The following is a 49948-nucleotide window of genomic DNA, read 5'->3' as shown; positions in this document are numbered from 1 at the left end:
ACCGCGCTCGGCATACCCGTCACTGTGGCCGTAGGATAAGTCCGTCCGGGGAAAGGGGAACCGCGCTCAGCCCCCGATTTGTGCAACAAGGCCACGGCTCTGCACAGACTGCGTCCCGGAGGCCATCCGGGACGGAGGAGGCGGAGATGGACAGCACCAGGGCGTTCCTGCGCCCCGGCACCGCGGCGGCGCGTAGCGCGGAGGCCCTGGCCGGCGAACTGTCGGCCCTGCGCGCGACAGCGCTGGCCGGGCTGGCGCCCGCGCCCGGAGAAGGCATCCTCGCCGGTCCCAGCCATGCCGCCCGCTGGCGGCATCTCGCCCGGCAGGGCGCTGTTCCGCCCCCCTGTGAATGCACGCATTTCGTCGGCGGCGCCGGGCTTCCCGTGTGGAACCACGGCCTTTTCGCGGAGGTGGCGCAGCGCCATCGCCCGGGCATTCCGGTGCTTCTGATCCTGCCCGATCCGCGCTTCGGCAATGCCATCCTCGAGGCACCGCAGCAGCTTTTTGCCGACGGGTTCAGCCATATCGCGCGGCACCTGATCTCGCCTGCCGGCGATCGCGAGATGATCCGCCGCCACATGGCCGCGCTCGGCCAATGGCGCGCGGCCTTCGGCGCGGATCTGCGGCTGCTGCCCTGGACCGGGCTCATGACCGCGCATGTCCATCTGGAAACCGGCCGCTACTGGCAGGACGGCGCCTACCGCTATCCGGCAATGGAACGGTGGCTTGGCGGCGAGGCCGCGCGGCTCGGTGCGGAGGACCTGTCGCCGCTCCTGTCGCGGGACAGCGCCGCGGGGTTCGACGGGCTCTATGCCGACCGCTCGCTGCACCCGACACTGGCGGGCTACGTGCTGCTGATGCGGGCCGCTGCCGGGGCGCCGATGGCAGAGGCGCTGGCCGAAGGGCAGGCGGCGCGGGACCGCTGGCTGCGGCGGCTCTTGAAACGGGCAGGGACCCTGCTGGAGGGCATCGGACCGGTGCGTATCGCCGGCGGCCGGGTCTGGCAGCGCGCCGCGCGGCTCGCGCTCGGGCAGGCGGGGCGCGCCACGCTCGCGGAGGCCGGGCTGGCGCTTGGCGGGCCGCCGGTGCCGGGCGCCGTGCATGTCCGGATCGCCGCGGCCGGGGACCCTCCGGCGGAGAAGACGCCCGGCACCGGCGCCCTGCGCCAGCCGCTGGTCATCCCCTGGTACGGCATGGCGGCCCTGGCCCGCGGGGAGGTTGGCGCGCTGGCTGCGCTTTCCTCCGGGGAGCTGCTGCGCGGTGCCGGTTTCGGCTGGGCGGATCTGCTGGCAGAGGCCGGACCGCCCGCGGCCTGGATCGACGCGGCGGGCGAGGACTGTCCCTCGCATATCGGCATCGCCGCGGTCATCCTGGGCCTGCTCGAAGGGCTGGCGATCTGCCGCCGGGCCGGGCTCAGGGCTGGACCGGCATCCGCATCCCGTTCAGCACCAGGTTGCGCCCCGGCTCCAGCTCGATCTCGCTGACCAGCCGGTCGCCATCGCCATCGGGCCGCGCCACAACGCCCAGCATCATCCGCAGCCCGAAGGCCTGCTCTTGCGGGATCACCCCGGCCGCGATCAGCCCGTCGAGCAGCGCCAGCCCGTTCTCGAGGCTCAGATCCATCTTGCCGACGGGCTCCGGCAGGCCCTCTGCGCCGGTCTCGAGCTGGAAGGCGCCCTGGCCCTCCAGCACCGCGCCGCCAAGCGACAGCAGGAGCTTGCGGATCTCAACCGCGTCAATGCCGAAGGGCACGGCCATCGGCAGGAAGCCCGGCTGCGGCGGCGTGACCGTGCCGCCGAGATCGAGCGACAGGGTACCGGGGTCGCGGCTGACATGGCCGTCAGGGTCGATCTCCCGCCAGAGCCGGTCGCCGAGGGTCAGCGACTGCGCGTCGAGCTGAAGCGAGACCGGCGCCGGCCCGCCGGAGAGCGCATAGGGCACTTTGGTCTCGAGGCTATTGGCACCGAGTTGCAGCTCGACCGGCGCGGCAAAGCCGGGCACCCCCGTGACCGCCAGGTCGCCCCGATCCGCGGAGATCGCGAAGCTGCCGCGCCCGTCCGCGGCGGCAAGGCGGGTCTCCTCGTTCTCGGCGGCATAGGCGAAGGAGATCGGCGGCAGCCCGTCCGGCAGGGGCGCATCCGACACCTGGCGGGTCTGCGCGGCATGGCCCTGTCCGGTGAAGCTCTGGAACGCGCCGCCCTCGGCAATCGCTCTGGCCTCGGAGGAAAAGTCCTCCCGCGCGATCTGCTGCCGCCCGGCCGGAGCGCCGGTGGAGTCCTGCAGCAGGGTCTCCTGCTGCCAGTGCGCGGCGGTGAAGTGCGCCTCGGCACTGCCGGTCGCCGCGCCGCGGGGCAGGACCAGTTCGCCCGCGGCCTTTTCGATCAGCGCGCTGACGGTGCCGCTTTGCAGGAGCCCGCCATCGGTCAGGCGCGTCTCGGTCGTGCCGGTCGCGCTCAGCGACGGGACGTCGTAGCGATACCGGATTTCGCCGCCATCGCCCGTGGCGCGGATCTCGAGTCCGTCCATCGGCAGAGACAGATGCGACTCGGTGGCGGCGACCCCGTCAGCGGATTGCGAATAGGCGACCGCCAGCGGCTGCGGATAGCGGATCGCGACCGCGCCGCCCTGCCCGGCAAGGGCGATTTCCGGGATCGCCAGCGACACCGTGCCGAGGAGGCCCATCGACAGGGTCGCGGTCACCGATTCGAGCGTCAGCGTGCCGTCGCGCTCCTCTTCGGCGGCCGCGGCGAGCTGCATGCCGTAGACCGCGGCGACGTCCTGCCACTGCTGCCAGACCTCGTCCGGACGGATGTCGGCATGAAGCGGCGCAGCGCTGCCGAGAAGCAGCGCGAGCGCGGGCAGATGTCGGGTCATGGGCGATTCTCCGGATGGGGTTGTCCTTTGCCACCGTTCTGGCAGGGTTGGGCCGGAACGGGAATAGCGACGCCCGACAAGGAGGGCAAATGACTGATCTGACCGGAAAAGCGGTTCTGGTGACCGGCGCAAGCCGCGGAATCGGCGCGGCCGCCGCACGGGCCTTCGCCGCGGCGGGGGCGAAGGTCGCGCTGGCGGCGCGCAGCCGCGAGGCGATTGCCGATCTGGCCGGCGAGCTCGGCGGCGATGCGGTGGCGATCACCTGCGACGTCTCGCGCTACTGGGAGGTCGAGGCGGCGGTGGCCGCGGTCGAGAAGAGCTTCGGCCGGCTCGACGTGCTGGTGAACAATGCCGGGGTGATCGAGCCGATCGCGCCGCTTGGCGGGGCCGATCCCGAGGACTGGGGCAAGCTCATCGATATCAACGTGAAGGGCGTCTATCACGGCATGCGCGCGGCGCTGCCGGTGATGGCGGCCAATGGCGGCGGAACGATCCTGACCGTCTCCTCGGGCGCGGCCTCGCGTCCGCTCGAGGGCTGGAGCGCCTATTGCGCCTCGAAGGCCGCGGTGGCGATGCTGACCCGCTCGGCCGATCTGGAGGGGCGCGGCGAGGGCATCCGCGCCATCGGGCTGAGCCCGGGCACGGTGGCGACCGAGATGCAGGTGCAGATCAAGGCCTCGGGGGTGAACCCGGTCAGCCAGCTCGACTGGTCGGAGCATATTCCGGCCGACTGGCCGGCGCGCGCGCTGGTCTGGCTCTGCGGCGCGGAGGCCGACGACCTGGTGGGCACCGAAGTGTCGCTGCGCGATCCCGAAATCCGGCGCCGCGCGGGGCTCGTGGCGGCATGATCGAGACCCGGAAGGACGGCGCGCTCTGGACCGTGCGGCTGAACCGGCCGGAAAAGGCCAATTCGGTGACCTATGCCATGCTCGAGGCGGTGGCGGAGTTCGCCGAGGAGGCGCAGGGCCGCGCCAAGGCGATCGTCCTGACCGGGACGGGCAAGGTCTTCAGCGCGGGCATGGATCTGGCGGAGGCAGAGAGCGGCCTGCCGACCGATCCGGTCTGGGAACGCGCCTCGGGCGCGATCGCGGCCTTCGAGGGGCTGTCGATCGCGGCGCTGAACGGCACGCTGGCGGGCGGCTCGATGGGCATGGCGCTGGCCTGCGACCTGCGGGTCGCGGTCGAGGGGGCGAAGCTCTTCTATCCGGTGATGTCGCTGGGCTTCCTGCCGCAGCCCTCGGATCCGGGGCGGCTGGCGCGGCTGGTCGGCCCCTCGCGGGCGAAGATGATCCTGATGGCGGGGCAGAAGATCCCGGTGGCCGAGGCGCTGGACTGGGGCCTGGTCGACCGGGTGGTGGCGAAGGATGCGCTGGAGGAAGAGGTCGCCGGTCTGGCGGCTGCCGCGCTTGGCGCGGAGCTGTCGCATATCGCCGGGATCAAGAGCCTTATCGGTTAGGCGCGCGGCGGGGGCGGCACGGGCCGCCTCCGCATCGCGGCGGGCTCAGCCGCGCCAGGCGCGGACCGGGCCGCAATCCATGTGCACGAAATTCGAGCCGTAGTAGCGCCCGACGCCGCCGGCACTGAAGGAGGTCGCGGCCTGGGCCATCTGGTTGACCGAGCGCGTTTTCAGCCGCAGGTCTGCGGCCTGGCCCTTCATGTGCAGCGAGTTGCGCGCGACGCCGCTGGAGCGCGAGCGCAGATAGGCGTTGGTCTGCGGCGAACGGTAGCCCGAAAGCATCAGGTAGGGTTCGCTCGTGCCCATCAGGTTGTGCGACGCGGACATGATGTCGAGTGTCCGCGTGTCGATCGGCTTCGCCGAGTTCTGTCGCCAGTCACGCATGAACACGTTGATTTCGCGAAGCGATTCCTTGATGTACTTGCCATCGACCCAGTAGATCACGTCGATGCGCTCGCCGGTCCGGCCGGAATACATCTGGAGTTTTCGGATGTCGCCGCCCCCGCGCAGGAATCCTGCGGCCTTGGAATAGGTGGGCGCCGCGGCGATTGCCGTAGCGGCAAAGGCCCGGAGTAAAGCACGCCTGCTTACGCAGCTTTCGCTGTCGTTCATTGGTAGTCCCCGCTCGATCTGCCTCAAGTTTCGCGACCGGCCGTTCCGGCTCAATTCGCATTCTGCCTTAGCATCGAAATGCCATAAATTTGGTGAATATCAAAGGAAATAAGGCCGCATGAAGGGAACCTTCCCGGGGTGCGCGGAAATCCGCCGATCTATGCAATATGTTAAGATCAGCCCTTGATTCTCCCGGCGGGGGCCGGAGTGCCATTTCCGCGACACTTTGCCCGGCTGGGCAAAATTGTGATTTCGCTCCCGGCGGGGGCGGCCGATACCGTCCCCTTGAGCAGTGCAGATTTCATTCAGGCGGAGGTTCCCATGCAATTGACCCTTTCCCGGCCGGTCCGGAGCTGGCTTGCCGCGCTTGCCTGCGGGGCGATGCTTGCCTCGGCGGCGCCGGTCCTGGCGCAGAGCACCGGCTTTGCCCAGGCCGTGGCGCAGCTTTCGGCAAAGGACCAGGCGCTGGCGGCCTATTACAAGGCGGCGAATTACGACGCGCTCTGGACGGGCCGCGGCAACCGCGAGCGCCAGCGCGTGCGCGAACTGGTCCGCGCGCTCGAGGCGGCGCCCGGGCACGGGCTCCCGGCAGGGCGCTACGACGTGGCGGGGCTGAAGGCGCTGGCCTCCTCGGCGAAGAGCGAGGCCGATCTCGCCAAGCTGGAAGTCGCCTATAGCCGGGCCTTCCTCGACTATGTCCATGACGTGCAGTCCGGCGTGCTGGTGCCGCGGCGCGTCGCCCGCGGCATCGAGCGCGACGCGCCGCGCCGCGATCCGGCGCGCACCCTGGCCGCCTTCGCCAAGAGCTCGCCCTCGGGCTTCATCGACGCACTGCCGCCGCAGACCGGCGAATACGCCGCGCTGCTGGCCGAGAAGGCCCGGCTGGAGCGGCTGGCCGGCGGGGCGGGCTGGGGCCCGAAGGTGCAGGCCTCGGCGCTGCAGAAGGGCCAGAGCAGCCCGGCCGTGGCCCAGATGGCCGCGCGGCTCTCGGCAATGGGATACGGGCGCGGCGGCAGCGCGGCCTATGACGATGCCGTGGTGCAGCAGGTCGCGGCCTTCCAGCGCGATCACGGGCTGTCCCCGGACGGCGTCGCGGGCAAGGGCACGCTGGCGGAGATCAACAAGGAGCCCGCCGACCGGCTGGCCTCGGTGCTGGCCGCGATGGAGCGCGAGCGCTGGATGAACTTCCCGCTGGGCAAGCGCCATGTCTGGGTGAACATCCCCGATTTCACCGCCAAGATCATCGACAACGGCAAGGTCACGCTGGAGACCCGCTCGGTCGTCGGCCAGAACCAGTCGACCCACCGCTCGCCGGAATTCTCCGACGTGATGGAATACATGGTCATCAACCCGACCTGGAACGTGCCGCGCTCGATCGTCGTCAACGAGTACCTGCCGATGATGAAGGCGAACCCGAACGCCGCCGGGCAGCTGCAGCTGATCGATCAGAGCGGGCGTTCCGTCAGCCGTGGCGCGGTGGATTTCGCCTCCTACAGCGCGTCGAACTTCCCCTATGGCCTGAAGGAGCCGCCGAGCACCGGCAATGCGCTCGGCACGGTGAAGTTCATGTTCCCCAACCCCTACAACATCTACCTGCACGACACGCCGTCGAAATCGCTCTTCGGCCGCGAGACCCGGGCCTTCAGCCATGGCTGCATCCGGCTCGCCGATCCGCATGACTTCGCCTACACGCTGCTGGCGCAGCAGACCCGCGATCCCAAGGGGTTCTTCCAGTCGAAGCTTGCCACCCGGCAGGAGACGACGGTGCGGCTGGAGCATCCGGTGCCGGTGCATATCGGCTACCGCACGGCCTTCGCGCCCGCGGGCAAGGGGCCGTTCCAGTATCGCCGCGACGTGTACGGGCGTGACGCCGCCGTCTATTCCGCGCTGGTCAAGGCCGGGGTATCAATCGGCGGCGTTCGGGGCTAAGCACGGCCCCGTATCAAGAGGCGGGGTTAGGCCATGGACATTCTGCTTTCCGATCTCGCGGCCGCGCTCGAGGCGCGGCTGGAGGGCAAGGGGGACATCCCCATCTCGGGTGCGGCAGAGCCTGCCGCGGCCGGGCCCGGCGATCTGGCACTGGCAATGAAGCCCGACTATGCCGAGGGGCTGAAGGCGGGCGCGGCCCGCGCGGCCGTGCTCTGGGACGGGGCCGACTGGCAGAGCTACGGGCTCGAGGCGGCGCTTTTCGTGCCGCGGCCGCGCTACGCAATGTCGGGCATCACCCGCGCGCTCGATCCCGGTCCCGCCATTGCGGCGGGCATCCATCCGAGCGCGGTGATCGACCCGACGGCGGAGATCGGCGAGGGCGCGTGCATCGGTCCGCTCGCCGTCATCGGTCCGCGCACCCGGATCGGCGCCCGCGCGCGGATCGCCCCCCATGCCACTGTGGCCGAGGATTGCGAGATCGGCGACGATGTCCTTCTGTCCTCGGGGGCCCATGTCGGGCGCCGCGTGCGGATGGGCGACCGGGTCATCCTCCAGCCCGGCGCGGCGGTGGGCGGCGACGGCTTCTCCTTCGTGACGCCGGAGAAATCCGCGGTGGAGTCGGTGCGCGAGAGCCTCGGCGACCGGCAGGAGACCCGCAACACCGCCTGGACGCGCATCCACAGCCTGGGCGGCGTGGAGATCGGCGACGATGTCGAGATCGGCGCCAATTCGACGGTCGACAGCGGCACGATCCGCGCCACCCGCATCGGCCGCGGCACCAAGATCGACAACCTCGTGCAGATCGGCCACAACGTCCAGGTCGGCGAGGACTGCCTGTTCTGCTCGCTCGTGGGCGTGGCGGGCTCGACGAAGATCGGCAGCCGCGTGGTGCTGGCCGGGCAGGTGGGCGTCAACGACAACATCACCATCGGCGACGACGTGGTCGCGGGCGGGGCGTCCAAGATCTTCACCAAGGTGCCCGCGGGCCGCGTGATCCTGGGCCATCCGGCGGTCGAAATGTCGACCCAGATGGAGATCAACAAGGGCATCCGCCGCCTGCCGAGGCTCTACCGCGACGTTGCAGCGCTGAAGAAGGCTGTTCAAAAGCCGGACGAAAGCGAATAGATCACCCGCAAATTCCGCAGAGAGGGGTCGGGACATGTCGGATGTTGCTGACAAGGTGATTGGAATCATTGCCGAGCAGGCGGTCCTGGACAAGAGCGACGTGTCCATGGACCAGACCCTCGGCGATCTGGGCATCGACAGCCTCGGGCTGGTGGAGAGCATCTTCGCCATCGAGGAGGCTTTCGACATCCAGGTGCCGTTCAATGCCAATGATCCGGCCTCCAGCGAGTTCGACATCTCGTCGGTGGCCGCCATCGTCAAAGCCGTCGAAGGGCTGGTGGCGGAACAGCACGCATGAAGCGCGTGGTCATTACCGGCCAGGGGACGATCAATCCCCTGGGCCGTTCCGTCGCCGAGACGCTCGAGGCGATGCGCGAGGGCCGCTGCGGCATCGGTCCGCTGGAATTCCGCGATGTCGACCGGCTGGCGATCAAGATCGGCGGGCAGGTCAAGGACTACGATCCCGAGACCGAGTTCAACCGCCAGCAGATCGCGCTTTACGACCGCTTCACCCAGTTCACGCTGCTCGCGGCGCGCGAGGCGATCGGCCAGTCGGGGCTGAGCTTCGGCGGCGAGCTGGCGGCGCGCACCGGCGTCGTGCTGGGCACCTCGGGGGGCGGGCTGCAGACCTCGGACGAGAACTACCGCTCGGTCTACGAGGAGGGCAAGAACCGCGTCCATCCCTTCGTCGTGCCGAAGCTGATGAACAACGCCGCGGCCAGCCATGTCTCGATGTCCTACAATCTCAAGGGCCCGAGCTTCACCGTCGCCACCGCCTGCGCGTCCTCGAACCACGCCATGGGGCTTGCCTTCCACCTGGTCCGCGGCGGCGCCGCGACGGTCATGGTCACGGGCGGGTCGGAATCCATGCTGTGCTTCGGCGGCGTGAAGGCCTGGGAGGGGCTGCGGGTGATGTCGAAGGACGCCTGCCGCCCGTTCTCCGCGAACCGCAACGGCATGGTCCAGGGCGAGGGCGCGGGCGTCTTCGTCTTCGAGGAATACGAGCATGCGAAGGCGCGCGGGGCCGAGATCCTGGCCGAGGTGATCGGCTTCGCCATGACCTCGGATGCCTCCGACATCGTCATGCCCTCGAAGCAGGGGGCGGCGCGGGCGATCCGCGGCGCGGTCGAGGATGCCGGCATTCCGCTGGACGCGGTGGGCTATATCAACGCCCATGGCACCGGGACGGCCGCGAATGACAAGACCGAATGCGCGGCGGTGGCCGATGTCTTCGGCGCCCATGCCGACAGGCTGATGATCTCCTCGACCAAGTCGATGCATGGCCACCTGATCGGCGGCACCGGCGCGGTGGAGCTGCTGGCCTGCGTGATGGCGCTGCGCGAGGGAGTGATTGCGCCGACGATCGGCTACGAGGAGGCGGATCCGGAATGCGCGCTCGACGTGGTGCCGAATGTGGCGCGCGAGGCGAAGGTCGATGTCGTCCTGTCGAACGCCTTCGCCTTCGGCGGGCTGAACGCGGTGCTGGCGCTGCGCGCGGCCTGAGGGAAGGGGCCGGGCGAAGCGCCCGGCCGCATCCGGTCGTTACTGCTGCGGCGCGACCTTGCGCAGCGGCAGATCGTTATAGGTGGCGGTGAAGCCCGCCAGGGACAGCGTCAGGTCGACATTGGTGGTCTGCGAGACGACCGGCACGATGGTCACGACCGCCTTGGCGCCGCGCTTCATCGCCGCGATGTCGTCCGCGCTGAAGCCGACTTCGGCCACGCAGCCCGAGGCATTGCAGTATTTCAGCGGATAGCGCTTGGGTTCGCCGCCATCGACCGCGAAGGTCACGCCGCGGGTCAGCAGCGTCTCGAGCGGGGTCACGATCATCGCGCCAGCCTCGAAGGACGCGCCTTCCAGGCGGAACATGGTGAACTCCGCCGTCGGCGTGCCCGAGCTGTCGCGCAGGAGCTGGTACATCTGGCAGGGATCGGCCTGGCCTTCGGGCGCGCGGCCGCAGCGGACCTCCCAGTCCTGCACCGTCTTCGGCACATAGAGCTGGCCCGGCTGGACCTCGTCGCGGCTCGTGGGGCGCGCCTGGTTGACCGGCTCGCCCGCGGAGAGGTCGATCGCCGATGCGCCGTCGTTTCCGCTGGGGGCAGGCTGGGCCGCGTCCTGCGCGTAAGCCGCGGAAGACATGGCAAAAGCCAGGGAAAGCAGAAGGCCCGCGCCAAAGCGATTGGTCATGATTGACGTATCCTTTCGGGAATGGATCGGTGCGGCAGGCCTAGCATGGCAACCGGGCACTGTCAGGCCCCAACCTGCCGCGGCCGCCCCGCGGGGGGCGGCAAATCCGCCGCCCTGCGATCAAAAGAAAAAGAGGCCCGGCGGGCCTCTTTCAGATGTCATTTTGCTCCCTGTCGGACTGGCCGACTTGTATGTGACCCGGAAGCTAGGACGACTTGGCGCACCGGTCAACAGGAAACAAATTCCTGTTTCATCCTTCGGGCTTGAAATTTCCATCTGTCGCCATAGTGCCGAAAAAATGGCCACGCCGCAGGGCGTGGCCAGGTCAACAGGGAGGAAGTTCGGGGCGGATCAGGTCGATTGCCCACCCCTTGGAAACAGGCTAGCCCGAAATGGTTAACGTTACGTGCCTGTTACAGGGCCCTGTTTAGATGGCGGGAACCGATACCGGCGTGATCCGGATCTGGCTGATGCGGTTCTTCTCGCGTCCGAGGATCTCGAATCGGAAATTATGGAAGTTGAACACCTGGCCGACCACGGGGATCATCTGGGCCTCGTGGATCACCAGCCCGGCGATGGTGTTGGCCTCGGTGTCGGGCAGCTGCCATTCATTGGCGCGGTTGAGGTCGCGGATCGTCACCCAGCCGTCGACAATGAACTGCCCGTCGGTCGTTTTCTCGATCCCCTGGGTCTCGCCGGTGTCGAATTCGTCGGTGATCTCGCCGACGATCTCCTCGAGGATGTCCTCCAGCGTGATGAGTCCCTGCAGCACGCCGTATTCGTCCACGACCAGCGCGAAATGGGTGTGCCGCTTGAGGAACTGCCGCATCTGGTCGTCGAGCGTCGTGGTCTCGGGCACGAAATAGGGCTTGCGCGCGACCGAGAGGAAATCGAAGGCCTCGGGCAGAACCTCGGTCGGATGCCCGGCGTCGCTGCGCGCCTTGGCGAGCCCGCGCAGCAGGTCCTTGGCATGGATCACGCCGATGATGTTCTCGTGGGTCTCGCGGAAGACCGGCAGGCGGGTGTGGGGCGAGGCCAGGCACTGCGCCAGAACGTCCGTCGGCGGCGCGTCGGCATCGATCATCTCGATCTCCGAGCGGTGCTTCATGATCTCCTCGACGGTGCGGTCGCCGAGATCGAGCGCGCCGAGCAGCCGGTCGCGGTCCTCCTTCTCGACCACGCCCTCGGAATGGCCGAGCGCCAGCGCGCCCGAGATTTCCTCGCGCACGGCGAGGACGTTGTTCTGCGGATCGGTCTCCACCCCGAAGAGCTTCAGCACCGTGCGCACCAGGGCGCGGACCGCCATCACCACCGGCGAGAAGACGCGGATGATGATCGAGATCGGCCGTGCCACGGCGGCGGCGGCGACTTCGGCATTGGTGATCGCATAGGTCTTGGGCAACACCTCGGCGAAGATCAGGACCAGGAAGGTCATGATCAGCGTCGCCAGCGCCAGCGTCGCGCCGCCATCGCCGAAGGCGCGGGTGAAGAGCGCCGTGGTCAGCGAGGTCGCGAGGATGTTCACGAGGTTGTTGCCCAGCAGCACCGAACCGATCAGCCGCTCGTTGTCCTCGGTGATCTTCAGCGCCTCGCCGGCGCCGCGGCTGCCGGCATCTGCCTTGGCCTTCAGCTTGCCCCGCGACGCGGCGGTCAGCGCGGTTTCCGAGCCCGAGAAGAAGCCCGAGAGCACGAGCAGCCCCAGGACCGCCAGCGTGGTGATCCAGAAGGCGGCGTCGAAAACCGTGGTGGCGGTGTCCATTCCTTAACGTCCTTATGCCTGACTAGAGGCCTTATGATAGGGCTCCACTACGGGATCAAGAAGGGCAGGCGATGAAGACGGCACAGCTGGGCGAGTTGGACGGGCCTGTCCTTGTCTTCGGGGCACCTGCCTCCAATCTCCAGGCGCTGATCGCGCTCCTGGGCGAGGCATCCCGCCGCGGCGTGACGCGGCTGACGATGATCTGCACCGGGGGGCTGGCCGGGCCCTGCGGCGATCCGGGCGCGGTGACGACGATGCTGCGGGTGCTGGGCGGACCGGTCCTCGCCGGCGAGACGGAGCGGCGCCTGGCCGCGGGCCCCCGCCATGGCGGCGCGCTGGCAGAGCGCGACTGGTTCCGCCTGGCCGATGACCGCATTCCCGCGGGCGACCGGCGCTGGCTGGCGGGCCTGCCGGATGCGGCGGTCTTCACGCGCCGCGGCCGCCGCTTCGCCGCCATCTCCGGGGGCGGCGTCGCGCTGCCGGACGAGGAGGCGCCAGACGAGGCGTTCCGCGCCGCGCTTGCCGCCTTGCAGGCGTCGGCGGGTCCCTGCGACACGGTGCTGGCGGCCAGCCAAGCCCAGGCCTTCCGCAGGCTGGTCGGCGGGGTGGAATGGATCGGCACCGGCGCCTGCGGCCTTCCGGCCGGGGACGGGCGGATGCAGACGCGCTTCGTGATGCTCAATCACGGCATCGCCCGGCTGCACCGGCTGGCCTATGACGTGGAAGGCGCCAGGCGGAAGATGCGCGAGCTGGGGCTCGATCCGCGCTGGCAAGCGGCGCTTTCGGGCGGCCCGTCCCCGGCAGCGGAGCTGCTGCCGGGACCGCGGGCCGCCTGAGGATCACTCTTCGGCGCTGCCCTCGGCATCGACCTCGGCCTCGCCCTGATCGGCGATCCAGGCGACCGAGACCACCTCTTCGCCCTGGGCGGTGTTGAACACCCGGACGCCGCCCGCCGCGCGCGAGCGGAACGAGATGCCCGCGACCGGGCAGCGGATCGACTGGCCGTTCGACGTGGCCAGCATGATCTGGTCGTCGAGCATCACCGGGAAGCTCGTCACCAGCGTGCCGCCGCGCATGCCCTTGTCCATCGCCGCCACGCCCTGGCCGCCGCGGCCGCGCACCGGATAGTCATGCGAGGAGCTGAGCTTGCCGAAGCCGCGGGTGGTGATGGTCAGGATCAGGTCCTCGGCCGCTGACATCTCGGCATAGCGCTCCTGCGGCAGCGCCACGTCGGCCACGGCTTCCTCGTCTTCGTTCTCCGCCTCTTCGGTCATCCCCTCGATGGCGCGGCGCATCTTCAGATAGGCGGCGCGTTCTTCCGAGCTGGCATCGAAATGGCGGATCACCGACATCGCCACGACCGAGGCGCCTTTCGGCAGCTTGATGCCGCGCACGCCGGTCGATTTGCGGCCCTTGAAGACGCGCACCTCGGTCACCGGGAAGCGGATCGCGCGGCCCAGATCGGTGAAGAGCATCACGTCGTCGTCTTCCGAGCAGATCCGCGCGTTGACGAGCTTCACCCCCTCGGGCAGCTCCATCGCGATCTTGCCGTTGCGCATCACGTTGGTGAAATCGCCGAGCGCGTTCCGGCGCACGTCGCCCTCGGAGGTGGAGAAGACGATGTTCAGCTCGTTCCACTGGTCCTCGGGGCGGTCGACCGGCATGATCGCCGCGACGCCGACGCCGGGATTGATCGGCAGGATGTTCACCATCGGCTTGCCGCGGGCCGAGCGGCCGCCCTGCGGCAGGCGCCAGGTCTTCAGCTTGTAGACCATGCCGTCGGTGGTGAAGACGAGAAGCGGCGTGTGGGTATTGGCGACGAACAGCGTCGTCACCACGTCCTCGTCCTTCATCGCCATCCCCGACAGGCCCTTGCCGCCGCGCTTCTGGCTGCGGTAGTCGGCCAGCGGCGTGCGCTTGGCATAGCCGGTCTGGGTGATGGTGACGACCATGTCCTCCTTCTCGATGAGGTCCTCGTCCTCCATGTCGCCCGACCAGTCGACGATCTCGGTGCGGCGCGGCACGGCGAAGGCCTCGCGCACGGTGCGCAGCTCGTCCGAGATGATCCCCATGATCCGCTCGCGCGAGCGCAGGATCTCCAGGTATTCGCGGATCTTGGCGGCCAGCTCCTCGAGCTCGTCGGTGACTTCCTTGACGCCGAGCTGGGTCAGGCGCTGCAGGCGCAGCTCCAGGATGGCGCGGGCCTGGGTCTCCGACAGGTTGTAGGTCCTGTCGTCGTTCATCGTATGGGTCGGATCGTCGATCAGGCGGATATAGCCCTCGATCTCGTGGGCAGGCCAGCGCCGGGTCATCAGCGCCTCGCGGGCCTCGGCCGGATCGGCCGACTGGCGGATCGTCGCAACCACTTCGTCGACATTCGAGACCGCCACGGCGAGGCCGCAGAGGATGTGGCTGCGCTCGCGCGCCTTGCGCAGCTCGTAGGCGGTGCGGCGCGCGACGACCTCCTCGCGGAAGTCGATGAAGCTGGTCAGGAAGCGGCGCAGCGTCAGCTGCTCGGGGCGGCCGCCGTTCAGCGCCAGCATGTTGCAGCCGAAGGAGGTCTGCATCGGGGTGAAGCGCCAGAGCTGGTTCAGCACCACGTCCGGGGTCGCGTCGCGCTTCAGCTCGATCACCACGCGGATGCCGACGCGGTCGGATTCGTCCTGCACATGGGCGATGCCCTCGATCCGCTTCTCGCGCACGAGGTCTGCGATCTTCTCGATCATCGCCGCCTTGTTCACCTGGTAGGGGATCTCGTCGAGGACGATGGCGTAGCGGTCCTTGCGGATCTCCTCGATCCGGGTCTTGGCGCGGATGATGACCGAGCCGCGGCCCTCCAGATACGCCTTGCGCGCGCCGGAGCGGCCGAGAATGATGCCGCCGGTCGGAAAGTCGGGGGCGGGGATGTACTCCATCAGGTCCGCGCTATCGAGATCGGGATTCTCGATCAGCGCCAGCGTCGCGTCGACCACCTCGCCCAGGTTGTGCGGCGGGATGTTCGTCGCCATGCCGACCGCGATGCCGCCCGCGCCGTTGACCAGCATGTTGGGGAAGCGCGCCGGAAGGACGGACGGTTCGCGGTCCTTGCCGTCGTAGTTGTCCTGGAAATCGACGGTCTCCTTCTCGATGTCCTCGAGAAGCGCCATCGCCGATTTCTGCATCCGGACCTCGGTGTAGCGCATGGCCGCCGCGCTGTCGCCGTCCATCGAGCCGAAGTTCCCCTGGCCGTCGAGCAGCGGCAGCGACATCGAGAAGGGCTGCGCCAGCCGCACCAGCGCGTCGTAGATCGCCGCGTCGCCATGCGGGTGGTATTTCCCCATCACGTCGCCGACCGGGCGGGCCGACTTGCGGTAGGGCTTCTCGTGGCTGTTCCCGGTCTCGAACATTGCGTAAAGAATGCGCCGATGCACAGGTTTCAGGCCGTCGCGCAGATCCGGGATGGCGCGGCTGACGATCACGCTCATCGCGTAGTCGAGATAGCTCGACTTCATTTCCTCGGCGATGGAAACCGCAGGGCCGTCATAGCGGGGCGCCGGATTTTCGTCTTTATCTTCAGGGGTTTCCGGTGTGTCGCTCATTTCTGCCTGCTCGCTTGTGACTTAGGGGTCCAGCTTTGCCACAGGGTATATCAGACGCGGCGACCGGGCTGCAATGTCGCAGTCATCCCGTTGTCATCATCCATCCCGGGAGAGTGCTAATAGTTTGTTTTTATTGACCTTTAAAAGTTCCGGCGCAGCATGGAGGCGTGTATGGCAAGAGGTCGGGAATGGCAACAAGCGAAACGGAACTGATGCTGAAGGGCTACGGGCTGACGACGGCGGAGATGTACTACCGGCTGCCGGATTACCGCAGCGTGCTCAACACCTTCGTCTGGCAGGAGTACGATCTGGCGCCGGACTATCCGCGGCTCTTCAAATTCATCGAATTCTGGCAGGACGAGATCGAGGGTCCGCTGCATTCGGTCCGCTTCACCCATCGCAAGATGATCGCGCCCGGCGAATGGCGCAATGTCGTCGGGGAATTCCGCTACCACTGACGCTCCGGGCGCGGTGGACAGGGCAGGGTTGCAGCCTGTCTACGGCTGCGCAACAAAGTTGCGCAGGTGGCGTCAATCGCCTTGAAGTCCGGCGGAATTTGCGATGGTCTGCGGTGCAACACAAGGCGACGAGGGACCGCCCATATGCGCACTGGCCTTTACCCGGGAACGTTCGATCCGCTCACCCTGGGTCACGTGGACATCATCAAGCGCGGCTGCAAGCTGGTCGATCACCTGGTGATCGGCGTCGCGATCAACCGCGACAAGGGACCGCTTTTCTCGCTGGAGGAGCGCGTCGCGATGATCGAGGCGGAGAAGGAGATGCTGTCCGCCGGCACGGATTGCCGGATCACGGTGCATCCGTTCGAGAATCTGCTGATCCACTGCGCCGAGGATGTCGGCGCGAACGTGATCATCCGCGGCCTGCGGGCCGTGGCCGATTTCGAGTACGAATTCCAGATGGTCGCGATGAACCGCGCGCTGAGCCAGGATGTCGAGACGGTGTTCCTGATGGCGGAGGCGCAGCACCAGGCGATCGCGTCGAAGCTGGTCAAGGAAATCGCCCGGCTCGAGGGCGACGTCTCGAAATTCGTCACCCCGGCCGTGCGTCAGGCGCTCCTGAACCGTGTGGCGGAGCGCCGGTAGTCAATCAGTAGCCGTAGACCGACTCATGGGCCACGCGGCGGAAGTCTGCGCGGCTCAGCCCCAGATCCGCGGCTTCGCGGTCGGAGAGCATGTTCAGTTCGTTCAGCGTGCGGCGGAAGCGCTCGTGCTGGGCGAAACGGCTTTTCCAGGTGTTCACGATCTTCGTCATTGTCGGCCTCATCGGATGTGCGTTTGTCTGTTGAAGCCTAGATAGGTGATGGCGCTAACCGGAAAAACCGCCAAACCAGCAGTCCCGGCATGCGTGTGCTGCAATGCAGCGTAAAAGAAATATTCATTAGTGCAGGCACTTGCCCGGCAGGTTTGCGCCGGGTGCATGGCTGGAATGCTGCGGCAGCAGCTCGCCGTTCAGTTGCACCCGGGCAAAGGAAAAGCCGCGCAGGCGGGGCTGCGCGGCTTTTGTCAATGTCGTCCGGGGCTTGGCGCTCAGAGCGTCTTGCCGATCTCCGCTGCGGTGTCGACCATGCGGTTCGAGAAGCCCCATTCGTTGTCGTACCAGCTCAGGATGCGGACCATGTTGCCGTCGAGCACCTTGGTCTGCTCGGCCGCGAAGGTCGAGGAATGCGGGTCGTGGTTGAAGTCCATCGACACCATCGGACCGGCGGCATAGCCGAGCACGCCCTTCAGGGGGCCCTCTGCGGCCGCCTTGATCAGCGCGTTGATCTCCTCGGGGGTCGTGTCGCGCGCCGCTTCGAAGGTCAGGTCGACGCAGGAGACGTTCGGGGTGGGGACGCGGATCGCGACGCCGTCGAGCTTGCCGGCCAGTTCCGGCATGACCAGGCCGATGGCCCGGGCGGCGCCGGTCGAGGTCGGGATCATGTTCATCGCCGCCGCGCGGGCGCGGTACAGATCCTTGTGCATCGTGTCCAGCGTCGGCTGGTCGCCGGTATAGCTGTGGATCGTCGTCATGAAGCCTCGGGTGATGCCGATGCCCTCATGCAGGACCTTGGTCACCGGCGCGAGGCAGTTCGTCGTGCAGGAGCCGTTCGAGATCACCTTCTGGTCGGCATTGATCGTGCCGTGGTTCACGCCGAAGACGACGGTGTTGTCGGCGCCCGAGGCAGGGGCGGAGACCAGGACGCGGGCAGAGCCGTTCTCCAGGTGCAGCGCGGCCTTCTCGCGCGCGGTGAAGATGCCGGTGCACTCCATCGCGATGTCGACATGGCCCCAGGGGAGCTTTGCCGGGTCGCGCTCGGCCGTGACCTTGATCTTGCCCTGGCCGACATCGATCCAGTCCTCGCCGGTGGTCACTTCACCCTGGAAGCGGCCATGGACGCTGTCATAGCGGAACAGATGCGCATTGGTCTCGACCGGGCCGAGATCGTTGATCGCGACCACTTCGATGTCGCTGCGCTTGCTTTCCATGACGGCGCGAAGGACGTTGCGGCCGATGCGGCCAAACCCGTTGATTGCGACCTGAATGGCCATGTCTGCCTCCCGTTCATCATCGTGCAGGGTTGCGTTAGCCCTAACATCTTTGACGCGGCGGTCAACAGCAAGGTGATTGCGCTAACAGGGCTAAATCGTCACGGAGCCGCGAGGCCGGGCGCGGCGGCCAGGCCGCGCCCCGTCCAGTCTCAGCCCTGTGCCTTGGCCCGGCTGCGCGGCGCCGGCTTGCGCGGCTTGGCAGAGGCCGCGGCCTCCGCACTGCCATCGGCGACGGCATGGGCGCTGTCGCGCGCCTTTCCGGCGAAATCCTGCATCGCGTCGCGCAGCTTCTCCATCGTGCCGGTCATGGCCTCGGCCATGTGGCCGATCATCTCGCGCTGCGACTCGGCGACGGTCCGGCTGGCGGCGGCGCCGCGCTGGCCGGCATGTTCCGCGGTCTCTGCCAGCTTGCGCCGTGCCTCTTCCTGGGCGGCGGCGGCGGCATGGACGGCGCGTCCGGCGCCGCGTTCGAGTTCTGTCTGCAGACTCATGGTCATCCTCCTCTCTGTGTCCGGTGCGGGCAGTCACGGCCGCCCGCTAAGGGGGGAACCGGTCCGGGGGCCCGCCTGTTCCGTCACGATTTGGGGGAGGAGGTAAAAAAAAGGGCCCCGGCATGTCTGCCGGAGCCGGAACCCGCATGTGGCTGGCGCGGGGCGTGCCGGGCAGGGCCCGGCCGTGGTCTCAGTGCAGCAGGCGGCCCATCGCGGCGGCGACATCGGCCATCCGGCAGGAGAAGCCCCATTCGTTGTCGTACCAGGCCAGCACCCGGACGGTGCGGCCGCCGACGACCTTGGTCTGCTCGGGCGCGAAGATCGAGGACTGGGTGGTGTGGTTGAAGTCGATGGAGACCTTCGGCTCGGGATCGTAGCCCAGCACGGAGCGCATATGCCCCTCGGCCGCCTCGCGGACGACCTCGTTCACGTCGGCGACGGTCACGTCGCGGGCGGCTTCGAAGGTCAGGTCGACGCAGGAGACATTCGGGGTCGGCACGCGGATCGACGAGCCGTCGAGCTTGCCCTCGAGCTCGGGCAGGACCTCTTTCAGTGCCTTGGCCGCGCCGGTGGAGGTCGGGATCATCGCCATCGCGGCGGAACGCGCGCGGTAGAGATCGCCGTGGCGGCGGTCCAGCGTCGGCTGGTCGCCGGTATAGGAGTGGATCGTCGTCATGATCCCGCGCTCGATCCCGATGGCGTCGTTCAGCACCTTGGCGAGCGGGGCGAGGCAGTTGGTGGTGCAGGAGCCGTTCGACACCATCGTGTCGGTGGTCAGCAGGCTGCGGTGGTTCACGCCGTAGACGATGGTCTTGTCGACATTCTTGGCAGGGGCGGAGAACAGCACCTTCTTCGCGCCCTGCTCGACATGGACGATGCCCTTGTGGCCGTCATTGAACTTGCCGGTGCATTCCAGCACGACATCGACGCCGGTCCAGTCCAGTTCCTTCGGCTCGTAGGTCGAGAAGACCTGGATCGGGCCGCGGCCCATGTCCAGCGTGTTGCCCTCGACCTTCACGGTGCCGCCGAAGCGGCCGTGGATGGAGTCGTATTTCAGGAGATGCGCATTGGTCTCGATCGGGCCGGTCGCGTTGATCTTCACCACTTCGACGTCGTTGCGCCCGCTTTCCGCGATATGCGCGAGCGTGCAGCGGCCGATGCGGCCAAAACCGTTGATACCGACAGTAATCGTCATGGGTCAGTCTCCTGAGGGGGGCTGCGAGGCGATCGGGAGGGCGCGCCGAGCCAGTGCTGAACTGGCCTCCGTATACCCTTGGGTACCGTGGCAAAAAAGCTAAAAGACAAAGTTTTAGAATGTGTTAGCGGTAAACGTGACGTGTTAGCGCGACCGTTTGCGGTAACGGTGCTGCGCTGCGGAAATCTCTGGCGGGGGGAGCGGGGCGCGGCGCGAATCTGGGAGCGGTACCATGGCGCTGCGGGGGCGGCGCGGCGGCGCGCCGGAGGGGCCGGGGCAGGCTCTGCCCCGGCCGGAAGATCAGCCGTTGGCGGCGCGGATCTTGTCGGCGGCGTCCTTCGAGAAGGCCACGCCTTCCTTTTCCAGAAGCGCGTCGAGCTCGCCCGACAGGGTCATCTCGGTGATGATGTCGCAGCCGCCGACGAACTCGCCCTTGACGTAGAGCTGCGGGATGGTCGGCCAGTCGGAGAACTCCTTGATCCCCTGGCGGATGCCGTCATCCTCGAGGACGTTCACGTCCTTGAACTCGACGCCCATGAAGTTCAGCACGCCGGCGACGCGGCTGGAGAAGCCGCATTGCGGCATCATCTTGGTGCCCTTCATGAACAGGACCACGTCATTGGCGGTCACGGTATCCTTGATCTGCTCTTCCACGGTGGTGGTCATGCGTTGTCTCCTTGGTCTGCGCCTGGCGCGCGGGTCTCTTTCCGGAACCTAGCACGGAATGTGCCAGCATGGGTGCGTTGCGCGCCGATCAGGTCGTTGCGTTTCAGGACTGCCCGGTATCCGGTCATGTCGGTGGCTTCCAGCCCCAGTTCCTCGGGGCCGTCGCCGGGCAGGGCGGGCCGGTGGGCGCTCAGCGGCCTGTGGCGGCCGCGCTTGATCCAGGCCTCGGCCAGCGCGGCGGCAGCCAGGGCCGCGCCGCATCCGCCGAGACCCCAGAGCAGCGCGGTCACGCCCGGCTCACTCCGGCACCTTGGTGGTCAGCGCCAGCGCGTGCAGCTCGCCCTCGGCGCCGTCCATCTTGCCTTTCAGCGCGGCATAGACGGCGCGCTGCTGCTGCACGCGGTTGAGGCCGCGGAAGCTCTCGTCGATGATCTCCGCGGCGTAGTGGTTTCCGTCCCCGGCCATGTCCATGATGGTGATCTGCGCGTCCGGGAAGGTTTCGCGCAGCAGGGTCTCGATTTCCTCGGCTTGCATCGGCATCGGGTGATATTCCTTTGTGTCTGTCGAAATCTAGGGCCCGCCCGCGCGCCCCGCAAGACGGAACTGCGCCGCGCGCCGTCCCGCCCCGGCGGGGCTAGCGGCGGCCCCTCCGCCTCGCGGCCATGATAGACCCGCAGCGGGGCGGGCGCATCCGTTCGATGGAAAGGTTTGTCATGTTCATGCGAATTGTCGGGGTCCTGTGGGCCCGGGCGGGGCGTCGACTGGGCAGAGCAGCCGTCATGCCAGCCCCCGATCCGCCCCGGATGCGACAGCGCGCCGGCGGCTCTCCGCAGCGGCGGAGAATTCATCATCGCGGGCGGTTTCGCGGGGGCAGGGCGCCTGATTTGGCCGCAGCCGCGGAACGGCGCGGCCGGGTCCGGCGGGCCGGAGCGCGTCCCTCGGGAGCGCTCCGGCGATCGTGTCAGCCGACGGTGGCCTCGAAGGCGCTGCGGTAGGTGGCGACCAGATCGGCCAGCGGTGCGGACGCGCCGCCGAGGCTGACCGTGTCGCCGCCGAACTTGCCGACCACGCTGCAGGGGATGCCCTTGCCGCCCGCGAGCACCAGGAATTCCTCGGCATGGTCGAAGGGGCAGGCCAGCAGGTAGCGCGCCTGGTCCTCGCCGAAGAGCTCGCCTGCGGAGGCGGGGGTCAGCTCGACGCCGATCCCGCCGGCCGCGGCCATCTCGAAGGCGGCGAGCGCCAGCCCGCCATCGGCCAGATCGGTCGCGGCATTGACCAGGTTGCGGTTGTTGCGCAGGAAGACGCCGTGCTTGCGCTCGGCCTTCAGGTCGACGGCGGGGGCGTCGCCCTCCTCGCGGCCGAAGAGCTCGGCCAGCAGTGCCGACTGGCCCAGATGGCTGCCCGGCGCGCCGAGCAGGACCGCCACGTCGCCCTCGAGCGGCGCCGAGCCGATCAGGTTCTTCGCGTTCTTCAGCAGCCCCACCGCGCCGATGGTCGGGGTCGGCAGGATGCCCTGGCCGTCGGTCTCGTTGTAGAGCGAGACATTGCCCGAGACGATCGGCATGTCGAGCGCGGCGCAGGCCTCGCCGATGCCCTTCAGCGCGCCGACGAACTGGCCCATGATCTCGGGCTTCTCGGGGTTGCCGAAATTCAGGTTGTCGGTCGTGGCCAGCGGCTTGGCGCCCGCGGCGGTCAGGTTGCGGTAGGCCTCGGCCACCGCCTGCTTGCCGCCCTCGTAGGGGTTCGCCTTGACGTAGCGCGGGGTCACGTCGGAGGTGAAGACCAGCGCCTTCCTGGTGCCGTGGACGCGGACCGCGCCGCCGCCGAGCCCCGGACGGCGCACGGTATCGGCCATCACCATGTGGTCGTACTGCTCGTAGACCCAGGATTTCGACGCGTAGTTCGGGGACGAGATCAGCGCGGTCAGGCCTTCGATCGGGTCGACGGCTGGCACGTCGCCCAGCGGCGCCGCGGCCGGGGTCTCGACCCAGGGGCGGTCGTATTCCGGCGCCTCGGAGGAGAGCTTCGACAGCGGCAGGTCGGCCTTCACCTCGCCGCCATGGACGATCAGGAAGCGGTCCTCGGGGATGGTCTCGCCGACGATGGCGAAATCCAGCTCCCATTTGTCGAAGACGGCCTTGGCGACGTCCTCCTTCTCGGGGTTCAGCACCATGAGCATCCGCTCCTGGCTTTCCGAGAGCATCATCTCGTAGGCGGTCATCGCCTCTTCGCGCACCGGCACCTTGTCGAGGTCGAGCTTGATGCCGAGCTTGCCCTTGTCGCCCATTTCCACGGCCGAGCAGGTCAGGCCCGCCGCGCCCATGTCCTGGATCGAGATCACGGCGCCGGTCTGCATCAGCTCCAGGCAGGCCTCCATCAGGCGCTTCTCGGTGAAGGGATCGCCGACCTGGACGGTGGGCCGCTTCTCCTCGATCGTGTCGTCGAACTCGGCCGAGGCCATGGTCGCGCCGCCGACGCCGTCGCGCCCGGTTTTCGCGCCGAGATAGACGACCGGCATGCCGACGCCCGAGGCGGCGGAGTAGAAGATCTTGTCGGCGTCCGCCAGGCCCGCCGCGAAGGCGTTGACCAGGCAGTTGCCGTTATAGGCGGAATGGAACCGCACCTCGCCGCCGACGGTCGGCACGCCGAAGCAGTTGCCGTAGCCGCCGATGCCCTCGACCACGCCATGCACCAGCTGCTTGGTCTTCGGATGCGCCACTTCGCCGAAGCTCAGCGCGTTCATCGCCGCGATCGGCCGCGCACCCATGGTGAAGACGTCGCGCAGGATGCCGCCCACGCCGGTCGCCGCGCCCTGGTAGGGCTCGATATAGGAGGGGTGGTTGTGGCTCTCCATCTTGAAGACCACGGCCTGTCCGTCGCCGATATCGACGACGCCCGCATTCTCGCCCGGGCCGCAGATCACCTGCTCGCCGGTCGTGGGCAGCGTGCGCAGCCATTTCTTCGACGACTTGTAGGAGCAGTGCTCGTTCCACATGGCCGAGAAGATGCCGAGCTCGGTGAAGCTAGGGACACGTCCGATGATCTCCAGCAGACGTTCGTACTCGTCGGGCTTCAGCCCGTGGGCGGCGATCAGGTCTTCGGTGATCTCTGGCTCGTTCATGGCGGTCCGTCCGTTCCTGCGTTTGGCGCACCTCTAGCGGCAGGCGCGGCAAAGCGGAAGGCCGGGCGAGGGGCTTCGGCCCAAAAAAAAAGCGCGCCGGAGCGCCCCGGATCCGGCGCGCAGGGCGGCTCAGCCGGTCTCCGCCCAGCGGGAGGTCGCGCCGAGCGCCGCGCCGGGGCGGTCGCAGACCAGCACCAGCCGGCCGTGATGGTCGGAATACTGCACCTCGATATTGACCCCGGCATCGACGAGCGCGCGGGAAATGGCGCCGAGCTGGCCGGGCCTGCCCTGGGCGAGGCGGCGCAGGAGCGGCACGCGCATCGCCGAAACGCGGATCCCGGCCGCCTCTGCCGCCGCCTTTGCCGCGGGCCCGTCGCGGAAGAGGAAATGCGCCACCGAACGGCCGCCCGCGGCGAAGACCCCGCCGCCCTCGAAGGCCAGCCCCGCCCGGCCCATCGCCTCGCCCAGCTCGGCAAGCGCGCCGGGGCGGGTCTCCAGGTCGAATTCCAGGTCATGCACCGCCGTCGCCTCCCGCGGCGGGGCCGTAGTCGCGCAGCACCTCGGCGGCGCGCAGGCGGTAGCTGGCGAAGATCTCCCGCCGCCCGGCCGCCTGCGCGGCGCGATGGGCGGGCAGGGCGCGCCAGCGGGCGATCGCCGCCTCGTCGCGCCAGAAGGACAGCGACAGGAGCCGCTCCGGCCGGGCGAGGCTGCGGAAGCGCTCGATCGAGACGAAGCCGTCGATCTCCTCCAGGGCGGGGCGCAGCTCTGCGGCAAGGTCGAGATAGGCGTCGCCCGCGCCCTCGCGCAGCTCGGCCTCGAAGATCACGGCGATCATCGGCAATGCCCCGCGGCGCGGGACGGACAGGGGGTCAGGGTCATGGCTTCGGCTCCTTTGCGCCGCCCGGCTAGCAGGCGGCGGCGGGGCGGTGCTTCGGCCCGGAGCGAAGTATCCGCGGTCAGTCCCCGGGTGCGATCATCGCCGGCAGCTCGCCCAGATCCGGCAGCTCGCGGAAGCGCGGATGGCCCGCGGGCGCCTCGGCATGCTCCAGCGCCCAGCTCAGGTGGTAGGGCACGAAGGCGCCCCAGCCGCCGATGTCGATCACCGGCAGAATGTCCGAGCGCAGCGAATTGCCGACCATCAGCACGCCCGCGGCATCGCTGCCATGGCGGGCGAAGACGGCGCGGTAGGTCTCGGGCGACTTCTCCGAGACGATCTCCACCCCGTCGAAGAGATCGCCGAGCCCCGACTGCGCCAGCTTGCGCTCCTGGTCGAGCAGGTCGCCCTTGGTGATCAGCAGCACCTTGTGGGACGCCGCCGCCGCCTCCACCGCCTCGCGGGCATGGGGCAGGAGGTCGATGGGATGGCGCAGCATCTCCTGGCCCGCGGCGATGATCTCCTGGATGACGGAGCCGGGGACGCGCTGCTCGGTCACTTCCAGCGCGGTCTCGATCATCGACAGCATGAAGCCCTTGATGCCGTAGCCGTACTGGCCGAGATTGCGCCGCTCGGCGGCCAGCAGGCGCTCTGCCAGATGGCCCCGTTCGGCGTAATCGGCCAGCAATTCCGCGAATCGTGCTTCCGTCAGCTTGAAGAACTGCTCATTATGCCACAGGGTATCGTCTGCATCGAAGGCAACTGTTGTTATATTCTTGACCATTTGCCGTCTATCCTCGCTGCCGACTCGGCCTGTTGCGTGTCCAGTTTGGCGCAAACCCCTTTCATCATCGGGACGCCATCGTATATTGTGCTGCACCTGAGAGAATGAGAAGAGCTCCGGAGTCCGCGTACGTGCCTCTATTCGACCTGATCATGTCCGGCAAGGACGGCAAGACCGATAATGACACCGGGGTCATTACCAAGACACGGCCGAAGACCAAGCGTCCTCCGCTGTACAAGGTATTGATCTTGAACGACGACTACACGCCGATGGAATTCGTCGTGCATGTCCTCGAACGGTTCTTCGGCATGAGCCACAGCCAGGCTTTCGAGCTGATGCTGACCGTCCACAAGAAGGGAGTCGCCGTGGTCGGCGTCTTCTCTTTCGAGGTGGCCGAGACCAAGGTGGGGCAGGTGATGGATTTCGCCCGCCGCCACCAGCACCCGCTGCAATGCACCATGGAAAAGGAATAGCGGCCGCGAGGCCGGGTTTCCCATGCTCAAGCGCGTGACCCTCGCCCTGGAAACGGGCGCTGCACTCCTGCCGCAGGACGGCCGCATCGCGGTCTTCGATCCGGCAGAACCGCCGATCCTTCCGGGCGTCGCCCGCGACCGGATCGATGCCATCTCCCCCTCGGCGCGGCTGCACCGCGCCTGTGCCGCCGCCGGGATCGCCGCGCATACCGCGCCCGAGGGCGCCTATGCCGCCGCGCTGGTCTTCGCCGGGCGCGCCCGTCCCGCCACCCGGCTGCGCATCGCCCAGGCCGTGGCCTGCCTCTCCGAAGGCGCGCCGGTCTTCATCGACGGCCAGAAGACCGACGGGATCGAGCCCGCGCTGAAGGACTGCCGCGAGCGGATCGAGGTCTCCGACAGCTACGTCAAGTCCCATGGCCGGCTCTTCTGGTTCTCCGCGGCTCCGGTCTTCGACGACTGGGCGGCGATCGCGCGGGACTGGCCGATGGCCGGACGGTTCCGCACCGCGCCGGGCATCTTCTCGGCCGACGGGATCGATCCGGGCTCGAAGCTGCTGGCCGAGATCCTGCCGCCAATGAAGGGCGCGGGCGCCGATCTGGGCGCGGGCTGGGGCTTTCTCGCCGATGCGGTGCTGCAATCGCCCGCCGTCACCCGGCTGCATCTGGTCGAAGAGGACTTCCGCGCGCTCGAGGCCGCGAAGGAGAACGTGCCCGACCCGCGCGCGCGCTTCCACTGGGCCGATGCGACCGCCTGGCAGGAGCCCGAGGCGCTGGATTTCATCGTCTCGAACCCGCCCTTCCATTCCGGCCGCGAGGCCAGCCCCGAGATCGGCCGCGCCTTCATCCAGGCCGCCGCGCGGATGCTCGGCCGCAATGGCCGCTTCTGGATGGTGGCCAACCGCCATCTGCCCTACGAGGCGGCGCTTGCCGCGCATTTCGGCGACGTCAGGGAAGTGGTGGCGCAGTCCGGCTACAAGGTGGTAGAGGCCAGCGCTCCGAAATCCGGCAGAGACGCAAGGAGACGCGCATGAGCCTGTCCGTAGAGGGAAAGACCGCGATCGTGACCGGCGCCGCCAACGGCATCGGCCTGGCGGTGTCGCGGCACCTGCTCGATCAGGGCGCCAGCGTGATGATGGTCGACATGGACGAGGACAAGCTCTCCGAGGAGTTCGACTCGCTACCCGAGAAGGAGAAGGCCGCCTGGTTCGCGGGCGACCTGCGCGAGCGCCTGACGCTGGCGAACCTGATGTCGGCGACGCTCGACGCCTTCGACCGGCTCGACATCCTGGTCAATGCCAGCCGCCAGGTCATGGCCGACGATCCGCTGGGCGCGACCGGCGACGAGACGATGAAGGAGCTGCTGCAGCAGAACCTGATGCCGGCCTACCGGCTCAGCCAGCTGGCCGCGCGGCGGATGATCGCCCAGGCCGCCGAGAGCGAGGACGAGGACAGCCCTGTCGGCTCGATCATCAACCTCTCCTCGATCGCGGCGCGCCGCTCGCATCCCGAGCTGCTGGCCTTCTCGGTCTCCACCGCCGCGCTCGACCAGCTGACCCGCTCGATGGCCGTCGCCCTGGCAGAGCACCGCATCCGGGTGAATTCCGTCGCCTTCGGCTCGGTCATGTCCGACAGCCTGAAGACGACGCTGAAAGAGAACCGCGACTACCGCCAGAGCATCGTCGACAACACGCCGCTGCAGCGCATCGCCGGCCCCAAGGAGGTCGTCGAGACGGTGCAGTTCCTGGCCTCCGAGGGCTCGGCCTTCATGACCGGGCAGATCCTGACAATCGACGGCGGCCGCACGCTGATCGACCCGGTCAGCGCCCCGGCGCACTAGTCCGCGCCGGCGCCATGTCCCGGCTGCCGGTGCCCGGAGGCGGCGCGGAATTCCCGCCGGTTCCTGCCGTCGCCGGCGCAAGGCGCGACCCGGCTGGCATCTTCCGTGCGCTCACTTTTGGGCCGCTGCTGCCAGCTGCGATGTGCCGCTTGCATGTGATGCGGGCGGTGCACACCTTTGGCGCTGCGGAGAGTTTCGCCGTTCATGGCCGAGGCGATCGGAAAGGCGGCACTGTCAGGCCACGTGCCTCGCCCCATGTCCCGCGTTCGTTCTGCGCCTCCCGAGGCGGGGTATCGCCGCGACCGCGGCATGGGCCTTCCGCGGGGCCGGAAAATGCCGACGCCGCCGTGCCCGCCTGAGCGCCGCATCGAGGGGGCACTGGGCGCGTTGTCCCGGAGTCCTCCGGGGGAGGTCGGGGACCGCGAAGATGGAAGCCGGGCCGACGCCCCTGCAATGCCGGCAGGCGCCGCTGATCCCATCCCTTGTCTGTCAGCCCCGCCGGCCACGTGCCATCGAGGGAATGACTGCGCTCAGGCCGGCTTCGGCAGAGGAGGGGCCGCGTGCCGGCCAGGTGCCGGAGATTGCCGATCAGGGTCGGGGATGGATTGACGGCATGCCGAGCGGCCGGGGGCGATCAGGAGCGCCGCAAGGACGGGCGCGGGGTCAGCTTCTGGCGGAGATCAGCTCGCCCTCGGCGGTGCAGCTTGCCGTGCCGAGCTTCTCGCGGCGCAGGAGCAGCGCGTCGAGCTTGCGCTTCTCCGATTCCGGGTCGATCGCCACGGGGCGGCGCACCGGCTGGGTGCGCTGGTCGAGGCACCAGCCGATGTTCGGGCCGCGGTTGCACAGCGTCATGCCGACATTCACGTCGCGGTACTCGGTCTCGTAGTCATAGCCGCGGGCCAGCGTCGCGCGGGTCTCGGCGATCAGCCGGTCGAGGCGCCGCTCCTCGCGGGTCAGGTTGCTGCTGCAGCGGTCCTGCGGCGTGCCGCAGGCGGCCAGGAGGAGCAGGGCGGGAAGAAATAGCGCGCGCATGGGACGTTCCGGATCGGTTGGGCCGGGATGGGCTCGCGCCATCATGCGTCCGCTTCGCCCGCGGGTCAAATGCCGCGGCAGACCGCCGGGACGGGCGCCCGCGCTGGCCAAGCCCGGCCGCAGCGGCTAGCCTCGCCCTGCCAGTCCGCCGGAGCAAGCCTTGAGATCCTCCTCCTTTCCCGCCGCGCGCGGCGGAACGCCTCCGCCCGCTGATGCCGCCGCCGCGGCCGAAGCCTCCCCCCGCCGCATCCTCGCCCGCGTCGCGCCCTATCTCTGGCCGCCCGGGCGGACCGGGACCAAGATCCGGGTGCTGCTGGCCGTGGCCGCGCTCGTCGCCTCGAAGCTCTTCGCGGTGGCCACGCCCTTCCTCTACAAATCCGCGGTCGACAGGCTGTCCGGCGAGGGCGTCTCCGATCTGGCGCTCGGCGCGGTCGGGCTGACCGTGGCCTACGGCATGGCGCGGCTGATGACGACCGGCTTCCAGCAGCTGCGCGACGTGATCTTCCTGCGCGCGGGCCAGCAGGCGCTGCGCGAGGTGGCGGTCGAGACCTTCTCGCATATCCACCGGATGAGCCTGCGCTACCACATCACCCGCAAGACCGGCGGTCTCAGCCGGGTGATGGAGCGCGGGGTGAAGGGGATCGAGTTCCTGCTGCGCTTCCTGCTGTTCTCCATCGGGCCGCTGCTTCTGGAGCTGGGGATGATCTGCGTCGTCCTGGCGACGGTGTTCGACCTCTGGTACCTGGCCGTGGTGGCCGCGACGCTGGGCACCTATGCGGTCTTCACCTTCCGGGTGACGCAATGGCGGCTGGGGCTGCGCCGCGAGATGAACCTGCAGGACCAGGACGCCAACCAGAAGGCGATCGACAGCCTGCTGAATTTCGAGACGGTGAAGTATTTCGGCGCCGAGGCGCGCGAGGCGGCGCGCTACGACCGGGCGATGGAGGCCTATATCGGCGCGGCGGTGAAATCGGGCTATTCGCTGGCGGCGCTTAATTTCGGCCAGACCGTGCTGATCACCGCGGGGCTTGTCGGAGTGATGGCGATGGCCGCCATCGGGGTGGAGCGCGGCAGCCTGACGGTCGGCGATTTCGTCATGGTCAACGCCTACATGATCCAGCTGATCCAGCCGCTGAACTTCCTCGGCAGCGTCTATCGCGACATCCGCCAGAGCTTCGTCGACATGGGGGCGATGTTCCACCTGCTCGACCAGCCGCCCGAGGTCGCCGACCGTCCCGGCGCGCCCGCGCTCAAGGTCCCCCGCGGCGAGCTTCGCTTCGAGGATGTCAGCTTCGGCTACGATCCGGCGCGGCCGGTGCTGCACGGGCTCAGCTTCTCGGCGGCGCCGGGCGAGACGGTGGCGCTGGTCGGGCCCTCGGGGGCGGGGAAGAGCACGATCGGCCGGCTGCTCTTCCGCTTCTACGACGCGACCGAGGGGCGGGTGGCGATCGACGGGCAGGATCTGCGCGACGTGACCCAGGACAGCCTGCATGCCCAGATCGGCGTGGTGCCGCAGGACACGGTGCTGTTCAACGACACGCTGCTCTACAACATCTCCTATGGCCGCCCCGGGGCAAGCCGGGCGGAGATCGAGGCGGCGGCCGAGGCGGCGCAGCTCGGCGCCTTCATCGCGGCGCTGCCGGAGGGCTACGCCACCCAGGTGGGCGAGCGCGGGCTCCGGCTCTCGGGCGGCGAGAAGCAGCGGGTGGGCATCGCCCGCACCATCCTGAAGAACCCGCCGATCGTGCTCCTTGACGAGGCGACGAGCGCGCTCGACACCCGGACCGAGCGCGACATCCAGGAGGCGCTGCGCCGGATGGGGCGGGGGCGGACCGTGGTGACGATCGCGCACCGGCTGTCGACCGTGGTCGATGCCGACCGGATCCTGGTTCTGGACGCGGGCCGCGTGGTCGAGGAGGGGCGCCACGACGCGCTTCTGGCGGCGGGCGGGCGCTATGCGGCGCTCTGGGCGGCGCAGGCCGAGTCGGCGGGGCGGTTCACGTCGCCGGACCGGGCTGCTAGGGTCGCCGGAGACGGGCCCGCGGGCCCAGCGGAATGAAAGGACAGACCATGACCCTCCTCAAAGCCTCTGCGGGCCTCGGCCTCGCGCTCTTCGCACTCGCTGCCTGCGAGCCGATGGCGCAGATGACCGGCGGCGGGGGCAGCGGCGGCGGGCTGTCCTCGGGCGGCAGCGGCACCGACCTGACGCCCTTCCAGGGCCGTGCGGTCGAGGGCTCCGCCGGGCCGATCTCGGGGCTCGGCTTCGAGAAGACCCGCGACTCGGGCGGGGTCGCCTACTGGTACAACTCGATGACGGCGGCCTGCGCGCGGATGGAGACCGGCGACGGGGTCTACCAGTCGGTGGTCATGGTCCCGCATGGCGAGTGCTGAGGCCGCGCCAGGATTGGCCGGGCGCTAGCGCCGCCGCCTGAGCAGGGCGGCCAGCGCCAGCGCCGAGGCCAGGGCGAGCCCGCCGGGCAGGACCGGCACGGGCGGGATGGCGACCTCCGAGGGCCATGTCCCGCCGGGGCCGGTGCCGCCCGGGCCGGGATGCGGCCGGGGACCGGAGGCCCCGTCGCCGGGCGGAATGCCGTCCGGGATGAAGATGTCGAACGGATCGGAGCGCTCGCGCTGCCCGTCGGGACGCGGGATCAGGTGGCTCTCGACGGGCGGCGGGCCGGGCAGGGCGACCGGATCGCCGAGCGGGAAGGCATGGCCCTCGGCGGCCAGGAACTGCGTCACCATCGGCATCGGCTCTTCGGGTTCCTCCTCGGGCACCAGCTGGGCAAGCGCGCCGGGATCGGCGCTGCTGCAGACCTGCGCCCGCGCCGACAGGTAGGTGTCCCATTCGCCATCCGTCGCCTCGCGGCCGAGGATCTCGCGGGAATAGCCGCGGCGGCCGAGTTCCTCGCTGCAGGGATGCTCGATGCACAGGGGCGGCGGCCGCGTGCCCTTGAAGCCTTCGCGGTAGGCGGTCTCCAGATCCGCCGCGCGGATGCAGGTCCCGCCGGTGAAATCGCGGAAATGCGGCACGCTGCCGGCGGAGGCCGGAGCGGTCTGGAGGGCAAGCGCCGCCAAGAGGACGGCAAACACGCAAAGGGCGCCGCGCAGGGCGCAGAACGGCCGGGCCAAGGGAGGGCTCCTTCCTGTGGCGGGTTGAGTCTGTGGGATGTGCGGGGACTGCCTACACCCAAAAGGCCCGGCAGGAACGGACGATGATTATTCTCGGTAAATTTGATTAGATTGCGGGCAGGGAATCGCATCTTGTGTGGTCAACATAAAAAACCGCTACCTGTTGTGATTTCTTCAGTTGACCAGCAACTGGGTTCTACGCTTACTTGTAGGTACGCGACGCCTTCACACTAGATGTGGTGATCGCCACCTACCGGGGAACCATCGACTGCTCTATATCTTGTGGCTCTTCGGGCCATGGGACGGGAGTCTGCGCCCCGGCCGCAAGCGACAAGGCGGCACCGGCCCCAAGGGGCCCCGCGCAACCTGATGACGACCGCAGAGGCCCCGATGAAGATAGAGCGCAAGTTCACGACCGAAGCTGCCGACGCCTACGCCCAGCTGGAGTTTGCCACGACCTCCTCAGAGATCCGGAACCCCGACGGCAAGATCGTCTTCCGGCTCGACGCGGTCGAGGTGCCCGCGGGCTGGAGCCAGGTCGCCTCGGACGTGCTGGCGCAGAAGTACTTCCGCAAGGCCGGCGTCGCGGCGCGGCTGAAGCGGGTCCCCGAGAAGAACGTCCCGGAATTCCTCTGGCGCTCGGTGCCGGACCGCAACGCGCTGTCCTCGCTGCCCGAGGAAGAGCGCTTCGGCGGCGAGACCTCGGCGCGGCAGGTCTTCGACCGGCTCGCGGGCGCCTGGGCCTACTGGGGCTGGAAGGGCGGCTATTTCACCGCCGAGGCCGATGCGCGCGCCTATTTCGACGAGATGCGGCTGATGCTCGCCCGCCAGATGGCGGCGCCGAACAGCCCGCAATGGTTCAACACCGGCCTGCACTGGGCCTATGGCATCGACGGTCCGTCGCAGGGCCACTATTACGTCGATCCCTTCACCCACAAGCTGGTGAAGTCGAAATCGGCCTATGAACATCCGCAGCCCCATGCCTGCTTCATCCAGTCGGTCTCGGACGACTTGGTGAACCAGGGCGGCATCATGGACCTCTGGGTCCGCGAGGCGCGCCTCTTCAAGTACGGCTCGGGCACCGGCACGAACTTTTCGAGCCTCCGGGCCGAGGGCGAAGCCCTCTCCGGCGGCGGCAAGAGCTCCGGTCTGATGGGTTTCCTGAAGATCGGCGATCGGGCAGCGGGCGCGATCAAGTCGGGCGGAACGACCCGGCGCGCGGCCAAGATGGTGATCTGCGACGCGGACCACCCCGATATCGAGGACTTCATCAACTGGAAGGTGAAGGAAGAGCAAAAGGTGGCGAGCCTCGTGGCAGGCTCGAAGATGCACGAGACGCATCTCAACCAGATCTTCGCCGGAATTGCCCAGTGGGACGGCGCGATCGGCGATGCGACCGATCCGGCGAAGAACGACGCCCTGAAAAAGGCGATCCGCGCCGCCAAGAAGGCGATGATCCCCGAGACCTATGTCAACCGCGTGCTCCAGTACGCGCGGCAGGGCTACACCTCGATCGAATTCCCGACCTATGACACCGACTGGGACAGCGAGGCCTATGCCTCGGTCTCGGGGCAGAATTCCAACAACTCGGTGCGCGTCACCGACGCCTTCCTGCAGGCGGTCCGCGAGGATGGCGACTGGGCGCTCCTGCGCCGCACCGACGGCAAGGTGGCGAAGACGCTGAAGGCGCGCGACCTGTGGGAGCAGATCGGCCATGCCGCCTGGGCCTGCGCCGATCCGGGCATCCAGTACCATGACACGGTCAATGCCTGGCATACCTGTCCCGAGGATGGCGAGATCCGCGGATCCAATCCCTGCTCGGAATACATGTTCCTCGACGACACGGCCTGCAACCTGGCCTCGCTGAACCTGCTGACCTTCCTCAGGGACGGCAAGTTCCAGGCCGAGGACTACATCCATGCCGCGCGGCTCTGGACGGTGACGCTGGAGATCTCGGTGATGATGGCGCAGTTCCCCTCCGAGGAGATCGCGCGCCGCTCCTACGTATTCCGCACGCTGGGCCTGGGCTACGCCAATATCGGCGGGCTCTTGATGACCATGGGCCATGGCTACGACTCCGACGAGGGCCGGGCGATCTGCGCCGCGCTGACCGCGATCATGACCGGCACCGCCTATGCGACCTCTGCCGAGATGGCCGCCGAGCTGGGCGCCTTCCCGGGCTACGAGCGCAACCGGGCGCATATGCTGCGGGTGATCCGCAACCACAGCCTGGCCGCGCAGGGCGCCGAGATCGGCTACGAGGGGCTGGCGGTGAAGCCGGTGCCGCTCGACCGGACGAACTGCCCGGATGCCGAGCTGACCCATCTGGCGGCGGCGGCCTGGGACGAGGCGCTGCGGCTGGGGCAGACCCACGGCTACCGCAATGCGCAATCGACGGTGATCGCGCCCACCGGCACGATCGGCCTCGTCATGGATTGCGACACGACCGGGATCGAACCGGATTTCGCGCTGGTGAAGTTCAAGAAGCTCGCGGGCGGCGGCTATTTCAAGATCATCAACCGCTCGGTGCCGAAGGCGCTGGAGAAGCTGGGCTATGGCCCGGCCCAGATCGGCGAGATGATCGCCCATGCGGTCGGCCATGGCAGCCTGGGGAATGCGCCGGGGATCAACCACACGGCGCTGATCGGCCACGGCTTCGGCAAGGCGGAGATCGACAAGATCGAAGCGGCGCTGCCGACGGCCTTCGACATCCGCTTCGTCTTCAACCAGTGGACGCTGGGCGCGGAGTTCTGCACCGGGGTGCTGGGCATCCCCGAGAAGCAGATGGCCGATCCGACCTTCGACCTGCTGACCCATCTGGGCTTCACCCGGCGCCAGATCGAGGCGGCGAACGACCATGTCGTCGGCACCATGACGCTGGAGGGCGCGCCGCATCTGAAGCCGGAGCACCTGCCGGTTTTCGACTGCGCCAATGCCTGCGGCCGGACGGGGCGGCGGTATCTGTCGGTCGACAGCCACATCACCATGATGGCAGCGGCGCAGAGCTTCATCTCGGGGGCGATCTCGAAGACGATCAACATGCCGAACGACGCCACGATCGAGGACTGCCAGCGCGCCTACGAGCTGAGCTGGAGCCTCGGCGTGAAGGCCAATGCGCTCTACCGCGACGGCTCGAAGCTGAGCCAGCCGCTGGCGGCGGCGCTGGTCGAGGACGATGACGCGGCGGCGGAGGTCCTGGAGACCGGCACGCCGCAGGAGAAGGCCGCGGTGCTGGCCGAGAAGATCGTCGAGAAGATCGTCATCAAGGAGGTCCGGGCCGGGCGCGAGAAGCTGCCCGAGCGGCGCAAGGGCTATACCCAGAAGGCGATCGTCGGCGGCCACAAGGTCTATCTGCGCACCGGCGAGTACCGCGACGGCAGCCTGGGCGAGATCTTCATCGACATGCACAAGGAAGGCGCGGGCTTCCGGGCGATGATGAACAACTTCGCCATCGCCGTGTCGGTCGGGCTGCAATACGGCGTGCCGCTGGAGGAATTCGTCGACGCCTTCACCTTCACCCGCTTCGAGCCGGCGGGGATGGTGCAGGGCAACGACTCGATCAAGAACGCGACCTCGATCCTCGACTACATCTTCCGCGAACTGGCGATCAGCTATCTCGACCGTACCGACCTGGCGCATGTCCAGCCGGAGGGGACGAGCTTCGACACGCTGGGCGGCGGGGTGTTGGAGACGGCCTCGAACGTGAAGCCCGCGGGCGAGAGCGCGGCGTCGAAATCGCTGCAGGTGCTGAAGCAGATCAGCTCTTCGGGCTATCTCAGGAACCGCCTGCCGCAGGATCTGGTGCCGGGCGGCGCGGGGTTCGGCTTCGAGACGGCCTTCGACCTGCATGCCACCACCGCGATTGCCGAACCGGCGGCGATGGATGCGCGGATGAAGGCGAAGATGCAGGGCTACGAGGGCGATCCCTGCGGCGAATGCGGGAACTACACGCTGGTCAGGAACGGCACCTGCATGAAGTGCAACACCTGCGGCTCCACGTCGGGCTGCAGCTGAGGAAGAGGCCCCGGGTCAAGCCCGGGGCGGGACGGCGCCAAGGCCGTTCCAAGGGTTCCGGGGCAGGTGCGCCTGTCCCAGACGCGGTCCAGGTCGCAGGCAGAACACCAGCATATCGAGCAGCTGAACGACCAGAACCTGGAAAGTGCACCTGGCCCCCGCCTGGCGGGGGCCCTTTTCTTTGCCGGGGGGAGATTCGGCCCGTGCCGCGGCGCCGGAATGGGCGGGTTTGCGCGCGCTGCCTGCGGCCGCAGCACTCGGGCGGGGGCTGCCTGCCCATTCTTGCGGCAGTGCAGCAAAGTTCGCGGCTCTGCCGCATGGCGTGCTTGGCAGGCGGGGATGTCATGTTTTATTCATAAAGGAGTCGAGATTTCTTCCGATCTCGGGTCATGGAGCGGCAGGCGGCAATGCGGCACGAGACATGGGACGACATCCGGGACGGCAACCGGGTCCATATCTTCGGACCTGCCGGTTCCGGCACTTCGACGCTCGGACGGGCGCTGGCGGGGGCGCTTTCGTCCCAGCATTTCGACACCGACGACTTCTACTGGCAGCCGACCGATCCGCCCTTCCTGGAGAAGCGGCCGCCCGAGGAGCGGCTGGCGCTGATGCAGGCGATGTTCCTGCCGCGGCGCGACTGGGTGCTTTCGGGCTCGGTCGAGAGCTGGGGCAAGGAGATCGCGCCCCGGATCACGATGGCGATCCACCTGTCGCTGGAACCCGAGATACGCCGCAGCCGGCTGGAGCGGCGCGAGGCGATGCGCTGCAGCTGCAACCGCGGCTGGGGCCAGCCCTTCTGCGAGCGCTGCACCGCCTTCCTGTGCTGGGCCGACCGCTACGAGGCGCCGGACCGCCACCGGCCGGGGCGCAGCCTGGAGGCGGATACCGCCTGGGCGCGGACGCTGGAATGTCCGGTGCTGCTTCTCGACAGCACCCGCCCGGTGCCCGAGCTGGTGCGCGGAACGCTCGACAGGCTTGACCAGCTCGCGGCGCTCGCCTAGGGCCGGGGCTCACCTGCCGCAGCGCCGAGGATGCCATGCCGACCTGGACCGCCCTGACCACCCTTGCCGAGCGCGGCAAGGCCGAAGCCCTTGCCGAACTGCTGGAGGATCTCGATCCCGAGCCCTATGGCGTTGGCGCGTTCGAGCTGGAGGACGGCTCGGGGCTCTGGGAAATCGGCGCCTATTTCACCGAGGAGCCCGACGCGGTGGCGCTGGCGCTCCTGGCCGCGGCGCATGGCGCCAAGCCCTTCACCGTCTCCGAGCTGCCCGAGACCGACTGGGTCGCCAAGGTGCGCCGCGAGCTGGCGCCGGTCGAGGCCGGGCGGTTCTGGCTCTATGGCAGCCATGACGCCGACACGGTTCCGGCGGAGAAGGTCTCGCTGCTGATCGAGGCGGCGATGGCCTTCGGCACCGGCCATCACGGCACCACCCAGGGCTGCCTGGTCGCCTTCGACCGCCTCTTGTCGAACGGGCTGCAGCCGGGGCCGGTGGCGGATGTCGGCTGCGGCACGGCGGTTCTGGCGATGGCGGCGGCGAAGGTCTGGGACATCGTGCCGGTCGCGGGCGATATCGATCCGGTGGCGGTCGAGGTGGCCGAGGCGAATGCCGAAGCCAACGGGCTGGCGGGCCGCATCCGCGCGGTCGAGGCGACGGGCTTCGGCCATCCCGAGCTGGCCGGGCCGTTCCGGCTGATCTTCGCGAATATCCTCAAGGGACCGCTGATCGACCTGGCGCCCGACATGGCGAAGGCGGCGGAGGCCGGCGGCGCGGTGATCCTCTCGGGCATCCTCAACGAGCAGGCGGACGAGGTGCAGGCGGCCTACGAGGCGGCGGGCTTCGCGCTCGACGACAGGCTGGTCATCGGCGACTGGACCACCCTGACGCTGGTCCGCAGCGCCTGACCGGCGCCCGAATTGCTGCAGATGTGAAGAAGCCCCGGTCCATCGGACCGGGGCTTTCGCATTTCCTGCCATGCGCCGCGGAGCGGGGCCCCGCGCGGAGATCACTTGGCGCGGGGGAAGGTCATGTGGCGGATGTCGTAGCGCGAGATGCCGAGGTCGTTCAGCTCGCGGTCGTCGAGCGCGAAGAGCTCGGCCCGGGCCTTCTCGGCGGCCCGCCAGGCGTGCCATGCGTCGATGCGGCCGCGCAGCAGCGAGGCGAGGCTGATTTCGGGCTTGCTCTGCAGCATGTTGGTGGTGAGGACTGCCATCTTGCAGGTTCCTTGTCTTGACGTGCGTCGGTGTAAAGGGACGGTTCGTCGACCGCTTGAGGCGGCAGATAGGCGCGCCGGCGGGCCGGGGCAAGCTGCGTATGGACATATCAGTATTGCACATGCGGCATGGATTATTTTCCCTTAAGGCATTGTGAAGGATAGGTAAAAATCCGCCGACCAATGTCGCATTCAGGCGATGCGGCGACGTTTTCGTGCCACGCCCGGATGGCGGCTCCGGAAAAGCCATTGTCGGATGTTCCTCTTTCGTGCTAGCCGTTGCAAAACGGCATCAACAAGAACGGCAGGGCGGGCAGGCCATGCGCATCATCGGCATCGATCCGGGCCTGCAGAGGCTCGGCTGGGGCGTGATCGAGTCGCATGGCTCGCGCCTGAAGCATATCGGCAATGGCGTGCTGCGCTCGGGCGACGGCCCCTTGGGCGTGCGGCTGGCGCGGCTCTATCACGAGCTGACCGACGTGGTCGCCCGCTTCGCCCCGGACGGGGCGGCGGTGGAGTCGACCTTCGTCAACAAGGACGCGGCCGGCACGCTGAAGCTCGGCCAGGCGCGCGGGGTGGCGATGCTGGTTCCGGCGCTGGCGGGGCTCGATGTCGGCGAGTATGCTCCGAATGCGGTCAAGAAGGCCGTGGTGGGCGTGGGACATGCGGAGAAGCACCAGGTGGAGCACATGATCCGGCTGCAATTCCCGGGGGTGACCCTGGCCAATGCCGACGCGACCGACGCGCTGGCCATTGCGCTGTGCCATCTGCGGCACAGCCAGGCGAACCACAGGCTGAACGCGGCGATCCTGAGGGCGAAGGGATGATCGGGCGGCTTTCGGGACAGCTGGTCTACCGCGCCTCGGACCATGTGATGATCGACGTGCGCGGGGTGGGCTACCTGGTCTACTGCGCGGAGCGGACGCTGGCGGGGCTGCCCGCGCCGGGCGAGATGGTGTCGCTCTATACCGACATGCTGGTGCGCGAGGATCTGCTGCAGCTCTTCGGCTTCCGCACGCTGGCGGAGAAGGAATGGTACCGGCTCCTGTGCACCGTGCAGGGGGTGGGGGCCAAGGCGGCGCTGGCGATCCTGTCCTCGCTCGGCCCCGAGGGCGCCGGCCGGGCGATCACGCTGGGCGACGCCAATGCGATCCGCCAGGCGCAGGGCGTCGGCCCGAAGCTGGCGCAGCGCATCGTGATGGAGCTGAAGGACAAGGCGGCGATGGTGCTGGCGATGGCCACGCCGATCGCGGCGGCGCCGGCGATGGAGCCCGGGCCCGCGCCGCGTCCGCAGGCCGCCGCGGCGGAGGTGATCGAGCCGCTGCCGCCGGTGGCCGCGCCCGACAACTCGCAATCCGACGCGATTTCGGCGCTGGTCAATCTGGGCTATTCGATGACCGAGGCCGCGACCGCCGTGGCGGGCGCAGCGCAGGACACCCCCGGCGCCGACACTGCCCATCTGATCCGTGCCGGGCTCAAGTCGCTGATGCCGAAGGGATGAGCATGGCCAAGCCAGCAGGCGCCGCGCCGGTGCGGGAGCGCCGGTGATGGAGCGCGATCCCAATCTCGTGCCCGAGGAGCAGCCCGAGGACCGCGACCGGGCGCTCAGGCCGCGGCAGCTCGAGGCGTTCATCGGCCAGGCGGAGGCGCGGCGGAACCTCGCCGTCTTCATCGCCTCCGCCCGGCAGCGCGCCGAGGCGATGGACCACACGCTGTTCCACGGTCCTCCGGGCCTCGGCAAGACCACCCTGGCGCAGATCGTCTCGAACGAGCTTGGCGTCGGCTTCCGCATGACCTCGGGGCCCGTGCTGGCCAAGGCCGGCGACCTCGCGGCGATCCTGACCAATCTCGAGGCGCGCGACGTTCTTTTCATCGACGAGATCCACCGGCTGAACCCGGCGGTGGAGGAGGTGCTCTATCCGGCGATGGAGGATTTCGAGCTCGATCTCGTCATCGGCGAGGGCCCGGCCGCGCGGACCGTGCGGATCGAGCTGCAGCCCTTCACCCTGATCGGCGCCACGACGCGGCTGGGCCTGCTGACCACGCCGTTGCGCGACCGGTTCGGCATTCCGGTGCGGCTGCAGTTCTACACGGTCGATGAGCTGACGCTGATCGTCAGCCGCGGCGCGCGCCTGCTGAAAGTGCCCTGCGAGCCGGATGGCGCGGTGGAGATCGCGCGGCGCGCCCGCGGCACGCCCCGGATCGCCGGGCGGCTCCTGCGACGGGTGGTCGATTTCGCGCTGGTCGAGGGCGACGGTCGGATCACGCGGCAGCTGGCAGACGGCGCGCTGACCCGGCTGGGCGTCGACCAGCTCGGGCTCGACACCGCCGACCGGCGCTACCTGCTGCTCCTGGCCGAGGCCTATGGCGGCGGGCCGGTGGGGATCGACACGATCGCCGCGGCGCTGTCGGAAAGCCGTGACGCGCTCGAGGAGGTGATCGAGCCCTTCCTGCTGCAGCAGGGGATGATCCAGCGCACGCCGCGCGGGCGGATGCTGGCACGGGCCGCCTGGGAGCATCTGGGGCTTGCCGCGCCGCGGCCGCCGGATCAGGGCAGCCTTTTCGAATAGCCCTCAGCCCGCGTGCTGCAGCCGGTCCTCGAGCTCGGCGATGCGCAGCTCCTGGCGGCTGCGGAAGGCGGGCCAGCTCTCGCAGAGCGCGGCATAGCGGTCGGAATGGCGCCGCTGCTCGTCGCGCAGCGTGTCGAGATTGCGCCTGAGCACCGGATGCCGGGCGGGCGGGGCGGCCGCGAGCTCGCGGCCGAGCTCGGCCACGCGGACCGCGATGCTTTCCACCAGGTCGCGGGCCAGCCACTGCTCCGAACGGCGGCGTTCCAGGCTGGTGCGTTCGGCCATCAGCGCGCGGGCCAGCGCCTCCGGCGCCGCATCGGGGTCGGGGCGCAGATCGGGACCGGCGGGGCCCGGCCCGGGCAGGCGCATCTGGATCATGGCTCGGCTCCTCTGATGGGGCAAATTGACGGGCGCTTGCGCCTTTCTTGCCCAGAGGTCTTGGCAAAGGGTAAAAGCGGCCCTGCCGGCGGGCGGCTGCGTGCCGGCTTGGTAACTGCCTGGCAAAGAGGAGCTTGCCCGAGATGCCGGACCGCCTGATCCCCTACGATCCGCTGGGAACGCTGAAGCCGCTCGGGCCCGAGCTGTGGATCGCCGACGGGCCCGAGGTCGCGATGCGCTACGGGCCGGGCTCGCTGCCCTTCACCACGCGGATGACGGTGATCCGGCTCGGCCGCCGCCTGATCCTGCATTCTCCGGTGGAGCCTGCGCCCGGGCTTCTGGCCGAGGTGGCGGCGCTTGGCGATCCGGCCTGGATTGTCGCGCCGAACCGGCTCCACTGGGTGCATCTGGCGGCCTGGCAGGCGGCCTTTCCGCAGGCGGAGACGCTTGCCGCGCCGGGCGTGGAAACCGCGCAGGAGAAAGGCGGCTTCCGGATCGGCCGCATCCTCGGCGCGGCGCCCGGGGCCTGGGCGGGGGAGGTGGAGCTGGCGCTTGTCCCCGGCAGCTTCATGACCGAGGCGGTGCTGTTCCACCACCCCTCGGCCACGGCGGTGCTGACCGACCTGATCGAGAATTTCGAGCCGGAGCGGGTCCGCAGCCCGCTGCTGCGGCTCCTGATGCGGGCCGGGGGCGTGGTCCATCCCCATGGCAGCACCCCGCGCGACGTGCGGCTGACCTTCCTGCCGAAGCGGCGCCAGGCGCGGCCGGTGGCCGAGGCGATGCTGGCCTGGCCGGTGGAGCGGATCGTGATCTCGCACGGGCGCATCATCGAGGAGGACGCGCCCGCGCGGCTGGCCCGGGCGCTGGCCTGGACCGGGGCGCGCCCCTTGCATCCGGCGCCGCGCTGACGCAGAAGCCCGGCCATGACCGCGATGACGCCCGATGACGTGACCCGCCTATTCACCCGTTCCGACGGCAGCTTCCTCTGCGCGCGCTGGGGGCGGCCGATCGCCCCGGTGGTGTTCGGCGTCGAGGATGCCGCTCTCTCGACGATCAAGGGCGCGATCGAGGCGGTGGCGCAGCTGGCGGGGATCGAGATGGCCGAGACCGATCCCGAGCTCGGCGCCAACTTGATGGCGTTCTTTTTCCGCGACTGGGCGGAGCTGCTCTCGGTGCCCGATCTCGACCGGCTGGTGCCGGGGCTGGCGGATCTGGTGGCGCGGCTCGAGGCCGAGGGGGCCAACCAGTACCGCATCTTCCGCTTCGACGGGGCGGGCGCGATCCGGGCCTGCTTCGTCTTCCTGCGGATGGATGCGGCGATGTCGGCCCAGCCGGCCGAAACGCTGGCGCTGGGGCAGGCGGCGATGGCGGCGCTTCTGTGGTCGGACACGGCCTTCTGCGAAGCGAGCCCGCTGGCGCTGCTGCCGGACGGGCGGCCGGTGCTGCGTCCGGAGATCGCGCTGATCCTGCGCGCGGCCTATGACCCGGTCCTGCCGGCGGCGGCCGCGGATCCGTCCCATGCGCTGCGGCTCTTCGCCCGCGCGGCGGCGGGCTGAGCGGATGCATGTCTTCGACACCGAGGTGTTCTACGAGGACACCGACATGGGCGGGATCGTCTATCACGCCAACTACCTGAAATTCATCGAGCGCGGCCGCAGCGCCTTCGTGCGCGAGCTCGGGATCGACCAGCTGGCGCTGCGCGAGGCGGGGACGGTTTTCGTGATCCGCCGGATCGCGGCGGAATTCCTGCGGCCGGCCCGCTTCGGCGAGCTGCTCAGGGTGGAGACCGAGGTGGCGCGGATCACCGGCACGCGGCTGGTGCTCGGCCAGGCGGTCTGGCGCGACGCGACCTGCCTGTTCCGTGCCGAGGCGGAGCTGGCCTGCATGGGCGCCGACGGCCGCCCGCAGCGCCTGCCCGCGGAGCTCGGCGCCCAGCTCGGCGGCTGAGCCGGGCCGGACCCGGCTGCCCTTGCACCCTGAGGCCCGGCCGGTCGCGGTCCGGCCAGTCCGTTTGCCGAAGCGGGGCGCTGTGCCCCGTCGGGGATGGGGTGGAGGCTGGCGCGGCGTCCGGCGTTCCAGCCAATGCCGGTCCGTGGCCGTCCGGGCCTGTCCATTCGTCGAAGTGGTGCGGGTGGCAGCCTGTCTCGGAGAACCTGGCCGGACCCAGCTGCCGTTGTGCCCGGAGGCCCGAGCCGGTTGCAGTCCGGCCTGTTTGCTGGCGGGGGCGGGGCTGGCTGCGGCAGAGGGCTGTGTGCTGCGGGATGACGTGTCCGCCTTGGCGGCGAGGCATGGCCGGACCCGGTTGCTGTTGCGCCCGGAGGCCGTGGCGGTCGCGGTCCGGCCCGTCTGCAGGGCCGGGGCGGGGCGCGGCGGGGCCGGTGGCGCTTTCCCGCCGAGATCTGCAGCCGGCGCAAGCGGGGCTGACAGCGATGTCATTTCCCTTTCTGCTGATTTGAACTAGAGTCCCGTCCAAATTCCGAGCGGCCGAAGCCGCCGCGTGACACAGGCAGATCAATGGATCACGACTTTTCGCTACTGGCGCTCTTCTGGCGCGCCTCGCCGACCGTGCAGGTCGTCATGGCTCTCCTCCTGGCCGCCTCGGTCTGGGGCTGGACGGTGTTCTTCCAGAAAATCGCCGCCTTCCGCCTGGCGCGGCGGCGGCTCTCTTCCTTCGAGGACCGGTTCTGGTCCGGCGACCCGCTGGACGAGCTCTATGACCGGGTCTCGGAGCGCCCCTCGAGCGCGCCGGAGCGGATCTTCGTCGCGGGCTTCGCCGAGTGGCAGCGCTCGATCCGCAAGGACGGGCGGATCGCGCCGGGCGTGGCCTCGCGCATCGACCGCTCGATGGATGTCGCCATCGGCCGCGAGACCGACGGGCTGACCCGCGGGCTGGCCTTCCTGGCGACCGTGGGCTCCACCGCGCCCTTCATCGGCCTCTTCGGCACGGTCTGGGGGATCAAGGAGAGCTTCCAGAATATCGCCGCCGAGGGCAATACCAGCCTCGCCATCGTCGCGCCGGGGATCGCCGAGGCGCTGCTGGCGACCGGCATGGGGCTGCTCGCGGCCATCCCGGCGGTGATCTTCTACAACAAGCTCTCCACCGACAGCGCGCGGATCATCGCCGGCTGGGAAGCCTTTGCCGACGAGTTCTCGACGCTCCTGAGCCGGGAGGTCGCCGGCGGATGACCCCGATGCGCAGCTCCGGCGGCAGCGGCGGACGGGGCAGCCGGCGCCGCCGGTCCCATTCCCGCGCGATGCCGATGTCGGAGATCAACGTCACCCCCTTCGTGGACGTGATGCTGGTGCTCCTGATCGTGTTCATGGTGGCCGCGCCGCTCCTGACGGTCGGCGTGCCGGTCGAGCTGCCCGAGACCGCGGCCGAACCGCTGCCGATGCCCGAGGAGGAGCCGCTGACCATCACGCTGACCTCCGAAGGCAGCGTGACGATCCAGAATAGCGAGATCGCCCTCGACCAGCTGATCCCGCGGCTGAGCGCGATTGCCGAGGAACGCACCGACCGGCAGCTCTTCCTGCGCGCCGACCAGGGGATTTCCTACGGCCAGGTGATGCAGGTGATGGGCGCGCTGAACGCGGCCGGCTTCAACCGGATCGGTCTGGTGACCGAGGATGGCGGGCCGACCCTGGGGGCGGAGTAGCGCCCGTGCGCCTTGTCCCGCGCCTTTCCGTCCTGCGCCGCCCGCTGAACCTGTCGCTGATCATCCATGCGCTGATGATCCTGCTGGCGATCTTCGGCCTGCCGCATTTCTCGCGCCGGACCGAAGCGCCGGCCGCGGTGCAGGTGTCGCTGGTCAGCCCCTCGGACCTGCCGTCGGAGGCGCCCGCCGCGGCGCCCGCGCCGAAGCCCGTTCCCGCCGAGGCGCCGAAGCCGCGCCCGGAGCCCGCGCCCGCCGCGCCGCAGCCGCCCGCGCCGCCGGTCAATGCCGAGATCGGCCCGGAGGATGCCGCGCCCGAGCCCGGCGAGATCCCCGATCTGCCCGCCACTCCGCCGCCGCCGGTCAAGCGCGTCTCGCCCGAGCCGCAGCCGGAAAGCCCGCTGCCCGCGGGGCCGGTCCTGGCGCCGCCGGAGCTGGCCACGCCCTCGCCGCAGCCGCCCGAGCCCGTGCCCGAGGAGCAGCCGCAGGCGCCCGAGGAATCCTCGCCGCAGATGGTGACCGAGGCGGTGGAGACCGAGGACACGCCGACGCCGGTGGCCCCGACCTCGCCGCGCCCGGCGCCGCGCCCCGAGCGCCGGGCGCCGCCGCCCGCGCCGGTCAAGGAGGCCGAGCCGCAGCCGGAGCCCCCGGCACCTGCACCGGCCCCCGAGCCCGAGCCCGAGCCTGCGCCCGAACCGGAACCCGCGCCCGTGCCGGAACCCGAGCCGGAGCCCGTTCCCGAACCGGAGCCGGAACCCGCGCCGCAGGCGGCGGATCCGATTGCCGACGCGATCGCCGAGGCCCTGGCAGGCGCCCAGACCACGCCGGAACCGGCCGCGCCCGCCCGCTCGGGCCCGCCCGTCACCGGCGCGGAGCGCGACGCCTTCATGGTGGCCGTGTCGCAGTGCTGGAACACCGGCGCCCTCTCGACCGAGGCGCTGCGGGTGACGGTGACCGTGGCGATGGAGATGATGCCGGACGGCAAGCCCGTGGCCGCCTCGCTGCGGATGAGCGACTATTCCGGAGGCAGCCGGGAGGCCGCCGAACAGGCATTCGAGGTCGCGCGGCGGGCAATCCTGCAATGCCAGCGCTCGGGCTATCCGTTGCCTGTGGACAAATACGACCAGTGGCGTCAGATCGAACTGGTCTTCAACCCCGAAAGGATGCGCCTCCGATGAGACGCCTCACGACTGCCTGCCTCGCGGCGCTGTGCCTGGCAGCGCCCGCCTTCGCCCAGGACGCGGTCCGCGGCCCGCTCCGGATCGAGATCACCGACGGGGTGATCGAGCCGGTGCCGATCGCGCTGTCGGACTTCGTCACCTCCAGCATTCAGGGCCAGGAGATGGTCCAGAAGATCCTGGGGGTGGTGCGCAACGACCTGGAGGGAACGGGGCTGTTCCGCACGATCAGCCGCGACGCCTTCATCTCGCCGGTCACCAATTTCGACAGCCCGGTCGCCTATGCCGACTGGAAGGCGATCAACGCCCAGGCGCTGGTCACCGGCGCGCTCGACTACGAGGGCGACCGGATCGTGGTGAAGTTCCGCCTGTTCGACATCTTCTCCGAGCAGCAGCTCGGCGACGGGCTGCAGTTCCAGGGCAGCCCGGATGGCTGGCGGCGGATCGCCCACAAGGTGGCGGACGCGGTCTATTCGCGGATCACCGGCGAGGGGCCCTATTTCGACAGCCGCGTCGCCTTCGTGTCGGAGACCGGGCCGAAGGACGCGCGCGTCAAGCGGCTGGCGGTGATGGACCAGGACGGCGCCAATGTGAAATTCCTCACTGACGGGCGCGACCTGGTGCTGGCGCCGCGGGTCTCGCCGGACAACAACCGGGTGCTCTACACCTCGTATTCTTCGGGCTTTCCGCAGATTTACGAGATGAACCTCAACTCGCTCAGCGTCACGGCGATCGAGAACCAGGCCGGGGCGATGAGCTTCGCGCCGCGCTATTCGCATGACGGGCGGTCGATCCTCTTCTCCTTCGAGCAGGGCGGCAATACCGATCTCTACAAGCTCGATCTGAACACCAGGCAGCGCACCCGGCTGACCGATGCCGCCTCGATCGAGACGGCGCCCAGCTTCTCGCCGGACGGCAAGCAGATCGTGTTCGAGAGCGACCGCTCCGGCGCGCCGCAGCTCTATGTCATGCCCGCAGGCGGCGGCGAGCCCAAGCGGATCAGCTTTGGCGCGGGCAAGTACGGCACTCCGGTCTGGTCTCCCAAGGGCGACTACATCGCCTTCACCAAGCAGAACCAGGGCCGGTTCCATATCGGCGTGATGCGGCCCGACGGCTCGGAAGAGCGGCTGCTGACGGCGGCTTTCCTCGACGAGGCGCCGACCTGGTCGCCGAATGGCCGCGTGCTGATGTTCACCCGCGAGACGCCCGGTTCGGGCGGGGCGGCGCAGATCTACTCGGTCGATATCACCGGGCGGAACCTGCAGCGCGTGCCGACCCAGGGCAGCGCCTCGGACCCCGCCTGGTCGGCGCTGATGAAGTGACGGGACCGGCGCCGTCCTGCTCCGGCAGGGCGGCGCGACAACCGCAGGTGGCGGGGCGCGGAAGGTGGACAATCCTGTGGATTACTTTGTCCGCAACGGCGATCGGGGAGAGGGGTGCCAAATGGCAGTCCGTAGGGGAATCGAACCCCTCTTTCCAGGTTGAAAACCTGGCGTCCTAACCGATAGACGAACGGACCGCAGCCTGGCTGGCAGCGCCCTCAGATGGCAGTCCGTAGGGGAATCGAACCCCTCTTTCCAGGTTGAAAACCTGGCGTCCTAACCGATAGACGAACGGACCGCAGCCTGATGGCAGCGCCCGCAAGTGGCAGTCCGTAGGGGAATCGAACCCCTCTTTCCAGGTTGAAAACCTGGCGTCCTAACCGATAGACGAACGGACCGCGCTTGCGTGAGGGGCTATTTAGAAAAAGCGCCGCGACATGGCAACAGGAAACCTGTGGATATCTTGCGTTTTTTCAGCCTGCCGCGGCGTCTTCCAGGCGGAGCTGGACGGTGGTGCGGCCGTTCCAGGTATTGAGGTCCAGACGGCCCGCCAGATGGGCGGTCATGCCCTGCCTTTCGCAGACGAAACGGCCCAGATCGGTGTCGAAGGCGCCGAAGGCGATGCCCTCGATGCGGTTCGATCCGTCGGTTGCGGTGACGCGCAGATGGCCTTCGCCGACCTGGCGCGCGCTCTGGATGCGCATGGAGGGGAAGGCGAAGCGCGGGGCGGGGGCGCCGGCGCCGAAGGGGCCCGCCGCTTCGATCGCGCCGACGAGGTCCACGGTGGCCCCCGCGGGCATCAGCACGCCGTCGAGCGTCATGTCCCTCGGCCCGAGCTCTGCCGCGCCCTGGCGCTCCAGCGCCTCGCTGATGGCTGCCATGGCCTCTTCCAGCTTGCCTTCCTCGACCGTCAGGCCGGCCGCCATCTTGTGGCCGCCGCCCTTGACCAGCAATCCGTCGATCGCCGCGCGCTGCACAGCGGAGCCGAGGTCGATCCCCGAGACCGAGCGGCCCGAGCCCTTGCCGATGCCGTCCTCGAGCCCGATGACGATGGAGGGGCGGTTGGTCGCCTCCTTCATCCGGCTCGCCACGATGCCGACGACGCCCGGATGCCAGCCCTGGCCCGCCGCCCAGACGAGCGGCGCGTCGAAGCCGCGCTCTTCCGCCTGGGCCATGGCCTGGGCGCGCACCTTGGCCTCGATCTCGCGGCGCTCGCGGTTCAGGTCCTCGAGCCGGGCAGCCAGCCCCGCGGCCTCCTGCGGGTCGTCCGTGGCCAGCAGCCGCGCGCCAAGATCGGCGCGGCCGACCCGGCCGCCGGCATTGACCCTGGGCCCCAGCACGAAGCCCAGATGGTAGGAGGTCGGCGCGCCGTCGAGCCGTGCGCTGTCTGAGAGCGCGACGATGCCCGGCGTGCCGCGCCGCGCCATCACCGTCAGCCCCTGCATCACGAAGGCGCGGTTCACCCCGATCAGCGGCGCGACATCGGCCACCGTGCCGAGCGCCACGAGATCGAGGAACTCCATCAGGTTCGGCCCCGTGCGGTCCTGCTCGCGCAGCTGCCGGTTGGCCTCGACCAGCGTCAGGAACACGACGCCCGCGGCGCACAGATGCGCCAGGTCGCCGCTCTCATCCAGGCGGTTGGGGTTCACCACCGCGAGCGCGCGGGGCAGGGTCTCGCCGCCCAGATGGTGGTCGAGCACGACGACATCGACCGTCGCCGCCTCCAGCGCCTCGTGGGAAAGCGTGCCGCAATCGACGCAGAAGATCACGTCATGACCCGCCGAAAGCTCCGCCATGGCGGGGGCGTTCGGCCCGTAGCCCTCGTCGATCCGGTCGGGCACGTAGAGCGTCGCGGCAATGCCGAAATGGCGCAGCCAGCGGATCATCAGCGCCGCCGAGGTGCCGCCATCGACGTCGTAATCGGCGAAGACCGCGACGCGCTCGCCCTTCACCGCGGCCTCGACCAGCCGGGCGGCGGCCTTCTCCATGTCCTTGAGCACCCTTGGATCGGGCAGCAGGTCGCGCAGGCGGGGCGAGAGGAACCCCTCGGCCTCGGCGGCGGGGACGCCGCGCCGGGCGAGGATCTGGCAGACCGCCTCGGGACGTCCGGTCATCTGGACCAGCGCTTCGGCCGCGCGCATCCGCTCTGCATCCGGCCCGATCCAGCGCCGCCCCGTGGCAGAGGCCGTGACCCCCAGAAATGCCGTGCCCGTCATGTCATCCGTCCTTCGCTGCGAGGGGCCGGGATACTCCCCGCAGCCGGAAAGGAAAAGCCCCGGCCGCCAGGGGCGCCGGGGCTCTCGTCAGATTGTGCCGGGGATCAGGAGAACTGGACCGGGTTGCGGTAGAACATCCGCCGCACCGAGCCGGTCTTCGACCGCATCAGGATCGTCTCGGTGGTGAAGAAGCCCGGCTCGCGCTTGATGCCCGAGACCAGCGACCCGTCGGTCACGCCGGTGGCGGCGAAGATCACGTCCTCGGTCACCAGCTCGTCGCGCGAGTAGATCTTGTCGAAATCGGCAACGCCCGCCTTGGTGGCGCGGCCGCGCTCGTCGTCGTTGCGGAACAGCAGCTTGCCCCAGAACTGGCCGCCCATGCATTTCAGCGCCGAGGCCGCCAGAACGCCTTCCGGCGCGCCGCCCGAGCCCATGTAGATGTCGATGCCGGTCTTGTAGGTCTCGGCGCAGTGGATGACGCCGGCGACGTCGCCGTCGGTGATCAGCCGGATCGAGGCGCCGGTGGAGCGGAGCTGGTCGATCAGGTCGTCATGGCGCGGACGCTCCAGCACGCAGCAGGCGATTTCCGGCGTGTCGACGCCCTTGGCCTTGGCCAGGGCCTTGATGCGCTCGACCGGGGTCATGTCGAGGCTGATGACGTCCTTGTCGTAGCCCGGCCCGATGGCGAGCTTCTCCATGTAGACGTCGGGGGCATGCAGCATCGAGCCGCGCG

Annotated in this window: 50 protein-coding genes and 3 tRNA genes (1 of these 53 only partly in view); 28 read left to right on the top strand and 25 right to left on the bottom strand. The window is 69.1% G+C overall.

Annotated elements, in window-relative coordinates; translation table 11 throughout:
• Positions 1-146 precede the first annotated feature (146 nt).
• Entirely contained in the window at positions 147-1484 is a 1338-nt protein-coding gene (locus FGX59_RS03075; protein WP_138465033.1) for a hypothetical protein, read from the top strand.
• On the opposite strand, the gene FGX59_RS03070 is transcribed toward FGX59_RS03075, so the two are convergent.
• The gene (locus tag FGX59_RS03070) at positions 1414-2874 is read right to left on the bottom strand and encodes a DUF2125 domain-containing protein (protein WP_138465032.1); all 1461 of its coding nucleotides are present in this window, start codon (positions 2872-2874) and stop codon (positions 1414-1416) included. The two genes, FGX59_RS03075 and FGX59_RS03070, sit on opposite strands and share 71 nt — an antisense overlap.
• A gap of 89 nt (positions 2875-2963) precedes the next feature.
• Here FGX59_RS03070 and FGX59_RS03065 point away from each other — a divergent pair, with 89 nt between their 5' ends.
• A complete protein-coding gene (locus tag FGX59_RS03065) occupies positions 2964-3722 on the top strand; it encodes an SDR family oxidoreductase (protein ID WP_138465031.1) in 759 nt (252 codons plus the stop codon).
• Positions 3719-4330, top strand: a complete 612-nt coding sequence (locus tag FGX59_RS03060; RefSeq protein WP_138465030.1) for an enoyl-CoA hydratase/isomerase family protein — start codon at positions 3719-3721, stop codon at positions 4328-4330. Before FGX59_RS03065 ends, FGX59_RS03060 begins: the two co-directional genes overlap by 4 nt.
• Positions 4331-4375: 45 nt before the next feature.
• Here FGX59_RS03060 and FGX59_RS03055 read toward each other — a convergent pair whose 3' ends face one another.
• On the bottom strand, positions 4376-4942 hold the full coding sequence (locus tag FGX59_RS03055) for a DUF882 domain-containing protein (protein WP_138465029.1): 567 nt from the start codon (positions 4940-4942) through the stop codon (positions 4376-4378).
• A 321-nt stretch (positions 4943-5263) separates the two neighbouring features.
• Between FGX59_RS03055 and FGX59_RS03050 the strand changes: the two genes are divergently transcribed.
• Genes FGX59_RS03050 through FGX59_RS03035 form a run of 4 tightly spaced genes read left to right on the top strand, consistent with a single transcriptional unit; the run spans position 5264 to position 9499 of the window.
• Positions 5264-6871 (top strand): murein L,D-transpeptidase, encoded by a 1608-nt coding sequence (locus tag FGX59_RS03050; protein WP_138465028.1) that lies wholly within the window; start codon positions 5264-5266, stop codon positions 6869-6871.
• Positions 6872-6904: 33 nt separating this feature from the next.
• Positions 6905-7996: a UDP-3-O-(3-hydroxymyristoyl)glucosamine N-acyltransferase gene (locus FGX59_RS03045; RefSeq protein WP_138465027.1), complete on the top strand. Its 1092-nt coding sequence runs from the start codon at positions 6905-6907 to the stop codon at positions 7994-7996.
• Positions 7997-8030: 34 nt separating this feature from the next.
• Complete coding sequence (locus FGX59_RS03040; protein ID WP_138465026.1) at positions 8031-8294, top strand: acyl carrier protein; 264 nt, start codon at positions 8031-8033, stop codon at positions 8292-8294.
• A complete protein-coding gene (locus FGX59_RS03035; RefSeq protein WP_138465025.1) occupies positions 8291-9499 on the top strand; it encodes a beta-ketoacyl synthase in 1209 nt (402 codons plus the stop codon). The genes FGX59_RS03040 and FGX59_RS03035 overlap by 4 nt, the downstream gene beginning before the upstream one ends.
• A 39-nt stretch (positions 9500-9538) precedes the next feature.
• Here FGX59_RS03035 and FGX59_RS03030 read toward each other — a convergent pair whose 3' ends face one another.
• Together FGX59_RS03030 and FGX59_RS03025 are read right to left on the bottom strand one after the other, a co-directional pair.
• The gene (locus FGX59_RS03030) at positions 9539-10183 is read right to left on the bottom strand and encodes an invasion associated locus B family protein (RefSeq protein ID WP_138465024.1); all 645 of its coding nucleotides are present in this window, start codon (positions 10181-10183) and stop codon (positions 9539-9541) included.
• A gap of 427 nt (positions 10184-10610) precedes the next feature.
• Positions 10611-11942: an HlyC/CorC family transporter gene (locus tag FGX59_RS03025; protein ID WP_138465023.1), complete on the bottom strand. Its 1332-nt coding sequence runs from the start codon at positions 11940-11942 to the stop codon at positions 10611-10613.
• Positions 11943-12013: 71 nt separating this feature from the next.
• On the opposite strand from FGX59_RS03025, the gene FGX59_RS03020 reads away from it, so the two are divergent.
• Positions 12014-12778 carry a metallophosphoesterase gene (locus FGX59_RS03020; RefSeq protein WP_138465022.1) on the top strand — a complete coding sequence of 255 codons (765 nt, stop codon included), beginning with the start codon at positions 12014-12016 and terminating at the stop codon, positions 12776-12778.
• Positions 12779-12781: 3 nt separating this feature from the next.
• Here the strand turns inward: FGX59_RS03020 and gyrA are convergent, their stop codons facing one another.
• Positions 12782-15520: a DNA gyrase subunit A gene (gene gyrA / locus FGX59_RS03015; protein WP_138465021.1), complete on the bottom strand. Its 2739-nt coding sequence runs from the start codon at positions 15518-15520 to the stop codon at positions 12782-12784.
• Positions 15521-15708: 188 nt separating this feature from the next.
• On the opposite strand from gyrA, the gene FGX59_RS03010 reads away from it, so the two are divergent.
• The gene (locus FGX59_RS03010; protein ID WP_138465020.1) at positions 15709-15978 is read left to right on the top strand and encodes an usg protein; all 270 of its coding nucleotides are present in this window, start codon (positions 15709-15711) and stop codon (positions 15976-15978) included.
• 144 nt (positions 15979-16122) lie between these two features.
• Positions 16123-16623, top strand: a complete 501-nt coding sequence (gene coaD / locus FGX59_RS03005) for a pantetheine-phosphate adenylyltransferase (RefSeq protein WP_138465019.1) — start codon at positions 16123-16125, stop codon at positions 16621-16623.
• Positions 16624-16627: 4 nt separating this feature from the next.
• Here the strand turns inward: coaD and FGX59_RS03000 are convergent, their stop codons facing one another.
• The 11 genes from FGX59_RS03000 to FGX59_RS02950 all read right to left on the bottom strand — a co-directional run bounded on the left by FGX59_RS03000 (position 16628) and on the right by FGX59_RS02950 (position 25200).
• Positions 16628-16792: a DUF1127 domain-containing protein gene (locus FGX59_RS03000; protein ID WP_240722217.1), complete on the bottom strand. Its 165-nt coding sequence runs from the start codon at positions 16790-16792 to the stop codon at positions 16628-16630.
• A gap of 275 nt (positions 16793-17067) precedes the next feature.
• Complete coding sequence (gene gap, locus FGX59_RS02995) at positions 17068-18069, bottom strand: type I glyceraldehyde-3-phosphate dehydrogenase (RefSeq protein ID WP_138465017.1); 1002 nt, start codon at positions 18067-18069, stop codon at positions 17068-17070.
• A gap of 149 nt (positions 18070-18218) precedes the next feature.
• Positions 18219-18560 (bottom strand): hypothetical protein, encoded by a 342-nt coding sequence (locus FGX59_RS02990; RefSeq protein WP_138465016.1) that lies wholly within the window; start codon positions 18558-18560, stop codon positions 18219-18221.
• Between the two features lie 190 nt (positions 18561-18750).
• Entirely contained in the window at positions 18751-19755 is a 1005-nt protein-coding gene (gap, locus tag FGX59_RS02985; RefSeq protein ID WP_138465015.1) for a type I glyceraldehyde-3-phosphate dehydrogenase, read from the bottom strand.
• 300 nt (positions 19756-20055) lie between these two features.
• On the bottom strand, positions 20056-20421 hold the full coding sequence (gene grxD / locus FGX59_RS02980; protein ID WP_138465014.1) for a Grx4 family monothiol glutaredoxin: 366 nt from the start codon (positions 20419-20421) through the stop codon (positions 20056-20058).
• Positions 20418-20711 (bottom strand): hypothetical protein, encoded by a 294-nt coding sequence (locus tag FGX59_RS02975; protein WP_138465013.1) that lies wholly within the window; start codon positions 20709-20711, stop codon positions 20418-20420. The genes grxD and FGX59_RS02975 overlap by 4 nt, the downstream gene beginning before the upstream one ends.
• Positions 20712-20718: 7 nt before the next feature.
• The gene (locus tag FGX59_RS02970) at positions 20719-20961 is read right to left on the bottom strand and encodes a BolA/IbaG family iron-sulfur metabolism protein (RefSeq protein WP_138465012.1); all 243 of its coding nucleotides are present in this window, start codon (positions 20959-20961) and stop codon (positions 20719-20721) included.
• Between the two features lie 421 nt (positions 20962-21382).
• The gene (purL, locus tag FGX59_RS02965; RefSeq protein WP_138465011.1) at positions 21383-23542 is read right to left on the bottom strand and encodes a phosphoribosylformylglycinamidine synthase subunit PurL; all 2160 of its coding nucleotides are present in this window, start codon (positions 23540-23542) and stop codon (positions 21383-21385) included.
• 129 nt (positions 23543-23671) lie between these two features.
• A complete protein-coding gene (locus FGX59_RS02960; RefSeq protein WP_138465010.1) occupies positions 23672-24061 on the bottom strand; it encodes an amino acid-binding ACT domain-containing protein in 390 nt (129 codons plus the stop codon).
• Positions 24054-24377, bottom strand: coding sequence for an antibiotic biosynthesis monooxygenase (locus FGX59_RS02955; RefSeq protein ID WP_138465009.1), 324 nt, complete (start codon positions 24375-24377; stop codon positions 24054-24056). Before FGX59_RS02955 ends, FGX59_RS02960 begins: the two co-directional genes overlap by 8 nt.
• Before the next feature lie 121 nt (positions 24378-24498).
• Positions 24499-25200, bottom strand: a complete 702-nt coding sequence (locus tag FGX59_RS02950; RefSeq protein ID WP_138465008.1) for an HAD family hydrolase — start codon at positions 25198-25200, stop codon at positions 24499-24501.
• A 152-nt stretch (positions 25201-25352) separates the two neighbouring features.
• Between FGX59_RS02950 and clpS the strand changes: the two genes are divergently transcribed.
• From clpS to FGX59_RS02935, 3 genes are read left to right on the top strand one after another with little or no spacing between them, the layout of a single operon-like run.
• Positions 25353-25673, top strand: coding sequence for an ATP-dependent Clp protease adapter ClpS (gene clpS / locus FGX59_RS02945; RefSeq protein WP_108262804.1), 321 nt, complete (start codon positions 25353-25355; stop codon positions 25671-25673).
• 22 nt (positions 25674-25695) lie between these two features.
• Positions 25696-26703 (top strand): class I SAM-dependent methyltransferase, encoded by a 1008-nt coding sequence (locus FGX59_RS02940; protein WP_138465007.1) that lies wholly within the window; start codon positions 25696-25698, stop codon positions 26701-26703.
• Positions 26700-27509, top strand: coding sequence for an SDR family NAD(P)-dependent oxidoreductase (locus tag FGX59_RS02935; RefSeq protein ID WP_138465006.1), 810 nt, complete (start codon positions 26700-26702; stop codon positions 27507-27509). The genes FGX59_RS02940 and FGX59_RS02935 overlap by 4 nt, the downstream gene beginning before the upstream one ends.
• A gap of 663 nt (positions 27510-28172) precedes the next feature.
• Here FGX59_RS02935 and FGX59_RS02930 read toward each other — a convergent pair.
• On the bottom strand, positions 28173-28541 hold the full coding sequence (locus FGX59_RS02930; RefSeq protein ID WP_138465005.1) for a hypothetical protein: 369 nt from the start codon (positions 28539-28541) through the stop codon (positions 28173-28175).
• A 160-nt stretch (positions 28542-28701) separates the two neighbouring features.
• On the opposite strand from FGX59_RS02930, the gene FGX59_RS02925 reads away from it, so the two are divergent.
• Both FGX59_RS02925 and FGX59_RS02920 read left to right on the top strand, forming a co-directional pair.
• Positions 28702-30600, top strand: coding sequence for an ABC transporter ATP-binding protein/permease (locus FGX59_RS02925; RefSeq protein WP_138465004.1), 1899 nt, complete (start codon positions 28702-28704; stop codon positions 30598-30600).
• A gap of 11 nt (positions 30601-30611) precedes the next feature.
• Positions 30612-30932 carry a hypothetical protein gene (locus FGX59_RS02920; RefSeq protein WP_138465003.1) on the top strand — a complete coding sequence of 107 codons (321 nt, stop codon included), beginning with the start codon at positions 30612-30614 and terminating at the stop codon, positions 30930-30932.
• Positions 30933-30956: 24 nt separating this feature from the next.
• On the opposite strand, the gene FGX59_RS02915 is transcribed toward FGX59_RS02920, so the two are convergent.
• Complete coding sequence (locus FGX59_RS02915; protein ID WP_138465002.1) at positions 30957-31673, bottom strand: hypothetical protein; 717 nt, start codon at positions 31671-31673, stop codon at positions 30957-30959.
• A gap of 390 nt (positions 31674-32063) precedes the next feature.
• On the opposite strand from FGX59_RS02915, the gene FGX59_RS02910 reads away from it, so the two are divergent.
• The 3 genes from FGX59_RS02910 to FGX59_RS02900 all read left to right on the top strand — a co-directional run bounded on the left by FGX59_RS02910 (position 32064) and on the right by FGX59_RS02900 (position 37590).
• Positions 32064-35687, top strand: a complete 3624-nt coding sequence (locus tag FGX59_RS02910; protein ID WP_138465001.1) for a vitamin B12-dependent ribonucleotide reductase — start codon at positions 32064-32066, stop codon at positions 35685-35687.
• A 407-nt stretch (positions 35688-36094) separates the two neighbouring features.
• Positions 36095-36688, top strand: a complete 594-nt coding sequence (locus FGX59_RS02905) for an AAA family ATPase (RefSeq protein WP_171060491.1) — start codon at positions 36095-36097, stop codon at positions 36686-36688.
• A 35-nt stretch (positions 36689-36723) separates the two neighbouring features.
• Entirely contained in the window at positions 36724-37590 is an 867-nt protein-coding gene (locus FGX59_RS02900; protein ID WP_138464999.1) for a 50S ribosomal protein L11 methyltransferase, read from the top strand.
• A gap of 101 nt (positions 37591-37691) precedes the next feature.
• On the opposite strand, the gene FGX59_RS02895 is transcribed toward FGX59_RS02900, so the two are convergent.
• Positions 37692-37898 (bottom strand): DUF1127 domain-containing protein, encoded by a 207-nt coding sequence (locus tag FGX59_RS02895; RefSeq protein ID WP_138464998.1) that lies wholly within the window; start codon positions 37896-37898, stop codon positions 37692-37694.
• Between the two features lie 320 nt (positions 37899-38218).
• On the opposite strand from FGX59_RS02895, the gene ruvC reads away from it, so the two are divergent.
• Genes ruvC through ruvB form a run of 3 tightly spaced genes read left to right on the top strand, consistent with a single transcriptional unit; the run spans position 38219 to position 40468 of the window.
• Positions 38219-38725, top strand: coding sequence for a crossover junction endodeoxyribonuclease RuvC (ruvC, locus tag FGX59_RS02890; protein ID WP_138464997.1), 507 nt, complete (start codon positions 38219-38221; stop codon positions 38723-38725).
• Entirely contained in the window at positions 38722-39399 is a 678-nt protein-coding gene (gene ruvA, locus FGX59_RS02885) for a Holliday junction branch migration protein RuvA (protein WP_138464996.1), read from the top strand. Before ruvC ends, ruvA begins: the two co-directional genes overlap by 4 nt.
• A 46-nt stretch (positions 39400-39445) precedes the next feature.
• Entirely contained in the window at positions 39446-40468 is a 1023-nt protein-coding gene (gene ruvB, locus FGX59_RS02880; RefSeq protein WP_370295712.1) for a Holliday junction branch migration DNA helicase RuvB, read from the top strand.
• 3 nt (positions 40469-40471) lie between these two features.
• Here the strand turns inward: ruvB and FGX59_RS02875 are convergent, their stop codons facing one another.
• Positions 40472-40846, bottom strand: coding sequence for a hypothetical protein (locus FGX59_RS02875; protein ID WP_138464994.1), 375 nt, complete (start codon positions 40844-40846; stop codon positions 40472-40474).
• Positions 40847-40989: 143 nt separating this feature from the next.
• On the opposite strand from FGX59_RS02875, the gene FGX59_RS02870 reads away from it, so the two are divergent.
• From FGX59_RS02870 to tolB, 7 genes are all read left to right on the top strand, one after another.
• On the top strand, positions 40990-41754 hold the full coding sequence (locus tag FGX59_RS02870) for a DUF4336 domain-containing protein (protein WP_206078278.1): 765 nt from the start codon (positions 40990-40992) through the stop codon (positions 41752-41754).
• Between the two features lie 24 nt (positions 41755-41778).
• On the top strand, positions 41779-42402 hold the full coding sequence (locus FGX59_RS02865) for a hypothetical protein (protein ID WP_138465055.1): 624 nt from the start codon (positions 41779-41781) through the stop codon (positions 42400-42402).
• 4 nt (positions 42403-42406) lie between these two features.
• Entirely contained in the window at positions 42407-42793 is a 387-nt protein-coding gene (locus FGX59_RS02860; RefSeq protein ID WP_138464993.1) for a YbgC/FadM family acyl-CoA thioesterase, read from the top strand.
• A 567-nt stretch (positions 42794-43360) separates the two neighbouring features.
• Positions 43361-44032, top strand: a complete 672-nt coding sequence (gene tolQ, locus FGX59_RS02855; RefSeq protein ID WP_138464992.1) for a protein TolQ — start codon at positions 43361-43363, stop codon at positions 44030-44032.
• Positions 44029-44502 carry a protein TolR gene (tolR, locus tag FGX59_RS02850; RefSeq protein WP_240722216.1) on the top strand — a complete coding sequence of 158 codons (474 nt, stop codon included), beginning with the start codon at positions 44029-44031 and terminating at the stop codon, positions 44500-44502. The genes tolQ and tolR overlap by 4 nt, the downstream gene beginning before the upstream one ends.
• Positions 44503-44507: 5 nt before the next feature.
• The gene (locus FGX59_RS02845; RefSeq protein ID WP_240722215.1) at positions 44508-45677 is read left to right on the top strand and encodes a hypothetical protein; all 1170 of its coding nucleotides are present in this window, start codon (positions 44508-44510) and stop codon (positions 45675-45677) included.
• Positions 45674-46999 carry a Tol-Pal system beta propeller repeat protein TolB gene (tolB, locus tag FGX59_RS02840; RefSeq protein WP_138464991.1) on the top strand — a complete coding sequence of 442 codons (1326 nt, stop codon included), beginning with the start codon at positions 45674-45676 and terminating at the stop codon, positions 46997-46999. Before FGX59_RS02845 ends, tolB begins: the two co-directional genes overlap by 4 nt.
• Positions 47000-47121: 122 nt before the next feature.
• On the opposite strand, the gene FGX59_RS02835 is transcribed toward tolB, so the two are convergent.
• The 5 genes from FGX59_RS02835 to glpX all read right to left on the bottom strand — a co-directional run.
• Positions 47122-47196: transfer RNA gene (locus tag FGX59_RS02835), tRNA-Glu, on the bottom strand.
• A gap of 26 nt (positions 47197-47222) precedes the next feature.
• A tRNA-Glu gene (locus FGX59_RS02830) sits at positions 47223-47297 on the bottom strand.
• Positions 47298-47322: 25 nt separating this feature from the next.
• Positions 47323-47397 (bottom strand) — tRNA-Glu (locus tag FGX59_RS02825).
• A 75-nt stretch (positions 47398-47472) separates the two neighbouring features.
• On the bottom strand, positions 47473-49215 hold the full coding sequence (gene recJ / locus FGX59_RS02820) for a single-stranded-DNA-specific exonuclease RecJ (RefSeq protein WP_138464990.1): 1743 nt from the start codon (positions 49213-49215) through the stop codon (positions 47473-47475).
• A 104-nt stretch (positions 49216-49319) separates the two neighbouring features.
• Positions 49320-49948: the 3' portion of a class II fructose-bisphosphatase gene (glpX, locus tag FGX59_RS02815; protein WP_138464989.1), read on the bottom strand. 343 nt of this gene lie beyond the right edge of the window; 629 of the gene's 972 nt are visible here — the last part of the coding sequence; the start codon falls outside the window, past its right edge — the gene reads right to left on this strand; the stop codon is at positions 49320-49322.

It is taken from the genome of Poseidonocella sp. HB161398, from assembly GCF_005870025.1.
Classification (GTDB): Bacteria; Pseudomonadota; Alphaproteobacteria; order Rhodobacterales; family Rhodobacteraceae; genus Mangrovicoccus.
The sequence above is the reverse complement of the archived record's forward strand: the minus strand, read 5'-3'. Positions and strand labels throughout refer to the sequence as shown.

Excerpts from the sequence above, each read along its gene's own strand:
- FGX59_RS03075 (WP_138465033.1), top strand. The coding sequence starts at position 147 with ATGGACAGCACCAGGGCGTTCCTGCGCCCCGGCACCGCGGCGGCGCGT.
- FGX59_RS03070 (WP_138465032.1), bottom strand. The coding sequence starts at position 2,874 with ATGACCCGACATCTGCCCGCGCTCGCGCTGCTTCTCGGCAGCGCTGCG.
- FGX59_RS03065 (WP_138465031.1), top strand. The coding sequence starts at position 2,964 with ATGACTGATCTGACCGGAAAAGCGGTTCTGGTGACCGGCGCAAGCCGC.
- FGX59_RS03060 (WP_138465030.1), top strand. The coding sequence starts at position 3,719 with ATGATCGAGACCCGGAAGGACGGCGCGCTCTGGACCGTGCGGCTGAAC.
- FGX59_RS03055 (WP_138465029.1), bottom strand. The coding sequence starts at position 4,942 with ATGAACGACAGCGAAAGCTGCGTAAGCAGGCGTGCTTTACTCCGGGCC.
- FGX59_RS03050 (WP_138465028.1), top strand. The coding sequence starts at position 5,264 with ATGCAATTGACCCTTTCCCGGCCGGTCCGGAGCTGGCTTGCCGCGCTT.
- FGX59_RS03045 (WP_138465027.1), top strand. The coding sequence starts at position 6,905 with ATGGACATTCTGCTTTCCGATCTCGCGGCCGCGCTCGAGGCGCGGCTG.
- FGX59_RS03040 (WP_138465026.1), top strand. The coding sequence starts at position 8,031 with ATGTCGGATGTTGCTGACAAGGTGATTGGAATCATTGCCGAGCAGGCG.
- FGX59_RS03035 (WP_138465025.1), top strand. The coding sequence starts at position 8,291 with ATGAAGCGCGTGGTCATTACCGGCCAGGGGACGATCAATCCCCTGGGC.
- FGX59_RS03030 (WP_138465024.1), bottom strand. The coding sequence starts at position 10,183 with ATGACCAATCGCTTTGGCGCGGGCCTTCTGCTTTCCCTGGCTTTTGCC.
- FGX59_RS03025 (WP_138465023.1), bottom strand. The coding sequence starts at position 11,942 with ATGGACACCGCCACCACGGTTTTCGACGCCGCCTTCTGGATCACCACG.
- FGX59_RS03020 (WP_138465022.1), top strand. The coding sequence starts at position 12,014 with ATGAAGACGGCACAGCTGGGCGAGTTGGACGGGCCTGTCCTTGTCTTC.
- gyrA (WP_138465021.1), bottom strand. The coding sequence starts at position 15,520 with ATGAGCGACACACCGGAAACCCCTGAAGATAAAGACGAAAATCCGGCG.
- FGX59_RS03010 (WP_138465020.1), top strand. The coding sequence starts at position 15,709 with ATGGCAACAAGCGAAACGGAACTGATGCTGAAGGGCTACGGGCTGACG.
- coaD (WP_138465019.1), top strand. The coding sequence starts at position 16,123 with ATGCGCACTGGCCTTTACCCGGGAACGTTCGATCCGCTCACCCTGGGT.
- FGX59_RS03000 (WP_240722217.1), bottom strand. The coding sequence starts at position 16,792 with ATGACGAAGATCGTGAACACCTGGAAAAGCCGTTTCGCCCAGCACGAG.
- gap (WP_138465017.1), bottom strand. The coding sequence starts at position 18,069 with ATGGCCATTCAGGTCGCAATCAACGGGTTTGGCCGCATCGGCCGCAAC.
- FGX59_RS02990 (WP_138465016.1), bottom strand. The coding sequence starts at position 18,560 with ATGAGTCTGCAGACAGAACTCGAACGCGGCGCCGGACGCGCCGTCCAT.
- gap (WP_138465015.1), bottom strand. The coding sequence starts at position 19,755 with ATGACGATTACTGTCGGTATCAACGGTTTTGGCCGCATCGGCCGCTGC.
- grxD (WP_138465014.1), bottom strand. The coding sequence starts at position 20,421 with ATGACCACCACCGTGGAAGAGCAGATCAAGGATACCGTGACCGCCAAT.
- FGX59_RS02970 (WP_138465012.1), bottom strand. The coding sequence starts at position 20,961 with ATGCCGATGCAAGCCGAGGAAATCGAGACCCTGCTGCGCGAAACCTTC.
- purL (WP_138465011.1), bottom strand. The coding sequence starts at position 23,542 with ATGAACGAGCCAGAGATCACCGAAGACCTGATCGCCGCCCACGGGCTG.
- FGX59_RS02955 (WP_138465009.1), bottom strand. The coding sequence starts at position 24,377 with ATGATCGCCGTGATCTTCGAGGCCGAGCTGCGCGAGGGCGCGGGCGAC.
- FGX59_RS02950 (WP_138465008.1), bottom strand. The coding sequence starts at position 25,200 with ATGGTCAAGAATATAACAACAGTTGCCTTCGATGCAGACGATACCCTG.
- clpS (WP_108262804.1), top strand. The coding sequence starts at position 25,353 with ATGTCCGGCAAGGACGGCAAGACCGATAATGACACCGGGGTCATTACC.
- FGX59_RS02940 (WP_138465007.1), top strand. The coding sequence starts at position 25,696 with ATGCTCAAGCGCGTGACCCTCGCCCTGGAAACGGGCGCTGCACTCCTG.
- FGX59_RS02935 (WP_138465006.1), top strand. The coding sequence starts at position 26,700 with ATGAGCCTGTCCGTAGAGGGAAAGACCGCGATCGTGACCGGCGCCGCC.
- FGX59_RS02930 (WP_138465005.1), bottom strand. The coding sequence starts at position 28,541 with ATGCGCGCGCTATTTCTTCCCGCCCTGCTCCTCCTGGCCGCCTGCGGC.
- FGX59_RS02920 (WP_138465003.1), top strand. The coding sequence starts at position 30,612 with ATGACCCTCCTCAAAGCCTCTGCGGGCCTCGGCCTCGCGCTCTTCGCA.
- FGX59_RS02910 (WP_138465001.1), top strand. The coding sequence starts at position 32,064 with ATGAAGATAGAGCGCAAGTTCACGACCGAAGCTGCCGACGCCTACGCC.
- FGX59_RS02905 (WP_171060491.1), top strand. The coding sequence starts at position 36,095 with ATGCGGCACGAGACATGGGACGACATCCGGGACGGCAACCGGGTCCAT.
- FGX59_RS02900 (WP_138464999.1), top strand. The coding sequence starts at position 36,724 with ATGCCGACCTGGACCGCCCTGACCACCCTTGCCGAGCGCGGCAAGGCC.
- FGX59_RS02895 (WP_138464998.1), bottom strand. The coding sequence starts at position 37,898 with ATGGCAGTCCTCACCACCAACATGCTGCAGAGCAAGCCCGAAATCAGC.
- ruvC (WP_138464997.1), top strand. The coding sequence starts at position 38,219 with ATGCGCATCATCGGCATCGATCCGGGCCTGCAGAGGCTCGGCTGGGGC.
- ruvA (WP_138464996.1), top strand. The coding sequence starts at position 38,722 with ATGATCGGGCGGCTTTCGGGACAGCTGGTCTACCGCGCCTCGGACCAT.
- ruvB (WP_370295712.1), top strand. The coding sequence starts at position 39,446 with ATGGAGCGCGATCCCAATCTCGTGCCCGAGGAGCAGCCCGAGGACCGC.
- FGX59_RS02875 (WP_138464994.1), bottom strand. The coding sequence starts at position 40,846 with ATGATCCAGATGCGCCTGCCCGGGCCGGGCCCCGCCGGTCCCGATCTG.
- FGX59_RS02870 (WP_206078278.1), top strand. The coding sequence starts at position 40,990 with ATGCCGGACCGCCTGATCCCCTACGATCCGCTGGGAACGCTGAAGCCG.
- FGX59_RS02865 (WP_138465055.1), top strand. The coding sequence starts at position 41,779 with ATGACGCCCGATGACGTGACCCGCCTATTCACCCGTTCCGACGGCAGC.
- FGX59_RS02860 (WP_138464993.1), top strand. The coding sequence starts at position 42,407 with ATGCATGTCTTCGACACCGAGGTGTTCTACGAGGACACCGACATGGGC.
- tolQ (WP_138464992.1), top strand. The coding sequence starts at position 43,361 with ATGGATCACGACTTTTCGCTACTGGCGCTCTTCTGGCGCGCCTCGCCG.
- tolR (WP_240722216.1), top strand. The coding sequence starts at position 44,029 with ATGACCCCGATGCGCAGCTCCGGCGGCAGCGGCGGACGGGGCAGCCGG.
- tolB (WP_138464991.1), top strand. The coding sequence starts at position 45,674 with ATGAGACGCCTCACGACTGCCTGCCTCGCGGCGCTGTGCCTGGCAGCG.
- recJ (WP_138464990.1), bottom strand. The coding sequence starts at position 49,215 with ATGACGGGCACGGCATTTCTGGGGGTCACGGCCTCTGCCACGGGGCGG.